This window comes from Chitinophaga tropicalis (assembly GCF_009758205.1).
GTDB classification, from domain to species: Bacteria; Bacteroidota; Bacteroidia; order Chitinophagales; family Chitinophagaceae; genus Chitinophaga; species Chitinophaga tropicalis.
In genome coordinates this window covers 115,344-173,014 of record NZ_WRXN01000001.1, presented here as the reverse complement: position 1 = coordinate 173,014, position 57,671 = coordinate 115,344, and the positions used below count along the sequence as shown (strand labels likewise).

51 protein-coding genes (2 of these 51 cut by a window edge) are annotated in these 57,671 nt (G+C 45.4%); 27 read left to right on the top strand and 24 right to left on the bottom strand.

Going from position 1 to position 57,671, the window contains the following annotated elements; all coding sequences use genetic code 11:
* A protein-coding gene (locus GO493_RS00775) for an efflux RND transporter permease subunit (RefSeq protein WP_157304157.1) crosses the window boundary here: on the bottom strand, positions 1-1,677 show its 5' portion. Its footprint begins 1,434 nt before the window's first position; the window shows 1,677 of its 3,111 coding nt (coding positions 1-1,677); the start codon lies at positions 1,675-1,677; its stop codon lies beyond the left edge, outside the window.
* A gap of 69 nt (positions 1,678-1,746) precedes the next feature.
* On the bottom strand, positions 1,747-2,835 hold the full coding sequence (locus tag GO493_RS00770; RefSeq protein ID WP_157304156.1) for an efflux RND transporter periplasmic adaptor subunit: 1,089 nt from the start codon (positions 2,833-2,835) through the stop codon (positions 1,747-1,749).
* Between the two features lie 344 nt (positions 2,836-3,179).
* On the opposite strand from GO493_RS00770, the gene GO493_RS00765 reads away from it, so the two are divergent.
* From GO493_RS00765 to rnc, 3 genes are read left to right on the top strand one after another with little or no spacing between them, the layout of a single operon-like run.
* Positions 3,180-3,416 carry an acyl carrier protein gene (locus GO493_RS00765; protein ID WP_012788038.1) on the top strand — a complete coding sequence of 79 codons (237 nt, stop codon included), beginning with the start codon at positions 3,180-3,182 and terminating at the stop codon, positions 3,414-3,416.
* 24 nt (positions 3,417-3,440) lie between these two features.
* A complete protein-coding gene (gene fabF / locus GO493_RS00760; protein WP_157304155.1) occupies positions 3,441-4,694 on the top strand; it encodes a beta-ketoacyl-ACP synthase II in 1,254 nt (417 codons plus the stop codon).
* Between the two features lie 5 nt (positions 4,695-4,699).
* A complete protein-coding gene (gene rnc, locus GO493_RS00755) occupies positions 4,700-5,422 on the top strand; it encodes a ribonuclease III (RefSeq protein ID WP_317165383.1) in 723 nt (240 codons plus the stop codon).
* 13 nt (positions 5,423-5,435) lie between these two features.
* On the opposite strand, the gene GO493_RS00750 is transcribed toward rnc, so the two are convergent.
* Together GO493_RS00750 and GO493_RS00745 are read right to left on the bottom strand one after the other, a co-directional pair.
* The gene (locus tag GO493_RS00750; protein ID WP_157304154.1) at positions 5,436-6,053 is read right to left on the bottom strand and encodes a GyrI-like domain-containing protein; all 618 of its coding nucleotides are present in this window, start codon (positions 6,051-6,053) and stop codon (positions 5,436-5,438) included.
* Between the two features lie 189 nt (positions 6,054-6,242).
* Entirely contained in the window at positions 6,243-7,196 is a 954-nt protein-coding gene (locus GO493_RS00745; RefSeq protein WP_157304153.1) for a helix-turn-helix transcriptional regulator, read from the bottom strand.
* Between the two features lie 1,332 nt (positions 7,197-8,528).
* On the opposite strand from GO493_RS00745, the gene GO493_RS00740 reads away from it, so the two are divergent.
* Both GO493_RS00740 and GO493_RS00735 read left to right on the top strand, forming a co-directional pair.
* Positions 8,529-9,791: a peroxiredoxin family protein gene (locus GO493_RS00740; protein WP_157304152.1), complete on the top strand. Its 1,263-nt coding sequence runs from the start codon at positions 8,529-8,531 to the stop codon at positions 9,789-9,791.
* Positions 9,792-9,877: 86 nt separating this feature from the next.
* Complete coding sequence (locus GO493_RS00735; protein ID WP_157304151.1) at positions 9,878-10,510, top strand: YceI family protein; 633 nt, start codon at positions 9,878-9,880, stop codon at positions 10,508-10,510.
* A gap of 96 nt (positions 10,511-10,606) precedes the next feature.
* Here the strand turns inward: GO493_RS00735 and GO493_RS00730 are convergent, their stop codons facing one another.
* Positions 10,607-11,311 (bottom strand): response regulator transcription factor, encoded by a 705-nt coding sequence (locus tag GO493_RS00730; RefSeq protein ID WP_157304150.1) that lies wholly within the window; start codon positions 11,309-11,311, stop codon positions 10,607-10,609.
* Positions 11,312-11,369: 58 nt separating this feature from the next.
* Complete coding sequence (locus GO493_RS00725) at positions 11,370-12,866, bottom strand: sensor histidine kinase (RefSeq protein WP_157304149.1); 1,497 nt, start codon at positions 12,864-12,866, stop codon at positions 11,370-11,372.
* Between the two features lie 380 nt (positions 12,867-13,246).
* Here GO493_RS00725 and GO493_RS00720 point away from each other — a divergent pair, with 380 nt between their 5' ends.
* The 4 genes from GO493_RS00720 to GO493_RS00705 all read left to right on the top strand — a co-directional run bounded on the left by GO493_RS00720 (position 13,247) and on the right by GO493_RS00705 (position 16,570).
* Positions 13,247-13,498: a hypothetical protein gene (locus GO493_RS00720; RefSeq protein ID WP_157304148.1), complete on the top strand. Its 252-nt coding sequence runs from the start codon at positions 13,247-13,249 to the stop codon at positions 13,496-13,498.
* Between the two features lie 182 nt (positions 13,499-13,680).
* On the top strand, positions 13,681-15,126 hold the full coding sequence (locus tag GO493_RS00715) for a phytoene desaturase family protein (RefSeq protein WP_157304147.1): 1,446 nt from the start codon (positions 13,681-13,683) through the stop codon (positions 15,124-15,126).
* A gap of 72 nt (positions 15,127-15,198) precedes the next feature.
* Positions 15,199-16,068, top strand: coding sequence for a polysaccharide lyase (locus tag GO493_RS00710; protein ID WP_157304146.1), 870 nt, complete (start codon positions 15,199-15,201; stop codon positions 16,066-16,068).
* A 202-nt stretch (positions 16,069-16,270) separates the two neighbouring features.
* Positions 16,271-16,570, top strand: a complete 300-nt coding sequence (locus GO493_RS00705) for a hypothetical protein (RefSeq protein ID WP_157304145.1) — start codon at positions 16,271-16,273, stop codon at positions 16,568-16,570.
* Between the two features lie 123 nt (positions 16,571-16,693).
* Here GO493_RS00705 and GO493_RS00700 read toward each other — a convergent pair whose 3' ends face one another.
* The 5 genes from GO493_RS00700 to GO493_RS00680 form a co-directional block, all read right to left on the bottom strand.
* Positions 16,694-17,176 carry a YdeI/OmpD-associated family protein gene (locus GO493_RS00700; protein WP_157304144.1) on the bottom strand — a complete coding sequence of 161 codons (483 nt, stop codon included), beginning with the start codon at positions 17,174-17,176 and terminating at the stop codon, positions 16,694-16,696.
* A gap of 3 nt (positions 17,177-17,179) precedes the next feature.
* Positions 17,180-17,836 carry a hypothetical protein gene (locus tag GO493_RS00695; protein WP_157304143.1) on the bottom strand — a complete coding sequence of 219 codons (657 nt, stop codon included), beginning with the start codon at positions 17,834-17,836 and terminating at the stop codon, positions 17,180-17,182.
* 6 nt (positions 17,837-17,842) lie between these two features.
* Positions 17,843-18,331 carry an RNA polymerase sigma factor gene (locus tag GO493_RS00690; protein WP_157304142.1) on the bottom strand — a complete coding sequence of 163 codons (489 nt, stop codon included), beginning with the start codon at positions 18,329-18,331 and terminating at the stop codon, positions 17,843-17,845.
* Between the two features lie 196 nt (positions 18,332-18,527).
* A complete protein-coding gene (locus tag GO493_RS00685) occupies positions 18,528-22,583 on the bottom strand; it encodes a DEAD/DEAH box helicase (protein WP_157304141.1) in 4,056 nt (1,351 codons plus the stop codon).
* 16 nt (positions 22,584-22,599) lie between these two features.
* Positions 22,600-23,013, bottom strand: coding sequence for a response regulator (locus tag GO493_RS00680; RefSeq protein ID WP_157304140.1), 414 nt, complete (start codon positions 23,011-23,013; stop codon positions 22,600-22,602).
* A 153-nt stretch (positions 23,014-23,166) separates the two neighbouring features.
* Between GO493_RS00680 and GO493_RS00675 the strand changes: the two genes are divergently transcribed.
* The gene (locus GO493_RS00675) at positions 23,167-29,271 is read left to right on the top strand and encodes a HAMP domain-containing protein (protein WP_198315412.1); all 6,105 of its coding nucleotides are present in this window, start codon (positions 23,167-23,169) and stop codon (positions 29,269-29,271) included.
* Positions 29,272-29,298: 27 nt separating this feature from the next.
* Entirely contained in the window at positions 29,299-30,564 is a 1,266-nt protein-coding gene (locus tag GO493_RS00670) for a sensor histidine kinase (RefSeq protein WP_317165382.1), read from the top strand.
* A gap of 68 nt (positions 30,565-30,632) precedes the next feature.
* On the opposite strand, the gene GO493_RS00665 is transcribed toward GO493_RS00670, so the two are convergent.
* Positions 30,633-33,032 (bottom strand): glycoside hydrolase family 3 C-terminal domain-containing protein, encoded by a 2,400-nt coding sequence (locus tag GO493_RS00665; RefSeq protein ID WP_317165381.1) that lies wholly within the window; start codon positions 33,030-33,032, stop codon positions 30,633-30,635.
* Between the two features lie 226 nt (positions 33,033-33,258).
* On the opposite strand from GO493_RS00665, the gene GO493_RS00660 reads away from it, so the two are divergent.
* Positions 33,259-33,732, top strand: coding sequence for a Dps family protein (locus GO493_RS00660; protein WP_157304138.1), 474 nt, complete (start codon positions 33,259-33,261; stop codon positions 33,730-33,732).
* A 169-nt stretch (positions 33,733-33,901) separates the two neighbouring features.
* On the opposite strand, the gene GO493_RS00655 is transcribed toward GO493_RS00660, so the two are convergent.
* The 3 genes from GO493_RS00655 to GO493_RS00645 all read right to left on the bottom strand — a co-directional run bounded on the left by GO493_RS00655 (position 33,902) and on the right by GO493_RS00645 (position 37,813).
* Positions 33,902-34,807 carry a hypothetical protein gene (locus GO493_RS00655; protein ID WP_157304137.1) on the bottom strand — a complete coding sequence of 302 codons (906 nt, stop codon included), beginning with the start codon at positions 34,805-34,807 and terminating at the stop codon, positions 33,902-33,904.
* Positions 34,808-35,008: 201 nt separating this feature from the next.
* Positions 35,009-36,937, bottom strand: a complete 1,929-nt coding sequence (locus GO493_RS00650; protein ID WP_157304136.1) for an SPFH domain-containing protein — start codon at positions 36,935-36,937, stop codon at positions 35,009-35,011.
* Between the two features lie 408 nt (positions 36,938-37,345).
* On the bottom strand, positions 37,346-37,813 hold the full coding sequence (locus GO493_RS00645) for an OsmC family protein (RefSeq protein WP_157304135.1): 468 nt from the start codon (positions 37,811-37,813) through the stop codon (positions 37,346-37,348).
* Between the two features lie 54 nt (positions 37,814-37,867).
* Between GO493_RS00645 and pxpB the strand changes: the two genes are divergently transcribed.
* From pxpB to GO493_RS00625, 4 genes are read left to right on the top strand one after another with little or no spacing between them, the layout of a single operon-like run.
* Positions 37,868-38,566: a 5-oxoprolinase subunit PxpB gene (gene pxpB / locus GO493_RS00640; protein WP_157304134.1), complete on the top strand. Its 699-nt coding sequence runs from the start codon at positions 37,868-37,870 to the stop codon at positions 38,564-38,566.
* Positions 38,563-39,549 (top strand): 5-oxoprolinase subunit C family protein, encoded by a 987-nt coding sequence (locus tag GO493_RS00635; RefSeq protein ID WP_157304133.1) that lies wholly within the window; start codon positions 38,563-38,565, stop codon positions 39,547-39,549. The genes pxpB and GO493_RS00635 overlap by 4 nt, the downstream gene beginning before the upstream one ends.
* Entirely contained in the window at positions 39,516-40,289 is a 774-nt protein-coding gene (locus tag GO493_RS00630) for a 5-oxoprolinase subunit PxpA (RefSeq protein ID WP_232538710.1), read from the top strand. Before GO493_RS00635 ends, GO493_RS00630 begins: the two co-directional genes overlap by 34 nt.
* Positions 40,286-41,464 carry an NRAMP family divalent metal transporter gene (locus GO493_RS00625; protein ID WP_232538709.1) on the top strand — a complete coding sequence of 393 codons (1,179 nt, stop codon included), beginning with the start codon at positions 40,286-40,288 and terminating at the stop codon, positions 41,462-41,464. The genes GO493_RS00630 and GO493_RS00625 overlap by 4 nt, the downstream gene beginning before the upstream one ends.
* 6 nt (positions 41,465-41,470) lie before the next feature.
* Here GO493_RS00625 and GO493_RS00620 read toward each other — a convergent pair whose 3' ends face one another.
* Together GO493_RS00620 and GO493_RS00615 are read right to left on the bottom strand one after the other, a co-directional pair.
* Positions 41,471-42,100 carry a response regulator gene (locus tag GO493_RS00620; protein ID WP_157304132.1) on the bottom strand — a complete coding sequence of 210 codons (630 nt, stop codon included), beginning with the start codon at positions 42,098-42,100 and terminating at the stop codon, positions 41,471-41,473.
* On the bottom strand, positions 42,090-44,081 hold the full coding sequence (locus GO493_RS00615) for a tetratricopeptide repeat-containing sensor histidine kinase (protein ID WP_157304131.1): 1,992 nt from the start codon (positions 44,079-44,081) through the stop codon (positions 42,090-42,092). The genes GO493_RS00620 and GO493_RS00615 overlap by 11 nt, the downstream gene beginning before the upstream one ends.
* 218 nt (positions 44,082-44,299) lie before the next feature.
* On the opposite strand from GO493_RS00615, the gene GO493_RS00610 reads away from it, so the two are divergent.
* From GO493_RS00610 to GO493_RS00575, 8 genes are all read left to right on the top strand, one after another.
* On the top strand, positions 44,300-44,704 hold the full coding sequence (locus GO493_RS00610) for a hypothetical protein (RefSeq protein ID WP_157304130.1): 405 nt from the start codon (positions 44,300-44,302) through the stop codon (positions 44,702-44,704).
* Positions 44,705-44,858: 154 nt separating this feature from the next.
* Positions 44,859-46,274 carry an aldehyde dehydrogenase family protein gene (locus GO493_RS00605; protein WP_157304129.1) on the top strand — a complete coding sequence of 472 codons (1,416 nt, stop codon included), beginning with the start codon at positions 44,859-44,861 and terminating at the stop codon, positions 46,272-46,274.
* Positions 46,275-46,314: 40 nt separating this feature from the next.
* On the top strand, positions 46,315-47,115 hold the full coding sequence (locus GO493_RS00600; RefSeq protein WP_157304128.1) for an AraC family transcriptional regulator: 801 nt from the start codon (positions 46,315-46,317) through the stop codon (positions 47,113-47,115).
* Positions 47,116-47,127: 12 nt separating this feature from the next.
* The gene (locus tag GO493_RS00595; protein ID WP_157304127.1) at positions 47,128-47,694 is read left to right on the top strand and encodes a Crp/Fnr family transcriptional regulator; all 567 of its coding nucleotides are present in this window, start codon (positions 47,128-47,130) and stop codon (positions 47,692-47,694) included.
* A 66-nt stretch (positions 47,695-47,760) separates the two neighbouring features.
* A complete protein-coding gene (locus tag GO493_RS00590) occupies positions 47,761-48,177 on the top strand; it encodes a VOC family protein (protein WP_157304126.1) in 417 nt (138 codons plus the stop codon).
* 54 nt (positions 48,178-48,231) lie between these two features.
* On the top strand, positions 48,232-49,272 hold the full coding sequence (locus tag GO493_RS00585; RefSeq protein ID WP_157304125.1) for a serine hydrolase domain-containing protein: 1,041 nt from the start codon (positions 48,232-48,234) through the stop codon (positions 49,270-49,272).
* A 12-nt stretch (positions 49,273-49,284) separates the two neighbouring features.
* Positions 49,285-50,055, top strand: coding sequence for an NADase-type glycan-binding domain-containing protein (locus GO493_RS00580; RefSeq protein ID WP_157304124.1), 771 nt, complete (start codon positions 49,285-49,287; stop codon positions 50,053-50,055).
* Positions 50,056-50,136: 81 nt separating this feature from the next.
* Positions 50,137-50,304, top strand: coding sequence for a hypothetical protein (locus GO493_RS00575; RefSeq protein WP_157304123.1), 168 nt, complete (start codon positions 50,137-50,139; stop codon positions 50,302-50,304).
* Between the two features lie 4 nt (positions 50,305-50,308).
* On the opposite strand, the gene GO493_RS00570 is transcribed toward GO493_RS00575, so the two are convergent.
* A complete protein-coding gene (locus tag GO493_RS00570) occupies positions 50,309-50,653 on the bottom strand; it encodes a winged helix-turn-helix transcriptional regulator (RefSeq protein WP_157305201.1) in 345 nt (114 codons plus the stop codon).
* Positions 50,654-50,766: 113 nt separating this feature from the next.
* Here GO493_RS00570 and GO493_RS00565 point away from each other — a divergent pair, with 113 nt between their 5' ends.
* The gene (locus GO493_RS00565) at positions 50,767-51,480 is read left to right on the top strand and encodes a VOC family protein (protein ID WP_157304122.1); all 714 of its coding nucleotides are present in this window, start codon (positions 50,767-50,769) and stop codon (positions 51,478-51,480) included.
* A gap of 75 nt (positions 51,481-51,555) precedes the next feature.
* On the opposite strand, the gene GO493_RS00560 is transcribed toward GO493_RS00565, so the two are convergent.
* Positions 51,556-52,419, bottom strand: coding sequence for an SDR family oxidoreductase (locus GO493_RS00560; protein WP_157304121.1), 864 nt, complete (start codon positions 52,417-52,419; stop codon positions 51,556-51,558).
* Between the two features lie 107 nt (positions 52,420-52,526).
* On the opposite strand from GO493_RS00560, the gene GO493_RS00555 reads away from it, so the two are divergent.
* On the top strand, positions 52,527-52,904 hold the full coding sequence (locus GO493_RS00555; protein WP_157304120.1) for a winged helix-turn-helix transcriptional regulator: 378 nt from the start codon (positions 52,527-52,529) through the stop codon (positions 52,902-52,904).
* Here GO493_RS00555 and GO493_RS00550 read toward each other — a convergent pair whose 3' ends face one another.
* From GO493_RS00550 to GO493_RS00540, 3 genes are all read right to left on the bottom strand, one after another.
* Positions 52,905-53,894, bottom strand: coding sequence for a phosphotransferase (locus GO493_RS00550; protein WP_157304119.1), 990 nt, complete (start codon positions 53,892-53,894; stop codon positions 52,905-52,907).
* A gap of 66 nt (positions 53,895-53,960) precedes the next feature.
* A complete protein-coding gene (locus tag GO493_RS00545) occupies positions 53,961-54,875 on the bottom strand; it encodes a helix-turn-helix domain-containing protein (protein ID WP_157304118.1) in 915 nt (304 codons plus the stop codon).
* Between the two features lie 12 nt (positions 54,876-54,887).
* The gene (locus GO493_RS00540) at positions 54,888-55,781 is read right to left on the bottom strand and encodes an NmrA family NAD(P)-binding protein (protein WP_157304117.1); all 894 of its coding nucleotides are present in this window, start codon (positions 55,779-55,781) and stop codon (positions 54,888-54,890) included.
* 119 nt (positions 55,782-55,900) lie between these two features.
* Between GO493_RS00540 and GO493_RS00535 the strand changes: the two genes are divergently transcribed.
* A complete protein-coding gene (locus GO493_RS00535; RefSeq protein WP_157304116.1) occupies positions 55,901-56,245 on the top strand; it encodes a TfoX/Sxy family protein in 345 nt (114 codons plus the stop codon).
* Here the strand turns inward: GO493_RS00535 and GO493_RS00530 are convergent.
* On the bottom strand, positions 56,229-56,762 hold the full coding sequence (locus GO493_RS00530; protein WP_232538708.1) for an AAA family ATPase: 534 nt from the start codon (positions 56,760-56,762) through the stop codon (positions 56,229-56,231). The genes GO493_RS00535 and GO493_RS00530 overlap by 17 nt on opposite strands.
* Before the next feature lie 23 nt (positions 56,763-56,785).
* Positions 56,786-57,671, bottom strand: the 3' portion of a protein-coding gene (locus GO493_RS00525; protein ID WP_157304114.1) for a bifunctional transcriptional activator/DNA repair enzyme AdaA. 155 nt of this gene lie beyond the right edge of the window; only the last 886 of its 1,041 coding nucleotides appear in the window; the start codon falls outside the window, past its right edge — the gene reads right to left on this strand; the stop codon is at positions 56,786-56,788.

Sequence of the window (57,671 nt, the reverse complement as noted above, 5' to 3'; positions counted from 1 at the left end):
GAACTGGCTGCGGTCTTCCAGGGGCGCCAGCTCAGATTGGAGGGAGCGGAAAATGAAATAGATCAGGGCAAGACAGCCCAGTATGAGCAGTGTTGCTACCCAGCGAATTCTCATAAATGATTCGAGAGAGCGTTGGTAGCCGCTTTCCATCCAGGTGAAGAATGGTTCTGTTTTTTCATAGAACCAGGAATGTTTATGTGTTTTGCGTCCCAGTTTTACGTTCAGTACGGGGGTGAGTGTCAGGGACACAAATGCTGAAACAAGTACGGCGCCTGCTACTACGATGGCGAATTCACGGAACAGCCGCCCAACAAATCCCTGCAGGAATACAATGGGGAGGAAGACGAACGCCAGGGTGATGGAAGTGGCTATTACCGCAAAGAAGATCTCTTCAGAGCCTTCTTTGGCGGCTTTCATGCGGGGCATGCCTGCTTCTATTTTTTTATAGATGTTCTCTGTTACGACTATACCATCGTCTACCACGAGGCCGGTAGCCAGTACAATGGCCAGGAGGGTCAATATATTGATGGTGAATCCGCAGATATACATAATAAAGAATGCGGCTATCAGTGATACAGGGATATCTACCAGCGGGCGGAAGGCCATGAGCCAGTCGCGGAAGAAGAGATAGATGATCAGTATTACCAGTACCAGGGCAACTACCAGGGTTTCTTCCACCTCTTCGATGGATTTGCGGATGAAGCGGGTGTTATCGATGGCAATGTTGGTGGTGATATCTTCCGGCAGATCTTTTTTCAGTTGTTCGTAACGTTTGTAGAACTCATCTGTGATGGCTACATAGTTGGAGCCGGGTTGTGGCGTCAGTGCCAGGGCTACCATGGGTACGCCGGACTCTTTCAGGATGGTTTCTTCGTTTTCCGGTCCCAGTACGGCCTGTCCCACATCCCTGAAGTGGATCACGTTGCCGTTTACGTTCTTTATGATAAGGTTGTTGAAGTCATCTTCTGTGTTTAAGCGGCCGAAAGTACGTACGGTCAGTTCGGTTGCATTGCCGGCTATTTTACCAGAGGGCAGTTCTACGTTCTCTTTTGCCAGTGCGGTCTGTACATCTGAGGGGGTGAGGCTGTAGGCGGAGAGCCTGGCCGGGTCCATCCAGAGGCGCATGGCAAATTTTTTCTCGCCCAGTATGCGGATGGAGCTGACGCCCGGAATAGTTTGCAGTCTTTCCAGTAATACGTTGTTGGCGTATTCGGTTATTTCCAGCTGGTTGCGTACGTTGCTTTGTACGGTCATGGAAAGGATATAGTCGGAATTGGCGTCTTCTTTGGAAACCACTGGGGGTGCATCAATATCCGGTGGCAGGCTGCGCAGTGCCTGGGATACTTTATCGCGTACGTCGTTGGCGCCGGCTTCCAGGTCTACGCCCAGTTCAAACTCCACAGTGATATTACTGGTACCCTGGCTGCTGCTGGATGAGATATTTTTAATACCTGCTATACCGTTAATGGATTTTTCCAGTGGTTCGGTGATCTGTGTTTCGATGATGTCTGAGTTGGCACCTGAGTAAGAGGTACGAACGTTTACTATAGGAGGGTCTATGGCGGGAAAATCCCTTACCCCCAGAAAGTTGAATCCCACTATGCCAAAGATGACGATGATAATGTTCATCACAATGGCAAAAACGGGCCGTTTGAGTGATAGAGAAGGGAGACTCATGTAACAATATTTATGTCCGCAGATAGTTTGCAGATATTTTTTTAATGACGAACCGGCTGATAGCGTCTGTTATTTCACTTTATTATACTTCAGTACTGCTCCGGGTTTCAGCTGCATGATACCACTGATGATGACGGTATCGCCTATGCTGAGGCCGCTGGTGATCTGTACGTTGTTCGCATCTCTGATCCCTGTTTCTACTATTACAAATTTCGCTTTTCCGCTGTCTGCAATAGCTACTTTTTTGTCGCGCGTGCCTGGAATAACCGCCTGGGTGGGTATCATAATGGCGTCCGGCATATTTTTCAGGGAGATGGCTACCCTTGCAAAGGCGCCCGGAAGAAGTTTACCTGCGTTTGGAATGATGCCCCTTATTTTGATGGTGCGTGTTGTCAGGTCGATCTTCGGGTCTATGGCATAGATGTTACCTTTATATATATTCTGATCGCCGGCTACCCTGAAATCGACTGCATCTCCCTGGGAGATGGCGGTACGGTATTTCTCGGGAACGGAAAAGTCTACTTTCAGCGGATCTATCTGTTGGAGGGTGGTGATCACGGTTGTGGGTGATACGATGGCTCCCAGGCTTACGTTACGGAGGCCCAGTCTTCCTGAGAAGGGGGCTCTGAGCTCTGTTTTCTGGAGTTGGGTGCGGGTATATTCAATATCTGCCCCGTAGGCGCTGACCTGGTTGCGGGTAACGTCTACGTCCTGGCGACTGATACCATTGATCTTCAGGAGGTTTTCCTGGCGTTCCAGTGTAGTTTTGGCCAGTTGTTGCTGTAATTCCAGTTTCTGCAGCTGTGCTTTCAGGTCTTCATCATAGATCTTTACCAGCAGGGTGCCTTTGGAGACCTGGGTACCTTCTTTAAAATAAAGGCCTGTTATGCGACCTGTTATTTCAGGTTGCACCTGTACTTCTTCGTTGCTTTGCAGGGTACCGCTGGCTTCAATGCTTTCGTTCAGGGAGGTGGTTTGTACTACGTAGGCGTCTACGAGCAGGTTTTTGTTACCTCCGGCCCTGCCGCCGGCAGGGGGACTGCCACCAGGTGTTCCCGGTTTTTCCGGTGTGCTCATCCTGTTTACAATGAATCCGATGATAATTGCTGCAGCTACCAATATTAATACCGTTCTCAGGATCTTCTTATTGCCGGCCATGTGTTTGCTTTAGTTTGTAATATAGAAGGGATACTTCGGGCAAATTTAATAAATGGGACTACTGTTAGGGAGGATACAGTGTTAATTAAAGTTAATAGCGTTTTTACGGTATATAGGTGGCTTATTTGGCTGTTGAATGGCAATGCCCCGGGACGCTGTAAAAGCGGGTTTTTGAAGGGAAAGGCGGTTTACGGACATTGTTGATAAAGTATAAAGTCCTTTACTGTATTGGGTTTGGGGTATCTACAACTAAAGTATATGGTGTAAAATTTATGTGCGTTCTTGTCAATTCAATAAAAATTATATTTTTGCACTCAAGTTTTAAACCAAAAACACTTAAAATTATGTCAGACATTGCATCAAGAGTTAAAAAGATCATTATTGACAAATTGGGCGTTGACGAGGCTGAGGTAACTCCTGAAGCCAGCTTCACCAACGACCTGGGCGCTGACTCTTTGGATACGGTAGAACTGATCATGGAATTCGAAAAAGAATTCAACATCTCCATTCCTGACGAACAAGCTGAAACTATTACTACTGTTGGCCAGGCAGTTGCCTACCTGGAAGAACATGTGAAATAATCCTACTTAATCAGATTTGTTTTAATGCAACCAAGACGAGTAGTCGTTACAGGTTTAGGCGCACTTACACCGCTCGGCAATTCTGTTTCCGATTTCTGGAAGGGATTGACGGACGGTGTATCCGGTGCCGGCCCTATTACACATTTCGATGCTGCTAAGTTCAAGACCCGTTTTGCTTGCGAACTGAAGAACTTTGACGCAACCCAGTACCTGGACAGGAAAGAGGCCCGTAAAATGGACCCTTTCACTCAGACAGCAGTTATTGCTGTTGACCAGGCTGTACAAGATGCCGGGATTGACCGCAATACTGTTAATTTGGACAGGGTTGGGGTGATCTGGGCTTCCGGTATTGGTGGGATGATCAATTTCTGTCAGGAAATGAAAGAATTTGGTCAGGGTGACGGAACTCCCCGTTTCAGTCCTTTCCTGATCCCCCGGTTAATTTTAGATATTGCAGCAGGACATATTTCCATCCGTCACGGCTTCAGAGGCCCTAACTTCTCAGTTGTTTCTGCCTGCGCTTCTGCTACGAATGCAATTATTGAAGCGATGCACTACATCAGGTATGGCAAAGCAGATGTAATGATCACCGGAGGATCAGAAAATGTCATTAATGAAGCTTGTATAGGTGGATTTAATGCAATGAAAGCCTTATCCGAAAGAAATGATGATCCGGCTACCGCTTCCCGCCCCTTTGACGTTGACAGGGATGGATTTGTTATGGGGGAAGGTGCTGGTGGACTGGTGTTGGAATCCTATGAGCATGCGATGTCAAGAGGTGCAAAAATTTATGCTGAACTGGCAGGAGGCGGAGCGACCGCAGATGCTTATCATCTTACAGCACCTCATCCCGAAGGGCTCGGAGCCATGAATGTAATGCAACTGGCTTTATCTGATGCCGGATTACAACCGACTGATATTGATTACATTAACGTACACGGAACTTCCACTCCCCTCGGTGATGTAGCAGAAGTAAAAGCTATACAGCGGGTTTTCAACGAACATGCTTACAGCCTGAATATCAGCTCTACAAAATCCATGACAGGACACTTGTTAGGCGCCGCTGGTGCAATTGAATCTATCGCGGCTATTATGTCCATAAGGCATGGTATAATTCCTCCTACCATTAATCATTTTACGGATGATCCACAGCTGGATCCCAAATTAAATTTTACCTTTAATGTTGCACAACATAGAGAAATCAACGCTGCATTGAGTAATACCTTTGGTTTCGGTGGACATAATGCATCCGTTATTTTCAAAAAATTTGTTGCTTAGATTGTGTGAAATTACTTCCAGGATATTTATATCGATTCATACCAAAGAAGAAAGGTCTTTATAAGGACCTTTATAATCTGCTGGGATTTGCCCCGGGTAATTTTTCGTTGTACGAAGTGGCGCTGAGCCACCGTTCAAGCAAGGAAAAGTTCCTGGAAAGCAATGAACGTCTGGAATATCTTGGTGACGCCATTCTTGGCGCTATTATAGGAGATTATCTGTTTAAAAAGTATCCCTATAAAACAGAGGGTTACCTCACTGAAATGAGGTCCAAGATAGTAAACCGCCAGCAGCTCAATGATATTGCCATCAAAATGGGCCTGCGTAAACTTACTATCTACGATAAGTACAACAGTTTCCTGAAGATCAGCCAGATATTCGGCAATACTCTCGAGGCCCTGGTTGGCGCGGTATACCTGGATAAGGGATATAACCGCACCAAACAGTTTGTACATCAGCGTATCATAGTGCCATATATTGACCTGGAACAGCTTGAAAACGTGGAAATGAACCACAAGAACAAGCTGTATGGCTGGGCCAATAAACATGGTAAAACCCTGGAGTTTGACCTCCTGGAAGAGCAGATGGACAATGGCCGCCGCATCTTTACTGTAGGCGCGGTAGTAGATGGAGAACTGATCTGCAGTGGTAAAGCCTTCAATAAGAAGGATGCCAGCCAGATAGCTGCACAACAGGCCATTGAATTGCTTGGCCTGGGAGATAAATAGCCTTTCCTTTTCTTTATTTAACGGGTTGCCGCAGGATGGTCCTTAACTTTTCCGGCGCTGTTTTCCGTGGATCTGACAGATAGATCTCATGGTGCCTGCCATTCTTTTTCAGCCCCTGCTGTTCCATAAAATCTATCAGCAGTTGTATAGTGGCAGGTTCTGTAGCATAGGGCCCGTTATGCATAACCTGTACGCTTTTACCTTCAACCTGGGCTGCCAGTGATACTTTTTTCAGATATGCTGTTCCTTTTTTCAGGTATGCTTCCTGTATCAGTTGCTGTGCAGTGGTATTGACCACAAAATCGGGCATACGGATGAGCAGTTGCCAGTACCATTCTTCCCTGGGTACGTTCATAGCTTCAAGATAGTGCTTTATGTTTTCTTCATTTGCTACCCACCAGATACCTTCCAGTTTGCAGACAGTAAAGTCCTGGCCGGTCTTTTTATAGCCCGCTTTTATACTGTAGGCGGCTGTATATAATGCCTGTACGCTTTCGGCAAATACAGTCCCGTCAGGATCGCCTTTGCCATTAATAGAGAGATAGTGTCCTGCAGGCACAAAGAGCACCTGTGGCTTTTTTCCGGCTGCATATAGTTCCCTATGCACCTTTGTAAGATCCAGTTTAGTCATGGGAGAGTGTTTATAGCATATAGAAATAGAACATGGTTTCCGTTTAACCGGCTGCGTTATATACCGGGTATCAGCATACTCATGAATAACCACAATGACTATTAATAGCCAGTGTGACCATAGATGTATCTTCATGCTACAAAGAAAGAAGGGGTAAGTGACAACCTTATGTCAGCAGGAAAACGGGGGTTATAAATAATGTTCCTGGATCTCTTTTGCCAGCAGTTTCATATGTTCGGAAAGTTCCCCGGGAGCAATCACTTCTACATGTTTGCCCCAGGTAAGCAGCCAGCGGCCAAACCAGTCCAGCCAGGTACAGAGAAAGGTCATCTCTACACAGTTACCTACTACCTGTTCTTCCACCATCCCATAGTAAAATTTCTGGTCGCCTATACGCCGGGCAAAGGCCTGGGGAAAACGGACCCTGATCTCATATGGTTTGGCTTCGGTTTCGCTGTATTTGTCTATATATTCTTTCAGGGTGATATGTCTTGACCTGTCATATGATATATCGGTAACAGACAGGTTTTTGATACGGTCCATCCTGAAGTTGCGATAGCCATGCCGGAGCCGGCACCAGCCTATAAGGTACCAGTAATTGGTCATATACATGATACCGATAGGTTCGACTTCCCTGTGGGTCAATACCTCAGTATGAAGGGCAAAATAGTCCATTTCAAGGATCAGGTGTCTGCCCAGGGAGTGTTGTATGTCTGAGAGGAAGCGGTTGGGAAATTCGTCTCCTGTGGGTGGCCTGCGGTTTACTACGGCTATGTTCTCTTCCAGTGACTCCAGGAAGTCTTTTTCATTTCCTCTGAGCACTGCTCTGATCTTCTGCATGGCGTTGCTGAATTGTTTCCGGTTGGAATGGTCACTAAGCTGAGCCATTAATTTTTCTCCTGTCAGGAGCGCAGCGGCCTCTTCCCTGTTAAACATGATGGGGGGCAGGTGATAACCTTCTACCAGGTAATAGCCGGTCCCTGCTTCTGCGCCTACCGGTACGCCGGCCTCCTGCAGGGCCCTGACATCCCGGTATACGGTACGGAGGCTGATATCGAAGCGTTCTGCTATCTCAGCGGCTTTCACTATTTTCTTGCCCTGGAGCTGGATCAGAATGGCAGAAAGACGGTCTATTCTGTTCATACAGCGGCAAGTTAGAATAAAAATGAAAAAAAATCCGGGGTGGATTAAACTTCAGTTATCTATCGCCGTCTTAGATACAGAAAATATTTGAGGGCAACATTTTAGAGAGTGCTGATAAGAGGAAAATGGTTGTGATGCTGACTTGTTTCCCCTGTAAAATATTTAAGAATTTGATGCTACAGTACAGAATATAGGTTAAATGGTAAGCCCCTGCAATTCATTGCGGGGGCCTTTTTTTTGTTCTACCTCTTAACGCATTTTATTTGTAATCATTAACTTATGATTAACAGATAGCAAAATCATTCGCATTACTTTTGGGTCAAGCAAAATTCAAATGAGTTTTTTTAATGGTTAATTTGGGGAGGGCCTGATTTTTATCAGGCCCCTTTTTATTCCTTAAATAAGGGAATAAAAAAAAGCCAGCGGCATGGCCGTACCACTGGCTTAATATCCTGACGGCTCTCTGCCTGATACCCGCTCCACAGGGATGAGGCAGTTCTCTTACTACACAAGCCAAGATATAAAAAAAAGATCACCGGGGACCAGATATCCTGTTCGTGAAAAGAGGCGTTTTTTGCGTGACGTTACTCACTTTTTTTTCGTCAGACATTCTGAAAAAAGTATCTGTTTTCTGGTTTATGTTCTTATATTTATAATATGTTTCAAATTGATAAAATGTCATTTGTAGTTAGTGCTCAATTATACTTTGTTAAATTTTGTTAACGCTGCGATTTTGCCGCATCAGAATCCAATATACTGCTGTATATTTTCGTATTGAATTACGTAGATTTAATTTAAGTCAGGAGTTTTCCATTACTAGTCATCTATACGCATGCCGTCAATTGTTTTACATTACGTTATCATTGCGAGCATTACAGTTATGTTTATTTTAGTGAATAAATTCTACGGCCAGAAAACGCTCTGGAGAGAGCCAGAAAACGCTCTGGAGAGTGAACAATGAAGAAACAGCTTTAACGCACCGCATTAGGTAACCCATCATTCAGAGCAGATCATCTGTAATACTGTTTACACTTAAACAGTCAGGGCATAATACGCCGTTAAGATCATCCCTTATGAGGACTGTAGCAAGGTTTCAAGTAGTCTACAAAATTTATGGACTATTATTTGGAAAATAAAATACAGCATTCTATCTTTGTTATCACCACCCTAATTAAGCCACCATTAATTAGTTGATCTATTACCGAAAACAAACAATGATCAACATGAATCGCATCATTTATTCTTCTGGCTGTATGCCTTGCTGTTGTAGCAACACTTGCTGTTAGCAGACTTTTCCCCCCGTTTTTCAATCAACCTTAAATCTTTTCTGTCATGAAGTCAATTACCCGTACAGGCGTAAGTGGGCTGCTGGCTGCCCTATTATTTACCAGCAGTGTATTTGCAACACACAGGAAACCCCTGTTCTTAAAAGAAGGTGTGTGGCGTGGTGTCTTTACCGTTAATGAGGCGGCAGTGCCTTTTAATTTTGAATTAAAGGGAAAGGATGCAGATCATGCTGTCTTCTCTCTTATTAATGGCTCCCGCCGTGATGACTTTAAAGTCAAACGCATTTCAGCCGATTCCCTGTATATAAAGATGAATACGTATGATGCAGCCATCTTTGCAAGGATCGAAGAAGAAGGCCGGATTACCGGAGAATACCGTAGCCTGGTGCCTAATTTCAGGGGAAGTGCACTTCCCTTTACTGCAGAAGCAGGCAAGAAGTACCGCTTTGTGGAACCCGGTAAAAATGTGGCGCCGGCCTTTGATGTTTCCGGTAAATGGGAATTGCAGATCTATAGCAAGGAACCTACTCCGAACCGTGTAGGTCTTCTGAAACAGGATGGCAATAAGCTGACCGGTGTAATCATGTCTGTAGTAGGTGATAGCCGCGAGCTGGAAGGTACCATACAGGGCAATGAATTTGAGCTTTCAGGTTTTACAGGCCCCAGTCCTATTTATATAAAAGGCAGGATCAATGATGATAAATCTCTTACCGGAGAACTCAGCCTTGGCATCTATAACAACGTAAAATTTGATGGTGCAAAGAATGAGGATGTGGAGTTGCCGGACCCTTACAAGCTTACATACCTGAAAGAAGGATATAAGAAACTGGATTTTTCATTACCGGACCTGAATGGTAATACCGTTACTCTCAATGACGAAAAATATAAAGGCAAGGTAGTGATCGTGGAGATCATAGGTACCTGGTGTCCTAACTGTACAGACCAGACTGCTTTCCTGGCGCCCTGGTTCAGGAAGAATAAAGACCGTGGAGTAGAGGCTATTGCCATTGGTTTTGAACAGAAAGATGATTTGGAATATGCCCGGTATACACTGGGAAAACTTAAAGAAAAATACGGTATTGAATATGATATTCTTTTTGGTGGCATTGCTGATAAGAAAGTGGCTTCGGAAAAACTTCCGGCGCTCAATCGCATGATGGCCTTTCCTACAACTATAGTTATTGACCGCAAGGGTGAAGTGAGGCAGATCCATACCGGTTATACCGGTGAGGTTACCGGCAAGTATTTTAAAGATTATGCCGAGAAATGGAATAAAGACCTGGACGCGCTGATCGCGGAAAAAATATAGGCATTCTGCCAATCGCCTTTGTTCTCTGTTGTTATGCCTGTAAGGTTGTATAACACAGCCTTGCAGGCTCCTAAAAAAAACTCACCATGAAACTTTTCCAACACGCAGCTTCATTCGCTTCTATAGCTGTAATTGCAGTGATCACTGCTTTTACTGTACAGGTAAAAAATACAGAAGATATCAATAAAAAAGTGACCGCCTTCCAGGTAGACGGAAAGAACAGTAAACTGCTCTGGACCGCCCGTAAAGTGACCGGCCAGCATGAAGGTACTATCAACGTCAGCAGTGGTACACTCAACATAGAAAGTAACAGCCTGAGAGATGGCAGTTTTAAGCTGGACACACGCAGTATATCCGTTACAGATATAACAGATAAGGAGACCAATGCCAAGCTGGTAGGGCACCTGAAAAGTGATGATTTCTTTTCTACAGAGAAATATCCTTCTGCCGACTTTGTCATTACCGGTGTTAAGCCTCAGGCCAACGGGCATTATGATATAACAGGCAAGCTAACCATTAAAGGCATTACCAACAGCCTGACCTTCCCCGCTACTGTTACTATTGATAAGAACATACTCACGGCGAAAGCAAAGATCAAGGTGGACCGTACAAAGTATGATATCAAATTCCGTTCAAAGAGTTACTTCGAGAACCTGGGCGATAAGGTTATCTACGATGATTTTGATCTGGACATAACATTGGTAGCCAATGCGCAGTAATGAAACACAGCATCGTTACAGGAATATTATTGCTGGCAGTACTATTGCTGGCCTTCCATACTGAGGAACCATTAACTAAGGAAACATTAGCAGGAACTATTTTACATTAAACACAAACCCTATCCCGTATACATTCTTAATGCTGATAGATGGGTTCTGGCTAAAATATTTTCTGAACCTGGAAATAAATACATCCAGGCTTCTGCCTACAAAATAATCATTAGACCCCCAGACCTTTGTAAGGATCTCTTCCCGTTTAAGCACGCGGTTTACATTGCTGAAGAACATAACAAGCAGGTCACATTCCCGTGGGGTCAGGATGATCTCTTCTCCCTGTTCTGTTACCAATGTAAGTGAGTCAACATACAATTGGGTATTGCCGATGGTGAATATGCTGTTGGACTTGACCACTTCCTGTGGCACGACCGGTTGTTTGCGTTTGATGATATTGCGGATGCGTAATACCAGTTCATCTACATCAAATGGTTTGACTACATAATCATCAGCACCGATCTTCAGTCCGTTAAGCCTGTCCATTTTTTCTCCTCTTGCCGTAAGGAAGAGGAACGGAACATGGCTGTTGAGCTGTATTACATGTTCTGCCAGTTCGAATCCGTTCATCCCGGGCAGGTTAACATCTATCAGCAGGATATGATATTTATCCGGTGCTTTCTGAAATATTTCATACGCGGTAAGACCGTTCTGTTGCCAGTCCACATCAAAATCCATCAGTTCCAGGTATTGTTTGACAACATTTCCAAGATCAGCTTCGTCTTCTACCAGTAGAATTTTGTGTTTCATACTTACTGTTTAGTTAATTCGGTAACCATTGTCCACAGCGGTTATGCATGATGACCTGTTATACAGGTATTACTATTACAAATGTACTTCCTTTTCCGGCTTCGCTATCTACTTTCAGTTTCCACTGATGAGCGTCAATGCATTGTTTTACATAATATAGTCCCAGTCCCAGCCCTTTTGTATTCTGCGTAAGATCTTTCTGATGACGATAAAACTTATCAAAGATACGTTTGATCGTATCTTTTGACATGCCGATACCATTGTCAGATATTGAGATCTCAATATTTTCATTGGTATGTATAATGGATACGAGCAAATGCTTAACGGGCTGCACATTATATTTTACTGCATTGTCCAGTATGTTGAGCAGCAAAGTTGTAAAATGAAAATTATCTGCATCTGCCACTACATTATCTTCTGATCTTTTATAAGTGATCTGTACGTTGGCAGAAGAGAATTTGATGCTGAAATCTGTGAGGATATCACTGACCAATACGTTCAGGTCATGTGGTTTTTTCTGGACAAAGAGTTTATCTATTGCAGCAATATCCAGCACCTGGCTGATCAGTAGCTTCAGGCGCTGAGATTGCCGTTCAATAATGTCAGACAGTGAGCGGATGGCTATTTTATTGTCCAGCACCTTTGCATTCCGGATGTTCTTGTTGGCTACCATTATGGCGGTTAATGGTGTGTGGAACTCGTGTGTAATGTTATTGATAAAATCAGTTTTAACATCTGAGAGGTGTTTCTGTTTTATCCAGTTACGCATGGTAGTGAAGAACAGGATGATGATGGCCAGCATGGATAGCAGGGACATGATGAGGATGAACTGCATTTGCCGCAGGACCAGCTGTTGTCTGTTGTAAGGATCTGCATTGAAAGCAAATCCCATAGCATAGGTATATGCTTCCGGTGTGGTAACGTTGATGTTCAGAATCTGGTTATTATCGTCAGGAGTGGGAAGGTTTCCGTAAATGCGTATACCATAAATGCTTTGCAGGTCTTCATCTATTAGCGGATATCGTTTTCTTCTGTCATAGATATTCACATATTCTCCGTCGCTGAACTTTACATCCATGCTTGTGATACGTAGTGAATATTTCAATGAGTCTGTTATGTTACCTCTTTTCCTGATTACCTTCAGCAGGCTGTCCATATTCTGTTCTCTGATCAGTTTTGTAAATATCCTGCGGAGTATTTGTTGTGTATGTTTTTTGAATGCTGCAGTATCAGTCAGATAAAGCTTTTCCAAAGGTCTCATCTCAGGAGTGATGATAGAATCTATGATGGCCTGTCCGCCGGGAAACAGTTTGTCATTGACGATAGTTCTGTTGTATTCTTCCTTGAGCTTTCCTTTCTTTTCATAGTAAAAACGTCTGTTCAGCAGATCATAGGTATTATATACCAGTGTTACCTGTATAATAGCTAATACGAGAAAACATATAACCGATGTAGTGATATAGATTTTAAAAGGATGCTTCATGGAATAATTCCTGAAGAGCAAATATATCCTTTCAGCAGGCAGTTTAAGCACTCCCCATAGTTTTCTTATCATATTTAAATATCGGAAATTTAATGTTCATTCACAATCTGTTTAAGATTGTTTACAATTCATTAGGTTTTCGTTCACAACATTTGAAATATGCGGATGTTAATTTCGGTAATGGCTCAACATTCCCTTTGTGCTGTAGATAACCACGATTAAGTACTCAGTTTCCCTTAGAATCAAAAAGTAACCTATTGCAGGATGTAATTTCTTTACGTCCTGCAATTCTGTTTGTATTATCTGTGGTTGGGTAGTGCACCGGTTTGAATGCCTATCCTGTGATTTATTTATTTGTTTGATAATCAGTTTATTGTACCTTTGTTTAAACTGGCAGATAATTTGTTCTCTGTAAGAAAGGAAAGCCATTACTAACTCAAAAATCTGATGTTATGGAAAGGCGTACTATTACAGTTTATATTGAAGGCCGTTCGTATCAATTGGCGATAACTACAAACGAGGTTGCCCACGAAACTACTTATGAAGTAATCACCAGCGGAAACATCCTCAGAGATTTCATGCCGGATGACATTGACTGGCAGGAAGACCGGATGATCACTCCTGAGGAACGCATCCGTACTATTGAAAGTGAACAGATTGCCAGGATCATCTGGACGGATATCCTGGATATGATGGAACACTGATGTTACCCCACTGCACTAAACAATAAGCTCCGCCGTATATACTTCATTGGAGCCATATCCTTATCTACGGACTGAACTGAATAATGCTCCGATTACGTAATTTTGGACCGGGTGTAGAAAAATATGCGCTGTCTGCATCCGGTGTGGAGGTTGGTTAATATTAAAACCACAGGCACAACAACATGTACAGGAACGAGTACGATGCAATTGTAGTAGGTTCTGGTCCCAATGGTTTATCTGCTGCTATTACCATGCAGCAGCAGGGCCTGTCTGTATTACTGCTGGAAGGGCGGGACAGTATTGGCGGCGGATTGCGGTCTGCAGAGCTGACATTACCTGGTTTTGTGCATGATGTCTGTTCTGCTATCCACCCTATGGCGCTGACCTCTCCCTTTCTAAAAACACTACCACTTGAACAGTTCGGCTTATCCTACATTTATCCTGCTGCAGATGCAGCTCATCCTTTTGATGACGGGACTGCTGCTGTACTGTATTCATCCCTGGAAAAGACAGCCCAGCTGCTGGGAGAGGACTGTGTAACGTATGAGCGCCTGTATGCTCCGCTGCTTAAAGATTTTCCTGAGCTGATGGCGGAAGTATTAGGCCCTTTAAAGGTGCCAAAGCATCCGTTAGTCATGGCCCGTTTTGGCCTGAAAGCATTGCCTTCTGCTTTGCAGCTGGCGCGGCGTTTTAAAGGAAAGGCTGCCCGTGGATTATTTGGAGGAATAGCTGCACATTCCATACAACCGCTCAGTAATGTGGCTACTGCAGCTATAGGACTGGTGCTTTCGCTGAACAGTCATGCCGGCGGGTGGCCTGTGCCCAGAGGTGGCGCACAGTCGCTCGCCAATGCCCTGGCGGATTATTTTGTATACCTGGGGGGGGAGATACAGACAAACACTTATGTAAAAACATTGAGTGAGTTACCCCCTGCACGCGCAATATTGCTGGATGTAACGCCTAAACAACTACTGAGTATTGCAGGTGAAAGATTCAGCTCTTTTTATAAATGGCAACTGCAACGTTACCGGTATGGTATGGGGATCTTTAAGGCAGATTGGGCGCTGGCGGCGCCGATCCCTTTTACCGCAGCGGGTTGCAGGGAAGCGGGTACTGTACACCTGGGCAATACTATAGAGGAAATTGCTGCCAGTGAACTGCAAACCAGCAGAGGGCAGCATCCTGAAAAGCCTTTTGTACTGCTTGCGCAGCAGAGTATTGTTGATAATACCCGCGCTCCTAAAGGGAAGCATACTGCCTGGGCTTACTGTCACGTACCTAATGGTTCCACGAAAGATATGACAGCAGTAATAGAGGACCAGGTAGAACGCTTTGCTCCCGGTTTTAAAGACCTTATCCTGGGGCGGCATGTTATGAATACAGCAGAGATGGAAAGTTATAACCCTAATTATATAGGTGGGGATATTAACGGAGGGGTGATAGATATCTCCCAGTTATATACCCGGCCTGCTATACGTTTATCCCCCTACAGCACTCCTGCCAGGGGTGTTTACATTTGTTCCTCATCTACCCCTCCCGGTGGTGGTGTACATGGCATGTGCGGTTACTATGCTGCAAAGAAAGCGCTGAAAGATGTTTTTGGCCTCCGCATTTTTTTGAGTAATTGAGTGGTACTCTGCAAACGATTGCACGACTTCTAATCTGTTATCCACGTTCGTATTCTTATAAACCAATATCGAATGAACAGAAACCTTTTCCCTCTATTAAAGACGGCAGTACTTGCAGCCGTAGTACTGTTTGGCGCCTGTAAGAAAGAAAGTGCGCAGGCCCCGCTTACTATAACCGGTAGTCCTGAAACCCAGGCAGATGTAAGCATCAAAGCTATCAATTCCAGCTGGTCTCTTAACTGGGATGGCTATGTAGACGGCACTTACAGCAGTTCAAATGCAGCCGGGGATTTTGGCAATGTATCCGGCTGGGTAGATAGCCGTGGCTGGATCTCCAATGGCAATCTGCGTATTAAGCTGCTAAAGAATGCGCTTTCCGGTGCTGGTGGTATAGTTGCAAATGTTGATATTTCTGATGGCGGTGCTTATGAAGTAGATTATGACGTTCGTTTTCACAGCCAGTTTGACTGGAGCCGCGGAGGAAAGCTGGGTTTTGGCTTTTCTATCGGTGATGGCAATACCGGGGGGGATCCCGGTTGGGACGGTAATGGTGGCAGCGCCCGTTTGATGTGGTATCAGACAGATGCCGGCAGGGTATTCTTCCAGCCCTATCTCTATTTCAAAGATCAATCAGGTCAGTACGGTGAAACGTTTGGCAAGTCCTATCCTTCTACCGGCAGCCTGAATAAAGGTCAGTGGTATCATGTGCACCTGTATGTGAAGAGTAATACCGGTAGTAATACAGATGGTCATGTGCAGATAGTGATAGATGGTACTATAGTGCTGGACAGGGATATCCGTTGGACTACCAATGACAGCAAGCGTCTGATCAGGGGGCTGACCTTCCATACTTTCCGTGGCGGCAGCCAGGATTACTGGATGTCATCAGGAGACCACTACATTTATTATGATAATCTGAAAGTGAATAAAATCAGTAACTGACGATTCAGACCAAAGATGCATAGGATCAATACACAAGTTAAAGCAGCGGGGCTTCCGGGCCCCCGCTTTAACGCATAATAAGTAGCGGTTGCAACAAATAATTTGGACAATAAATAATTTAATAAATCTGCTGAAACCACCCTATCTTGAATGCCGTTTAACCCATGGGACAAACACTATTTGTTAACTTAAAACCTCAGCCATGAAACCAATTCTGGGAGTATTACTTTTTGTCTTATTTACGGCGTTTATGCCGGCCCGTAACATCAAATCCGGTAACGTGACCGTGCAGACAGCGGATAGCTGCAGAAGGCTAGCATTGGTAAATCAGAAGTACTGGCCTGATCCGGCTGTATTTACTGTAAAGTTCTGTGACAGCACTATACAGGAGTATACATTGTTGCCCGGGCAGTATATGGAGCTGCCATGTGTAAGCGTTTCATATGGAGTTGTGATAACCCAGGGACAGCTGACTGTTGACTGGATGGGAGGATGCCAGTAAGTTGCCTGTACTGTTAAATTTTTAGTTGTGCACAGCTGAAAAATATGCCGGGGAGTTTGGCGAAAGCAACTTCCCGGCATATAAATATCTGGCCTGCGGCCGGCTAAAAATTTTAATGATGTGTTATTTTATTGTAGGATTTTTCTTTCCTTCCTGCAGCTTTTCAATGAATTGTTCTAATCTTTTTTGTCTTGTCTCTTCTTTTTTAGCAGATGTGATCCATACCATGTATTCTTTCCTGTTGGTATAGGACAATCCATCAAAAAATGTTTTCAGCTGTTTGTGTTTTTTCAATACAGCCTCCATATCACCAGGTAATGCTACTTCTCTTACTTCCAGGTCCTGTTCCAGTTCAACATGTATAGTGTCTCCCAGTTCTTTTCCAATTGCCTGCCTGACAGCTTTTGTGATGCCGAGTGTATGACAATCGGTGCCCATTTTAGATAAGCTGCCACGGTAGGTTGTCTTTCCATCTATCAGTGCGGTGATCTTTACCTGTCCTTTCACGCCATACAATTCTTCTACGTCATAAGGAAATTCCACATACCCGGCATCCATACCGGCATGTTGTAATATTACAGCATCAAAGATGACTTTCTTTGCCATGTGTTATTCTTTTTCGTATGCTTCAATTTCTTCCAGGAAATCTATTGCTTTGTTAACAGATATCCATGCATTTCCGTTAAAGATAAGTTTAAACCATGATTTATGGGCGTTGGCCATGGTGGTATTCCTATACAGCCAGATAGCGCCAAAGATAAAGAATGCTGTAACCGATGCCTGTAATATCCATAAACCGATGTTGCCATTACGGAACATGTTTTCATTGAGATAGAACACCGTATAGAACGGAGCAGTCAGAAAGGAAGCGCGTACTATTTTCAATGTAGTGGTCTGTAAAACGGCCAGCCGTTTTTGTGTTTCTATGATACTGTTGCTGTTATCTATTTCCTGTATCAGCATAATATGACGGATATAGACAATCACAGCTACTAGAGAGAATAGCATACAGCTCACTGCAGAAACAATAAAGAACAGGCTGTAAGGTGTCAGATCTATCAAGGCCAGGCTTACCAGGCTGGCCAGGAATATTGCCCATAATGAACCGGTTATGATCACGGCTATTTTCCCTGCTATTAGAGCACGCAATAAAGATCTCACTTTTTGTGTCTGTATTTCGGTGATCAGTTTTTTATTCAGCGCGAGCGACTTTTCCAGTTTCCTGTCATATGCCGCCCATATTTCTCTCAATTCAAGATCTTCCATAATTGTTCAGTTGTGGATGATAGAAAATTTCCTTTTCAGCCTTTCCCTGATCCTGCTGATCCGGGTGGCAATGTTTGTTTCAGTAAGTCCGAGTATATCTGCTATTTCCCGGTAACTCTTTTCTTCCAGGTAAAGAAGCATGATAGCACGGTCCAGTTCTTTCAGCTCACTGATGAACTGTTGTAGCAACTGTAGTTGTTCTGTATCGGGTGGGGATATTTCCTGTAGTATTATATCCTTTGAAAGGAATGTGGTGTTGCGGGTTTTCCTGTAAAAGGAAATAGCCACGTTCAGTGATATGCGGTACATCCAGGTGGATAACTTATACTGCGGATCATATTTGCCGAAAGACTTCCATAGCTGCAGGATGATCTCCTGTATCAGGTCTTTCCTGTCTTCCGTGTTTTTACAATAGGAATTAGCCACCTTGTAGATGATGCCCTTATTCGCTTCTATCAGCTGTAAGAATGCGTTATCTTCCTGGAGTGGGGCCATGTATGCTTGTTATTAAGGTCATAAATAATGATTTTGATTCATTATTCGCGCAAGCAGGAAAAAAATCACAGTTGGGGGGATAAAAATCCCTTTAAATAATAGTGGGGAATACAGGGTGTTTCATAGGATAGTAACTGACGATCGCTAAGATAATCAAAGTTTAATTTCTTCAAAGTTTTTTTCTGATTTCTTCCTGTTAATCTTCTGTTATCAGTGCCAGTAATTCTTTTGTGGATAGCTTGCCGCTGCTGTCAGCACCTTCCAGCAGGCGATCAGCAAGATCCCGCTTGCTGTTGTGGAGGGCTATGATCTTTTCTTCGATAGTATGTTTGGCTACCAGGCGGTAAATGGTGACGGGTCTTGTTTGCCCGATCCGGTAAGCGCGGTCAGAGGCCTGTTCTTCAATGGCAGGGTTCCACCAGGGATCAAGGTGGATCACATAATCTGCTGCAGTTAGGTTCAGCCCCAGGCCGCCGGCTTTGAGGCTAATAAGGAAAAGAGAGGCTTCTCCGGCCTGGAACCGCTGTACCAGAGATTCCCTGACAGGTATGGGGGTGCTGCCGTCCAGGTACAGGTAGGAAATGCCTTTTTCGTCCAGTGAGCGTTTTACCAGTTCCAGGTGGCGGACGTACTGGCTGAATACCAGGGCGCGGTGATTATTCTCTATCAGCTCTTCTGTGATCTCCATAAAGACGGACTGTTTGGAAGATGGAATGCTGATCTCTTCATCTATCATCTGTACATTACAGGCAGCCATCCGTAGTTTACCGATCTCTGTAAGGGTGTTGAGGTGGTGTTTGCTGTCATTCTCCCCATACTTTTTAATATTCTCTATAGCTTTCAGGCGCAGGGCTTCATAAAAAGAGGCTTCCTCTGTAGACAGGCTTACCATTTTAACGATCTCGGTTTTTTCAGGCAGCTCATCCAGCACGGTGGTTTTGGTGCGTCTGAGAAGGAAAGGGCCTATCAGTTTTTTCAGATGCCTGGTAACAGTGCTTTCGGGGTTATAGATAACCGGTGTGGCAAACTGTTTATTGAAATGCTGCAGGGTACCTAACAGGCCGGGATTGATGAAGTTGAACAGGTTCCATATCTCTGCCAGGTGGTTCTGTATGGGAGTGCCTGTCAGTATAAGCCGGAAATCAGCCTGTAAGGCCATGGCCGCTTTGGAGGTTTTTGTCTGGTAGTTTTTGATGGTATGTGCTTCGTCCAGTACCACTGTTGTCCAATGTATGCCGGACAGTAATTTAGATTCTGACTGAAGCAGGCCGTAGGTGCCCAGCACTATATCGAATGCGCCGGCAGATTGCAGGAGTGAATACCTGTTGCCGGTACTGATAGATAAAACACGGAGGGAGGGGGCAAACTTTGTCAGTTCATTGGCCCAGTTAGGCAATACAGAGGCGGGGCATATTACCAGTGCCGGTCCCTGTGCTGCACGGTGTAGTAACAAGGCGACGGACTGCACGGTTTTTCCCAGGCCCATATCGTCTGCCAGGCAGGCGCCGGCCCCGAGGGATGCCAGTCTCACCATCCACCGGAAGCCGTCTTCCTGGTAGGGCCGTAAAGTAGTTTGCAGTGTATTGGGAATGGCCGGGAAAATGTTGGCGGCAGTTTCCTGTTGGTCCCTCAGTCTTTGCCAGGCGGCATCTGCATCTACATAGTTTGCTTCTGCCAGCAGGTCGCGCAGCATGTGTGAGGTAAGCGGACTGATATGAATGCGGTCCTGTGTTTCTATTACAATATCCGACAGCTCATTCAGCTGCCGGTACAACTTGCCGGTGAGGGCCAGGAAATCTCCGTTCTGTAATGTTACGAAGCGGCTCCTGTTTGTTTTGGCAGCATCCAGTAAGTCTTTCAGGGACAGTACAGTGGATTCATCTATACGCAGCTCTCCGTTGAGGGCAAACCATTTACCATCTGCTTTTACGGTCATGCGCAGCTGTGGTGTATAAATGGGTTTATGCAGCCGCAGTTTTTCTCCTTCCGGCCATTCGGCTACTGCCAGCTCAGGATGATGTTGTATAACTTCCAGCAGTTGCAGGCAGTCCAGCGGATCTTCAAATGCAATGCTATCATCTTCTATTTCCTGGGGAACATTCTGCTGGATCAGCTCCAGCAATTGTGAGAGATGACGGCTTTCTGCTTCCAGATTGCGTGTGGCCTGGCATCGTTCACCATTCATCACCCCTATTATGTGCCTGGCGCCTTCTCCCGGTTTGCAATAGGGAGGGTCATTTACAAATGGTTTCACGGAAAAAGAGGCACGCAGCGCATTGCCGGCAGGTTGCAATCTTACCCGGATGCGGGGATCGGCGGTGAACTGTTTTATGTTAAGAGCGGTATCATCAAGATTGGCGTGTACTGTGATATGTGCGCCCACCTGTTTTAATGCCTGCAGCAGTTTGTCTTTACCTTCAGCCGGTATGGTGCCTATCTGTTTTAATGTTTGTAACAGGGACCGTTGTTGTGCTGTCAGCTTTATTACTTTGAAGCGGGTATTACTTTCCCTTATCAGCATTGTGTTGCCGGAGGGATTGTCCAGGTGAGTACTGAAAGTATATCCTTTACCTGTTTTATTCACGACGAGTTCCGGCATTCCCCTGTAAAGTTCAATACCTGTTTCCGGCTGGTCTGCCAGGAAGAGATAGGGATGTCCTGTCAGTTCCTGCCACACTCTTTCTCCAAAGGCATAAGTTTCAGTACCATAGGTATGATAACTCTCTTTGGTGATGGTGGAAGCTATCCTGATGTCATGGTCTGTCATTCCTTCCAGCTGGCCATCTTTCAGCTTTTTCAGGTCTATGATGCGTCCCCTGCTCCATCCGTTATCTCCCGGTGATGTTTGTATAACGGGCTGTATGCTGTAGTGCTCCGGGTCAATGAGATAAGATAGCCTGTAAACCAGGGCTGGTTTTTCCTTCTGCATCTGAGTAGTGGCCGGCAGGATGAGGGTATTGAGCAATCTTTCCCATTCAGGTAGTGGCTGCATGGCAGAGACAATGGGAGGTTTACCGAAGGTTTCTGCAAGCATCCTGAATGTTTTTTCTGCCTTCAGGTAGTCACTGTCCCGGAAAAGGGAAAGATATTCATATGTCAGCAGGTTATACTGGCTTTGTATACCACGATGCAGGAGCATGGTGGATAGCTGTGTATGTGTTTTGAGCAGTTTACTTTTAGGGTAAAAGAGCTGCAGGCAGATCAGGGCCAGGTAACTTAACAGATGCCGGTCATTGTGTTTAACCGCATTTTCAAGCAATATCTCCAGCTGGTGCTCTGCCTTTTCTTTCCTGCCGTTATGAAAATGCAGCATGCTGATAGCTGGTGTGATGGCCGGAAACAGTTTTTTCTCGTACGCAGTGGTAATTTTCGGGATCAGCGAAAAGGTCTTTTCTTCCGGAAGTGTGGTCAGCGTATATGCGTAGAAAAAGGCAAACAGCGGAGAAGTGGGAATGCTGTTCTTTTTATCCTGTTGCCTTTGTTGTTTGATACCCTGTTCAAAGAGGGTGAGTGCTTTTTCGGGCTCGCCGTTATACAGTTGTACCACTGCTTTAGCGTAGAGTTCCTCCTGTCCGTTGATCTCTGCAGTTATCTGTCCACGTAGCAGCGGGACCTCTGCATGTTCCAGCGTGGCGGCATCTGTGTGAAGGAAGGCGGCTATCTTTTGTCTGAATTTCTCCAATGTATCCAGCGGCGTCATCAACAACAGGTGCTGTTGAACGGCTGCGCTGTAAATACGTATCACACTTTCTTCGTCAAACAGTTTCAGGAAGCCTTCATAAGCCGGATAGTATAAAAGATAACAGAGATGAGGAAGATATTCCGGCAACTCGAAGCATATCTTCCTTACCGGTTGCAGTAAAAGAGATCTGTTGCCCGTAAAGAATGCGGTCAGTACCTGTTGCAGCTCCTGCAGCCGGGCGCTGGTGCTGTAAAAGGAATAAGGTTTGGTATAGTCAAGCAGGCGCAGGTATTCCGGCTGCCGGATATTTTCAGGGAATAACAGGAAACTCAGCTCAGGTATCAGTGAGTAATTGCCCGCCAGGTTGTAACTGCCAAGGCCATTTTCTGTGAGTACTTCCAGTATCTCTATAATCCTGTTCTGTGGTATTTCCCTGATGCGGTTAACAGCGTCAATGAAGGTGTAACGTTCCAGCGGATATATATAGATGGACAGTACATCGGTGACTATCCGGGCTTCTTCTTCCAGCTGCTGATACTGTTGTAAATAAGACTGCGCATTTCCGTTCATTGAATGGTATATAGTTTTACTCTTTCACGAAAGAAAGCATATGTTTGGCAATAGAAAGGAAAGAGGCCAGGTCACTGGGTTTTATAATATAATCTGCTACACCCAATGCCATACTCTTTGCCTTGTATGCGGGCGAGTTTGAAGTGCTCCATATGATCTTTGGAATATTCGTATATCTCACCTGGTCATTCAGCTGCTCAATTATTTCCATGCCCGTGAGCTCGGGAATATTATAGTCTAATACGAGTAAGGCAGGTAGTTCTGCATCTGAAATAGTTTCGAGGTACCTGAGAAATTTTTTACCATTGGGAATGCACATGAGTTGCCAGCTGGGATCAATTTCTCCCAATGCATTTTCCAGCAATTCCTGATCGTCTGCATCGTCTTCTGCCAGTAAGATCAGTTTCTTCGAATGGCCTGAAAGTTGCATCTTTTTTTTAGTATTTAATGTGGTGCATGACAAAAATACTACTTCAAACCATAAAAAGATAGCAGTCATATACAGGTAATAATACTGTCAGATCTTTAGCTGTATGATATCACACCACTTAAGAGTACTCATATAAACGCTAACACCCCCAACATGAACAACCGGAAAAAAGTTGCCGCTCCAGCTGCAATGCCAGTAAAGAGTGTGGAGACTCCTCCACAGGTCTCCACAACCAAGCGTAAAAGCATACCTGTGCCGGTACCTGAAACTATCCCTGATCACCTGGATATGCGGTTATTATTACAGGTGTTGTCTGAAGTTAAAAATGGAAATTTTACTGCCAGGATGCCAGCAGATTGTATTGGTCTCAGCGGAAAGATCTGCGATACTGTGAATGACATCATTGTCCTGAATGAGGCGCTTGTAGAAGAACTGGCCCTTGCCCGTAATACCATTGGGAAAATGGGTAAGCTTAACCATCGGGTGCAACTTCCCCGTACGGCCCGTGGTTCGTGGAATACAGCCGTTGTTTCTATGAACACACTGATCTCCGACCTGGTACATCCTACTATTGAGATAGCACATGTGATCAGCTCTGTGGCTAAAGGTAACCTGTCTCAGGAAATGCCGCTGCAGATCGAAGATCACGTGCTGCAGGGAGAGTTTGCGCGGATTGCAACGGAGGTGAACGGGATGGTGAAGCAGCTGAACCTGTTTTCCCGTGAGGTGACCCGTGTAGCGCGTGAAGTAGGTTCTGAGGGTAAACTGGGCGGACAGGCAAAAGTAAAAGATGTGGCCGGTGTATGGAAAGACCTGACAGATTCTGTAAACCAGATGGCGGGCAACCTTACTGCGCAGGTGCGCAATATTGCGGACGTGACCACCGCGGTAGCAAAGGGTGATCTTTCCAAGAAGATCACCGTAGATGTACAGGGCGAGATACTGGAACTGAAAGATACCATCAATACGATGGTGGACCAGCTCAACTCTTTCTCTTCCGAAGTAACGCGTGTGGCGCGTGAAGTGGGAACAGACGGTAAGCTGGGCGGCCAGGCCGAGGTAAAGGGCGTAGCCGGTACCTGGAAAGACCTGACAGACTCTGTAAACCAGATGGCCTCCAACCTTACCGGCCAGGTGCGTAATATAGCAGAAGTAACTACTGCCGTGGCGAAGGGAGACCTGTCCCGCAAAATCACGGTAGACGTAAAAGGTGAGATCCTTGAGCTGAAGAATACTATCAATACGATGGTGGACCAGCTGAACTCCTTCTCTTCCGAAGTAACGCGCGTAGCGGTGGAAGTAGGTTCAGAGGGTAAGCTGGGTGGTCAGGCTACAGTAAAAGGGGTGGCCGGTGTGTGGAAAGACCTGACAGATTCCGTGAACCAGATGGCTTCCAACCTGACAGCGCAGGTACGTAACATTGCGGAAGTAACTACCGCTGTAGCGCTGGGCGATCTTTCCCGTAAGATCACCGTGGATGTAAAAGGTGAGATCCTTGAACTGAAGAACACTATCAACACGATGGTGGACCAGCTAAACTCCTTCGCCTCAGAAGTAACGCGCGTGGCGTTGGAAGTGGGGACAGAAGGTAAGCTGGGCGGACAAGCCAAGGTGCAGGGGGTGGCTGGTACCTGGAAAGACCTGACAGATTCTGTGAACCGGATGGGGTCCAACCTGACAGCGCAGGTACGAAATATAGCAGAAGTAACTACTGCCGTGGCAAACGGAGACCTTTCCAAAAAGATCACGGTAGATGTTGCTGGCGAGATCCTGGAACTGAAGAAAACCATCAACACGATGGTGGACCAGCTGAATTCCTTTGCCTCCGAAGTAACGCGTGTAGCGCTGGAAGTAGGTACGGAAGGTAAGCTGGGCGGACAGGCTAAAGTACAGGGCGTAGGCGGTACGTGGAAAGACCTGACAGATTCTGTGAATCAGATGGGCTCCAACCTGACAGCACAGGTGCGTAACATCGCGGAAGTGACCACTGCAGTGGCAAAAGGTGACCTTTCCCGCAAGATCACGGTAGATGTGAAAGGTGAGATCCTGGAGTTGAAAAATACCATCAACACGATGGTGGACCAGTTGAATGCCTTTGGATCGGAAGTGTTCCGTGTAGCACGTGAAGTGGGCTCTGAAGGTAAGCTGGGCGGACAGGCGGATGTGCCTGGAGTAGAAGGCTTATGGAAGGACCTGACAGACTCCGTAAATATCATGGCCTCCAACCTGACGTCCCAGGTACGTAACATTGCAGAAGTAACCACAGCGGTAGCGAACGGAGACCTTTCCCGTAAAATTGAAGTGGATGTCAGAGGCGAGATCCTTGAACTGAAGAATACCATCAACACCATGGTGGAACAGCTGCGCGCATTTGCCTCTGAAGTAACGCGTGTGGCCCGTGAAGTGGGGACAGAAGGGAAACTGGGCGGACAGGCTAATGTGCCCGGTGTAGGCGGTACCTGGAAAGACCTGACAGATTCTGTAAATATGATGGCGGGCAACCTTACCGCGCAGGTGCGTAACATTGCTGACGTGGCTATTGCCGTGGCGAATGGTGACATGTCCCGTAAGATCACGGTAGATGTACGCGGAGAAATACTGCAGCTGAAAGAAACACTTAACACCATGGTGGACCAGCTGCGTGCCTTTGCCTCTGAAGTAACGCGTGTGGCCCGTGAGGTAGGTACAGACGGTAAACTGGGTGGACAGGCATTCGTGCCCGGTGTAGCCGGTACCTGGAAAGACCTGACAGACTCTGTAAACCAGATGACAGGTAACCTGACCTCCCAGGTGCGTAACATTGCGGAAGTAACGAAAGCGGTTGCTTCCGGCGACCTTTCCAAGAAAGTGACCATAGACGTAAAAGGCGAGATCCTTGACCTGAAGAACACCATCAACACGATGGTGGACCAGCTGAATTCCTTTGCCTTCGAAGTAACACGTGTGGCGCGTGAAGTGGGAACGGAAGGAAAACTGGGCGGACAGGCAGAAGTGCAGGGGGTGGCTGGTACCTGGAAGGACCTGACAGATTCTGTGAACATGATGGCCTCTAACCTGACCAACCAGGTGCGTGGCATTGCCAAGGTGGTGACCGCTGTGGCAACGGGCAACCTGAAACAGAAGCTTTCCATTGTATCCCGTGGGGAAGTGGCCCAGCTTACAGATACTATCAATGAAATGATCGACACCCTGGCGCTCTTTGCTGACCAGGTGACTACAGTGGCCCGTGAAGTAGGTGTGGACGGGCGTTTGGGCGGACAGGCCAGTGTGCCGGGAGCTTCCGGTATCTGGAAGAACCTTACGGAAAATGTGAACCAGCTGGCAGAAAACCTTACCACGCAGGTACGTGCTATTTCTGCCGTAGCGTCTGCAGTAACGAAAGGTGATCTTACACAGATGATCCGTGTAGATGCGCAGGGAGAGGTGGAAGAACTGAAGGACACCATCAACCAGATGATCACCAACCTGAAGCAAACCACTTTGCGTAACCAGGAGCAGGACTGGCTGAAATCCAACCTGGCCAAGTTCACACAGATGCTTCAGGGACAGAAGGACCTTAACACTGTAACCCGCCGTATACTTTCTGAACTGGCGCAGGTGGTGAATGCGCAAAAAGGGATGTTCTATATCCTGGAACAGGAAGAGAACCTGCTCAATCCAAAACTAAAGCTATTTGCTGCATATGCCTATGGAGATGAAATGCATATGTCACGCGAGTTCTCCCTGGGACAGGGATTGGTAGGACAGTGCGCCGTAGAAAAAGAAAGGATACTGCTTACCAATATACCATCAGACTATATCAAGATCAGCTCCGGTATGGGAGAGGCATCGCCGGTGAACCTGATTGTGCTGCCGGTGTTATTTGAAACGCAGATCAAAGCGGTGATAGAGCTGGCTTCTTTTGAATCGTTCAGTGAAACGCATCTTGACTTCCTCAGTCAGCTGACGGAGAGTATAGGTATAGTACTGAATACAATTGAAGCGAATTCCAGGACAGAAGACCTGCTGGAGCAATCACAGTCCCTGGCAGACGAACTGCGCCGTACTAACGAAGAACTGCAGGATAAAGCGCACCTGCTGGTGAAACAGAAGGATGAAGTGGAAGAGAAGAATAAGGAAGTGGAAGAAGCCAGGAAGTCGCTCGAAGAAAAAGCAGAGCAATTGCAGCTTACGTCCAAATACAAGTCGGAGTTCCTTGCTAATATGTCACACGAGCTGCGTACGCCGCTTAACTCCCTGCTTATTCTTGCGCAACAGCTATATGAAAACCATGACGGCAACCTCAACGAAAAACAGGTGCGTTATGCTAAAACCATCCACAGCTGTGGTGATGACCTGATCCAGCTTATTAATGATATCCTGGACCTTTCAAAGATCGAATCGGGTTATATCTCGACAGATTTTATCAAAGTGCGTTTCCGCGAGGTGATCGGTTTTGTGGAAACCACTTTCAAGCATATCTCAGAAAGCAAGAACCTGCGCTTCCGTATAGATATGGACGAACAGCTGCCACAGTCGCTGGAAACAGACGTACAACGCCTGAACCAGATATTGAAGAACCTGCTTTCCAATGCCTTTAAGTTCACTGAAAAAGGAGAAGTAAGATTGCGTATCTATGAAGCGAAACGCAACTGGAAGCTGGTGAGTGAGAGCCTGGACCATGCAGATAAAGTAGTGGCGTTCGAGATCAAAGATACCGGCATAGGGATATCGAAAGACAAGCAGAACATTATCTTCGAAGCGTTTCAGCAGGCGGAGGGATCTACCAGCCGTAAGTACGGAGGTACCGGTCTGGGGCTTTCCATCAGCCGTGGCCTGGCAGACCTGCTGGGTGGTTCTATAGAGCTGGAAAGCGAAGTGGGGCAAGGCAGTACCTTTACTCTCTTTCTGCCAATACAGTATAATGCTTCCACTATCAAACGGGAAAAACAAAAAAGCCTGACAGTAACAGAATACCAGCTGCCGGAACAGGGTAATATCCAGTCTGTGCCGACAGTAAGAGTAAGTGACCCGAAAGACCTGGAAGGGCTGAATGAGATCATTAATGAGGTGGGAGACGACAGAACGCATATCATGGAGAGTGATAAAGTGGTGCTGATAGTGGAGGATGATGTACGTTTTGCCAAGATCATGCAGGAGAAAGCGCATGAAATGGGATTAAAAGTAGTGGTAGCTACTTCTTTCGGAGAAGTGTTTGATCTGACCAACAAGTATAATCCTATTGCTGTAACACTGGATGTAAAACTTCCGGATGCCAGCGGATGGAGGGTGTTAGACCTCTTTAAGAACGATATTAATCTTCGTCATATTCCCATTCATCTTATTTCGGGTGAGGAAAACCGTCTGCTGGCTATGCACCGCGGAGCCCGCAGCTTCAGCCTGAAGCCGCTTAAGGCGGAAGCGCTGAATGTGTTGTTTTCCAGCATTCTTGACCATCATGCCCGTAAGACAAAGAAGGTGCTTGTGGTGGAAGATAATGAGCCGGATGCTTCACAGATAGCCAGAATACTGGAGAATGGGGAACTTATTGAAATGGAGTTTGTGGAAAATGGTAAGGCTGCCATTGAAAAGGTGAATGCTAACTCCTATGACTGTATCATTGCAGATTATATGCTGCCCGATATAGACGGTGCTGAGTTTGTGGCCAACATGAATTCTGTGAACAGGCATAATGCCACACCGGTGATCGTCTATTCTGCCAAGGACTTTACCAATAATGAAAAATCAAAGCTTAAGCAGTATGCTAATAAAATATTGCTGAAAGGTGTTAATTCACTAGACCTGTTGCTGGAAGAAACCATCATGCAGCTGCATATTGATCATCAGGCTTTGCCGCAGGAAAAGCGAAAGCTGATAGAAGATCTGCGCTCACGTAAAGATGTATTGATACGTAAGAATGTGCTGGTGGTAGATGATGATGTGCGTAACCTTTTTGCACTGACCACTGCCTTTGAAAGATATCATATCAATACTATTACGGCTGAAAGCGGCAAGGAAGCAATGAGCATTCTGAGTGAAAACAACCAGATAGATATTGTGCTGATGGATATCATGATGCCTGAAATGGATGGTTATGAAACGATGCAGAAGATACGAAGGGAGCATAAGAACAGCGCCCTTCCTATCATAGCGGTTACTGCAAAGGCGATGAAAGGCGACAGGGAAAAATGCCTGGAAGCAGGGGCTTCTGACTATATTACCAAACCACTCAAAATAGATCAGTTGTTATCTTTAATGAGGGTATGGCTATACCGATAAATTCACACAACATTGAAATATTAAAAAGTGGAGGATCCCGAATTAGTTAAAATACTGGTGGTTGATGACAGGGCGGATAACCTATTGTCTATTGAATCCATACTGGAAAGGGAGAGCTATACTATAGTCAAAGCAAATTCAGGAAAAGCTGCGCTGAAAATACTGCTGAAAGAATTTGATTTCTCCCTGATCCTGATGGATGTTCAGATGCCGGACATGAACGGCTTTGAAACAGCCTCGCTTATTTATCAGCGGGACAGGCTGAAGGATATCCCTATTATCTTTATTACGGCCCATAGCCATGAAGAGGAAGCGATTTTTAAGGGTTACAGGTTAGGTGCGGTAGATTTTATCTATAAGCCGGTTAACCCTGAGCTGTTAAGAGTAAAGGTGGGGCTGTTCGTGGAATTGTACCGTAAAACGCAGTCGCTCATTGCGCAGGAGCAGAAGCTGCTGACCGCCAACGCTTCCCTGCAAAGGGAAATAAAGGAGAAAGAGGCTTCGGAGCGTAAGGTCCTTGAGCTGAACGACCAGTTGTTGCAGAACAACCGTCATCTGCAGGCTGTAAATACAGAGCTGGACCGTTTTGCCTATATTGCCTCTCACGATCTGCAGGAACCGTTGCGGAAGATCCGGGTGTTCAGTGATATGATACTACAGAAAAAGAATGGTGAGCTGGATGTAGAAAAATATGTAATGAAGATCACCAGCGCTACTATCCGTATGCAGCAACTGGTGAGCGATCTGCTACGGTTTTCAAGACATTCTATTGGAGGTGGAGATTTTATTAATGCTGATCTTAACCAGATAGTGAGGGAGGCTGTCAATGAACTGGAGATAAAGATACAACAGGTCAATGCCAGCATCCGGATTGACCCGCTGCCTTCTATCAGTGTGATCCCTACGTTGATGCGACAGGTATTTTACAACCTGATCAGCAATGCTATTAAATTCAGAAAGAAGGAGATGCCGCCGGATATTCATATCTATGCTGAGCTGGTAAATCCGTTGGAACAACGTTATCAGCCCGTTAAAACAGGAGGAAATTATTATAAGATCTTTGTGAAGGATAATGGTATTGGCTTTGAAAGCCAGTATGCAGAAGATATTTTTATTGTTTTTAAACGGTTGCACAGCTATCATGAAATAGAGGGCACCGGTATAGGGCTGTCCATCTGCAAAAAGATCATAGAGCAGCACAATGGTTTTATTACAGCTACCAGTGAAATTGATAACGGGGCTACTTTTATTATCGGTATTCCTGAGAAGCAGATATTATCAGCATATGAGTAAAAAAATTACGGGATCACTTTGCCTTTAGCAAAAATGATCCCGCAAGTAAAAGAATATAAGCCTGGAAATTATTTTACAGCTACCTGTTTACTGATCTCAAATTTATCTCTCAGCCTGATATCTTCAGAGGAAGCTCCTATCATTATAGTGAAGGCCCCTGGTTCTACAACCCATTTCATTCCTGCGTTCAGCAACTTCAGATCTTCAGGCAATAATTCAAAAGATATTTCTTTCTGCTGGCCTGCTTCAAGGTGTACGCGCTGGAATTTTTTCAGCTGTTGTTCTGCTGTAACAACTGAGGTGAAGTCGTCGCGGAGGTATAACTGGGCAACCTCGTCGCCAGCTACGGTACTGTTGTTCTTCAGCAGGAATTTAACAGTCACTTTCAGGTTGCCTGCTGTTTCCTGTACTGTTGTTCTTACGTTGCTGTAGTCGAAGGAAGAATAGCTGAGACCATGGCCAAAGCTATACAGTGGTTTGGCGTCCATTTCTACATAATCATGACGGGAAGCGCTTTTGTAGTTGTAATATACCGGCAGCTGTCCTATTGATTTGGGAATAGAAACGGGCAGGCGGCCGGCAGGGTTATAATCGCCAAAGAGCACATCTGCTACTGCGTTACCTCCTTCCTGTCCGGGATACCAGGCATTTACAATGGCTGGTACATGTGCAGCGGCCCAGTTGATATTGAGCGGGCGTCCTTCTATCAGCACCAGTACAACAGGTTTACCGGCAGCTACTACGCGTTGCAGCAGTTGTGACTGCAGGCCCATCAGATCCAGGCTTACCCTGTCATAACCTTCACCGCTTTCCATATCGCTCACGGCTACTTCTGAAGCTTTCACTTCTGCAGCGCCGGTGCTCTGGAAAGATGTTTCAAAGTCACGTGCGCTGGAGCCCCCCAGTACTATTACAACAGCGTCCGCATCTTTAGCTGCTGCTACTGCTTCATTGATAGTGGAGTGTGCTGTATCGCGGATGGCGCAGCCTTTCACATAGGTAATTTTAGTGTCAGGCGAAACTTTTGCCTGTATACCTTCCAGTACGGTCACTATTTTGGCAGCAGGCTGAGGAGCGGTATAGTCGCCCAGCTGGTTATAGATATTATCAGCGTTAGGTCCTATTACAGCCAGTTTTTTGATGGTTTTCTTCAGCGGTAATAAGTTACCTTCATTTTTCATCAGCACAATGGATTCTGCGGCTACGCGCTTTGCCAGTTGTCTGTTGGCTTCCGTACCTACTGACTTTTCAGCTGCAGCTACATCTACATAAGGTTTTTCGAAGAGGCCCATTATGAATTTCAGCCGTAATACATGTGCTACTGCTGTATCGAGAGTGGCCATTGTAACACGTTTATCTTTTACTGCTTTGATCAGCGCATCTCCATATGCTTCTCCGCCGAGATCGGCGTCCAGTCCGGCGTTGATGGCCAGTGCTGCAGCTTCGTCTATAGTAGCGGCAACTTTATGTGTGGTCCTTACACCGGGAATACCTCCAAGATCGGAGACCGAGAATCCTCTGAAGCCCCATTCTTTTATCAGCACATCTTTCAGCAGGAAAGGGTTGGTGCTGCATGGTATACCATCAATGGAATTGTAGGACGCCATGATGGATAAGGCGCCTGCTTTCACTGCATCACGGAATGGAGGCAGATAGGATACATAAAGATCGCGCGGGCCTGTGAGAGCAATACCGCCGTTATGACCACCTTCGGGAGAGCCATATGCAGTAAAATGTTTCAGCGTGGAAATTACATTAGTGCCGCTGTTTATCTTGCTACCCTGAAAGCCTTTCACCATGGCAATACCCATCTGGCCTATGAGGTATGGATCTTCACCATATGTTTCTTCCAGCCTTGACCATCTTGGTTCGCGTACCAGGTCCAGTACGGGACCGTAACCGATATGTGCGCCCTGCAAACGGGCTTCTTTGGCAATAGCACCGGCCATTTCCTGGATCAATGCGGGATCCCAGGTGCTGGCCTGACCTATGGAAGTAGAGAAAACTGTGGTGCCGATGGCCATGTGTCCATGCGGGCATTCTTCTGCCAGCAGCAGGGGAATACCCAGGCGGGTGTTTTCCATTACATAACGTTGAAGGGCGTTGGTAGCCTCGGCCGCCATTTTAGGCGTCAGACCTGTTTCCAGTGTTTTCTTTGTCCACGGGTCTGCTCTTAATGTAGCCCAGAAGCTACCGATATGGCGTTTTGCTATCACGTCTTTAAAGGTCTGACTCACTCCTACCGAGCTGCCATTCTTTTCATACATGTCCCATCCCAGCAGGGTAGATAACTGTCCTGCCTTTTCTTCCAGCGTCATACGCTTTAAGAGATCTTTTACCCTTGCATCTACAGGAGCATTTGCATTTTTGTAAACGATCACATTGGCATTTCCTTTCTGTGCCTGTGCAGATACATGCGCACCTGCGCCCAGCATTGCCAGGCATAGCATGATACAACTCTTTGTCACAGTTGATTTTTTTAGTTCCATTGTTACCTGTAAGCTAAGATTCTATTATATTAAGTTAATCAACAATCACTTATCCGTTGAATACTAGTAAAAGTAACAAGTTGAGAGGGGAATTTCGTAACAATTTTTATTATGAAACGGTAAATAGTACAACAAGTGGGGGAATTTATCCATTGTCTGCTGCCGCGATGCGTTATACCTTTGGCATATAATAACCACAAAGCATATGGAACCGAACATAGGTATAAAACAGGAATTCCTTTCAAAGATAGCACTTGAGCTGTCTAAAATACTGGCAGATGAATTTGTATTATACACTAAGACACGTAATGCCCACTGGAATGTAGAAGGACCGGATTTCCATTCTACACATGTCTTTTTTGAAAAACAATATGAAGAGCTGGATGAAATAATGGATAGCGTAGCTGAACGTGTACGTACATTAGGGCATTATGCGCCGGCTACTTTAAAGGAATATTTATCGCTTACACATCTTTCTGAGAAATCAAGAAGTAGCAATGACAGCCTGGGATTTATCCGCGAGCTGTTAGCAGATCATGAGAGCCTGGTTATTCACCTGAGAGAGAACATCAATCGTTTTGCGAATGACTGGCATGACCTGGGTACAAGTGATTACATTACCGGCCTGATGGAGACTCATGAGAAAATGGCATGGATGCTGAGGGCACATTTAAGATAATAACATTCTCACTGGAAAATATAAAGACAAGCAAAAAAGAACACTTAGCAAGGACATTGATAAACAAGACAGGACTTAGGACAAGGACCATCCGCTTCTGCGGATGGTTTTTTTAATCAAAAAAGCATTTCCATATTGGAAATGCTTTTTAAGAAAACAAGTATAGGGATCAATTAATACTTCCTAACAATACGCTGCTGTCGAAATCACATTCGCTGCAACCATCAACTTTGCAGGATGCATAATTCCAGAAAGCCCTGTCTCTGAATAACGGGCCTTTACCAGGATTGCCCCAGTCGCCGCTGTAGTTGAACTGAGAGATACTGCAATCCATCTGTGACACGTTGTTGCCTGTAAGTACTTCATCTTTTGTACCATCGGGGTTCCTGTAATCACCCCAATAAGTACATTCCACACCAGGAAAGCTGCTGGAGCGGGACATGTGGTACATGCCATGCGCTTTTTTTCCAACATATGCCTGTACTCTTGTACCAGCTGCAACGTTTCTCCAGTCTTTGGTATACCAGCCTGCGTGCTGGAAATATGTGACAGTGATAATACGCTGGGTGGATTTGTTAAACTGTATAACCATGTGCTCCAGGTCATAATCATGTCCGCCGGTAGCGCCGACACAGTTACCCTGGCGTTTGTACAGCCACCAGTATTCAATGAATATCCTGTTGGCATCATTTGGGTGTACCTGTACATCGTAATAAGTAGGGAAGTTCATGCTTCTTGGAGCGTCGTCGTTAAGCAGTACCAGTTTACCTCCGCATGTGATACTGGCCGGATCTGTATTGGCCCAGATATCTTCTACGGTAGTAGGATAATCAGGTGCTGACCTGTCAAATTTGATAAGAGGCGCAAACTGTTTGGCCCAGGCGGCGGCGTTAGTACCGGTTACTTTAGTGGAGCTTTCCTGGCAGGCGCAGGGAGCAGCAGCGGTGGCGGCAACCATATTTTCCTGTCCTGCATTTTTCAGGGAAGGAGCAGTTTGCTCTGCAGTGGGTTTGCTACATTGGGAAAACAGCAGGGTTGCGGCGCAACCAAGCAATAGTAATGATGCTTTTTTCATTGTTGTGATTTAATTGAATATGTGGGTTTTAATAGCCGGGATATTTGTTCACTTCAGAATAATTAATGTAAGTATGAAAGGCGGGGACAAAAATAGGAAAGGGATCTTACAGCGTATGTTATATCAATATTAACAATCTTTAAATGAGAAAGCCACCCCGCTTCTGCGAGGTGGCTTTTTATGTAGAAATGGATGAAAGGGCTATTCTGTTGCAGCAGTGTTTGTAGTATTTGTGGTATTGGCCCTGTTGCCCACCTGTTCAAGCAGTTTCAGTCCCAATAATCCGCTGATAGGGCCGTTGGTACCGTCACCACCTCCAATAAGGATATCCGGCATGATCCTGATATGTTGTTCACCGATGGCTTCCATTACTTTCAGTTGTGTGAAGTTGTTACCACCCATGGCTTCTACTGCCAGCTTATAGGACTCAGCGCTTGACTTACCGATAGCCAGTATTTTTTCAGCTTCTGCGTTACCTGTCAGGGAGATCTTTTCAGCATCAGCTTTAGCTATCAGTTCTGTACGTTCAGCTTCTGCTTTTGCCAGCACGCGTACCTTTTCGGCTTCACCGTTTGCCATGAGCTTCATCCTGTCGGCTTCCGCATTGGCCTGGAGACGTACACTGTTGGCATCACCGGTAGCTTTTTTTACTGCAGCGTCGGCAATCCTTTCTGCTATCAATACACCCTGATCTGCTTTCACGATCTCTTTCTGGATCTCGGCGATAGCCGTTTCTTTTTCCAGTGCCTGCCTGGTTTCCTGTGCACGCATCTGAGTGTCGTACGTTACTTTCTGTTCTTCCGCTATTTTACGGTCTGTCAGTGTTTTCATCAGGCTTTCAGGCGGAACGATGTCACCGATAAGGGTATCTACACCAAATACGTTGTATTGCTCCAGCACACGGCCTATATGCAGCTTGGCTGATTCCTGTCGCTCCTTACGGCTTTTCAGGAAGTCTATCACTTCAGCGTCCTGTGCGGAGTTGCGGAAGTAGTTGCCGATAGTAGGTTCCAGTACCTGTGTTACAAGGTTGCTCATATTACCGAAGCGGGCAATCACTTTCGGCGCTTCATAAGAAGGGATATGAATGATCTGTGATACATCCAGGTGGAAGGTGAAACCGTCTTTACTCCGAACTGTGATAGTAGACAGATTCTTGTCCAGCTGATGGGATTCTGTGCGTGCAGATGCCCAGTTCAGCACCAGGTTGGTAGTAGGAACGTATTCCACTTTCATGATGTAGGAGTTGATAGGATATTTGCCGGGCCCCAACGGTTCTGCCCATACGCCTTTATGGTGTTTGGCCACGATATTGCCGTGTTTGAATTCCTTACCGCTAAGGTCTTCACCATCATTACCTACATAAGAGATCACAACGCCTACGTGGCTGATGGGTATCTCTGTCATGCCTCTCATTTCTACTTTTACGAACCAGGGGTTCAGGAAGTATGAACCGGAGAGGATGACCTGTTCCTGTAACCCTTTGTAACCGCCATTGGACAGGAAGGCGTCTGCATCCTGGAAGTTGTTATGGTTTTCTATGATCTTACCGGCAATCTGACCATATTCTATGGCCTTACCTTCCAGGGTAGTGACAATGCCTACGCTGTTGTCAGGTACACTGGTCATATCTGTTATTTCCACCTCAAAGAGGAAGGTGTTGATACGGTAGGAACCTGGTGTCATGATGGTTGTTTGCCGGCCTTTTTGTCCGCCGTTACGCAGGAAAAGTTCCGCGTTCTGGTAGGCATCGCAGTCCACCCGGCGTGCAAGGATAGCGCCTGGTTTCAGTTCGGTACCGTCTTTTGCCAGTACCAGTCCTATTTTACCTGTTGGAATGATGGTAAATGCCTGGAAAGTAACTTCGTACTGCCAGAGCCATTTCCAGAAGTAAACACCTGGAGCCAGGGTTTGTGCCTGGAAACCGGCTTCTCTGTCTACCGCTATGATATGACCTTCCGGGAGCTCCTGTTTACCAAAGAGCACGAATTTTTTTGTGACCAGACCTATCCTGTCTTCCGGTACTATTACAAGACCGAAAAAGACGCGAAGGATAAATTTGTAGAGCACAAGACATAGTACAGGTACGGCAATAATGATCAGCCACCTGAGAACTTCAGTTGTTTGCATAGTTGTTGTTTATTTAAGGAGAAAAATAACCTGTAGGGGCATACGTACTTATATTGTACGTGAGTACAATACATTGCAGTACTATTACGGACATAGTAATGCCTGTAATACAAATTCTATTTCTGTTCCATTAAGCTAAAATCCGGGAGGGGAAGTGTTCAGAATAGTGAAGTGCAGTAAGTATTGATCGTATCCGTATTCGGATATAGTATCCATTGTAAAAAGAATTACCACACAAAGTTTATAACAAAAAACTGAATTGCAAAATATTTACAGCAGGGGCTCAGGCACCTGTTGCGGAAATTTATATTTAATTTTTCCGGTGGGGCTTTTTATAGGAAATAGTGTAATCTTTTGGTTCCGGATAGTGGTTTTAGTGAAAGAAAGTGGTTAAAATAATTATAATCTCTAAAGCGCTATACATTCAGGCTGGTGTTTTACAGGGAAATTGCAGGAATTTGCAATGAAGCAAAGCCGGTTTGCTTCGTGATGTAAGGCGTTGGCTTTTTCAATCATTGCAGCATCGGTGATGGTAACAACGGGTTTCAATATCACTTCACTGAAACGACCGCCACCGTCTGCGTCTTCTGTCATAAATCCTTCGGCGTGATCGACATAATCAACTATAACTATACCTGCCTGTGCGCAGAGGTGCAGGTACCAGAGCATGTGACAGGAAGATAGTGAGGAGACCAATAACTCTTCAGGGTTATATCTTGTTTTATCTCCGCGGAAAGAAGGATCTGAAGAGCCTTTGATCACATCTTTACCTGCGGCTGATATTTCATGTGCTCTTTCATAAGAAGTGTAATTTTTTGTGCCGGTGCCGGTGTTGCCGGTCCATGTAGTAGTGATATGGTATTGGTGAGTTTTCATTTGTTGTTTTTTATAAAGGTAATCTGCTGAAAAGGTAGTATCTTCTACTGGTAAATGAAAAAAAAATACATAATAGCCCCGCTGGGTGACAGTGCCATTATCATTGAATGGGAGCAGGAGATCTCTCCTGTTATACACCAGCGTGTATTGAATACATATCATTATCTCCGCTCATTACAACACATTTACATTCTTGATCTTATACCGGCATATGCTTCTTTAACCGTTATTTATAATGCGCGTGCAGCGCGTTATGCTTATGATGAAGTAATCAGGATAGTGACGGATGCGTTGAACATGTCTGCAGCGGAGGTTGCTGTTGTTTCAAGACAGATAGAGATCCCTGTATGTTATGATCCTTCCCTGGGGCCGGACCTCCTGGCAATGGCGGAGCAAAAGAGTCTGTCAGTAGATAAGATCGTTGAGTTGCATACGCAAACCACTTATACTGTATACATGCTTGGTTTCCTGCCTGGTTTTCCATACATGGGAACGGTAGATGATATACTGGCTACTCCGCGGTTAAAGAAGCCACGTGTAAAGATCCCGGCCGGTAGTGTGGGAATTGCCGGCGCACAGACGGGCATCTATCCGCTGGATTCTCCCGGGGGCTGGAACCTGATCGGAAAAACTCCTGTCAGGATGTTTGATGCTGAAAAGGAGATACCCTGTTATTGTCAACCGGGGGATCAGGTACGGTTTGTGCCTGTATCATTAGAAGAATTTCATGAACTAAACCACAACAGACAGTGATACAGGTACTACAGCAGGGGATAATGGACAGCGTACAGGATACGGGAAGATACGGTTACCAGCATCTTGGGATAAACCCGGGTGGAGCGATGGACAGAGCTGCACTGGCAGTGGCTAACAGCCTGGTAGGAAATGAGCTGGGAGAAGCTGCCATAGAATTACATTTTCCCGCCTCTGCATTCCTGTTTGAAGAGAATGTATTAATAGCCTTATCCGGCGCTGATTTTGGCGCTATGATCAATGAACGGCCGGTTAGTATAAACAAGCCTTTCTTCATCACCAGTCAGACTGTTTTGCGTTTTACGCGCCCTGTATGGGGCGCCCGTTGTTACATGGCTATCCAGGGAGGACTGGAGCTGCCTCACTGGCTGGACAGTCACAGTACCCATCTGAAGGCCGGCGCCGGAGGATTGGAAGGCCGCGTTCTACAGAAATACGACCGTCTTTCTTTCAGGAGAAATACTATTCAGCTTAAAACTGAGATGCCATTACCCTGGACTGCTGACGTGAGAGAGCTGTATACTCCCGGCAACGTTATACGCGTTACCACAGGCAGCGGCTGGGAGCTGCTGGATAAAGCGGGACAGGCATCTTTCGGGGGCGACTTCCATTTAACTGAACAATCTGACCGTATGGGGTTCCGCCTGCAGGGATCTCCGATACATACCATTCCATACGAAGAAATGCTTTCTGCCGGTATCAGCCGTGGTACTGTACAGTTATTACCTAACGGGCAACTGATCATTCTCGTGGCAGATCATCAGACCACAGGAGGTTATCCCCGTATAGCCCACGTCATAGCGGCCGATCAGCCTACGCTTGCCCAGTTTAGTCCCCGGCATCATTTCAGCTTCCATGTTATAGATCCTGAAACCGCCCGGGAGTTGTTATGGCAGCAGGAGCAACGCTTGCTATTTTTGCAAAATGCCTGTAAATTACGGTTAGAGGAATGGCTGCATTCAAAGGGCCTGTCAACCAACTAATGTATTATGTAGATCTTAACTGCGATATGGGAGAAGGCATGGATACAGATGCTGCTATCATGCCCTACATCAGCAGCGCTAATATTGCCTGTGGCTACCATGCCGGCAATAAATCCACCATTGAGCGTACCATTACACTGGCCCTGCAGCACCAGGTAGCCATAGGTGCACATCCAGGATTTGCGGATAAAGAGAACTTCGGCAGAACAGAACAACATCTTCCTGACACTGCTTTATATGATCTTATAACAGAACAGCTGCATATTATACAAACCGTTTGCCGTTCACTGAATGCTGTAATAACCCATGTGAAACCACATGGAGCTCTTTATAATATGGCGGCCAGAACACCTGACATGGCCCGTATTATTGTGAAGGCGGTGAAAGATGCAGACCCGACGCTCCGTTTTTTTGGACTAAGCAACAGCTGGCTGATCGAAGCTGCTGAAGAAGCCGGGTTAAAAGCTGTGAGCGAAGTATTTGCTGACAGGACTTACCAGGATGACGGATCCCTGACCCCGCGTTCCAGGCCTGATGCTATGATTGAAACGGAAGAGAAAGCCTTACAGCAGGCATTGCAGATGGTAACACAACAGCAGGTTACCAGCGTGAACGGAATTACTGTTCCGCTTACCACTCAGACTATCTGCCTGCACGGGGACGGTGCTCATGCCGTTCCGTTTGCCAAAGCTGTTCATGAGGCATTATATCACCACCAGATAACCATACAACACGTTTGAGCAAGCAAAGACTTTCCATACTGATAGGAGCTGCTTTCCTGATGGCTACTTCGGCTATTGGTCCCGGCTTCCTTACCCAGACAACTGTTTTTACGCAACAGCAGACCACCGCATTCAGCTTTGTGATCCTGTTATCTATACTGCTGGACATAGGCGCCCAGCTGAATATCTGGCGGGTGCTGACAGTAACCCGGTACCGGGCGCAGGACCTGGCCAACGCATTGATGCCTGGGTTGGGATATTTCCTGACAGTATTGATAGTATTGGGAGGATTGGTGTTCAATATTGCCAATATAGGCGGTTGTGGATTAGGGCTGCAAGTACTCTCAGGAATGGATACTACATACGGCGCTATCCTGAGTTGTGGTATTGCACTGTTTATTTTCTGGCTGAAGGAAGCCGGTAAGGCAATGGACCATTTTGCCCGCTGGCTGGGTATCCTCATGGTGCTGCTCACCCTTTATGTTGCTGTCAGCTCACATCCGCCGGTAGTAGCGGCATTGCGGCAAAGCGTGTGGCCGGATATGGTAGATATTAGATCTATAGTCACACTTGTAGGAGGTACTGTTGGTGGTTATATCAGCTTCTCAGGCGCACATCGCCTGCTGGATGCAGGATTTGGGGGAAAAGAACAGATAGGCTATGTGAACCGTAGTGCTGTAAGCGGGATAGTTATTACCGGCGTGATGCGTTCCCTTTTGTTCCTGGCGGCATTGGGAGTGGTGACTCAGGGCATTCAGCTGGACGGTGGCAATCCGCCGGCATCGGTATTCCGTATAGCCGCCGGAGAGATAGGTTACCGTTTCTTTGGCGTGGTGATGTGGAGCGCCGCTATTACCTCTGTAGTGGGAGCCGCATATACATCCGTATCGTTTATGAAGACATTCCATCCCTTTATAGCCACGCATGAGAAGTGGTTCATCACCAGTTTCATCATTTTCTCTACTATTATTGTTGTGGGTATAGGCAATCCTGTACAGCTGCTTATCATGGCAGGGGCTATTAACGGACTGATACTACCGGTGGCGCTGGCAGTAATATTGATAGCGGCTACGCGTAAAAGGCTGGTGAATGATTACAGGCATCCTCTCTGGATGCAGATAGCAGGCTGGCTGGTAGTACTGATAATGGGCTGGATGTGTGTGTGGACCATCCAGAAATGGGTCATGGCATAACAGTTCTCAGATCATGGAATGATCCATTGCAATTTTTACCACGGCCGTCATACTGGAAACATTGAATTTCTGTATCATGTTGCGGCGGTGTGTATCTACCGTTAGCTGACTTATATTCAGCGTTGACGCTATAGTCTGGCTGGTCAGTCCTTCAGCTATCAGTTTCAGTATTTCCTTCTCACGCCTTGTAAGCTGAGGTAATGACACATTGGTAGAAGTGTCCAGCATTTTCCTGGCAACGTCATTACTGAAAAAGAGCCTGTCGTTCATAGCGTCACGAATGGCTTCCTGTAGTTCTGCGGTGGAAGCGTTTTTAAGCAGATAGCCAGAGGCGCCATTTTCCAGCATCCTTGCCACCATACTTTTTTCGCTGTGATTGCTGAGCGCCAGTATACGGAGGTGAGGATATTTTTTTCTCAGCTCCAGGCAAAGATCTATACCACTGATATCGGGAAGGTTAATATCCAGCAGTATTATATCTGCATGATGTTGCTGAAGGAACTCTTTTGCTGAAGCCCCGTTGTGGCAGCTGCCGGCAATTGTTACATTCTCTATATCCTGAAGTAATGATCTGATGCCTGCTATTACCACCGGATGATCATCAACTATGAGCAGAGAGATAGATTCATTGTTCATTCAAAAAGATATTTATAGTCACTGTTGTTCCTGTACCGGGAGAGGATTGTATATCCAGCTTTCCGTTTAAGTAATTCACTCTTGTCTGTATGTTGCTGAGGCCTATGCCTCCGTTCTTTATCCTGTCAGGATCAAAGCCTTTACCGTTGTCTTCTACTGTAATATCTACCTGGTTATCGTTCTGTATACAGTCTATCAGGATATCAGTGGCTTTGGCATGTTTCAGGGCGTTGGTAACCAGCTCCTGTATGATACGATATACCATTATCTGTACGGAAGGTGACAGGTCGTTATTATCCATCCCATAACATTGCAGTATAATATTGGATGGTCCTTTTTCAAAGCTTTCGCAGAAGTCTTTCAGTGCAGCAGGCAGGCCAAACCTGAACAATGTTTCCGGCATCATATTGCGGGCTATGCGTCTTAACTCGCCGATAGCGTCGTCCAGCTGTCCTACGGCAACGGGCAACCGTTCTTTTACGGGAAGTTCCATTTCACTGATCCTGGAGATATCCATTTTTATACCGGCCAGCATTCCTCCTAATCCATCGTGCAGATCGCGGGCAAGGCGCTGTCTTTCCCGCTCTTCGCCTGCCAGCATAGCCGTGGTGGCGGTCAGCTGTTGTTGCTGTTCCATTTCCCTGATCTGTTGCTGGTGGTTAATATCTTTCTGGGCAGACAGTTTCCGGTTGTTCCTGTAATATACCCATGCCAGTGCGGCCACTATCAGCAGGAAGATACTTAGCACCGCAAAGAGCCACGCTACCAGCTGGTTGTTCCGGGCCTTCAGGATGGACTGTTCATTCTTTGCTTTGAGGGAGATGATCTCCCGTTCTTTCTCTGCATTCTTATACCTGATCTCCAGGGCATTAATATCCCGTTTCAGGCGGCTGTCATTCATACTGTCGTTCAGTTGGCTGTAGCGCTTATTCCATTCATAGGCCAATTTTGTATTGCCCAGTCCTGCATAGGCTTCAGCGAAACTGGAGTACAGCTCTGCCCTGCCGGCATCCAGGGAAATGACGTCTTCATCGGCAGCGAGACTGAGTAGAATTTGCCGGGCTGGTTCATATTTACCTGCGGCCAGCAGTGATTTTACTTTGAGGAACTGTAGCTCCTGTATGCGGTAGGCTTTGTTGGGACCATTGGCCGCTTTTATGCCTTTATCAAAGCTGGTTATTGCCTCATTGTATTTTTTTAACTCATGCAGGTACATGCCTTCTACCTGGTAGTAGCCTGCATAAAGCTCTGATTCAGGGTAAGGAGCAAGGATCTCTTTTACTGTATCCAGCACGCCTTTGGCCGCATTTATTTTCTTCAGATAGATATAATTCTCTCCTGCCCTGTTATAGGCAGCTACCAGCCGGGAGGACTGTGCATGAGAGAGTTTCATGATATTAATGGCATTATTGAGATAGATCTCTGCTTTATCATACTGCTCAATATTCATAAAGCCCACGCTTACACTGACATACTGAGATCCGAGAACTGCGCTGTCTTTTGCTTTTTCTGCCATGGGGATAGCCCTGTTCAGTATAATATCGGTGAATGTCCGGTCGTCATCCCGGGCCTGGAATATTACGCCATAGTTCTGCAGGATATTGGTCCTGGCTACATAGGCTTCCTTTGTATCAAAGTGGCTAAGTATGGAATCTGCTTTCAGGTAAGCAATTTCGCTTTTGTCGAGGTCTGAGTTGAAGTAGTAATAGCCTTCATGGGCATAGGACAGCCCCTGGAGGAAAAGATTGTTTTTGCTGAATATCCTGCCCTGTTCCAGGTAATGTTTTGCTTTAGCGGTATCTCTGACCTGCCAGTAATACATCAGGTGGAAGCAGAGCTTTGCCTTTATACTGTCGTTCTTTTCCTTTTGCAGAAGGGTGATAAGGCTATCTGCATAGCGCTGCTGATTTAATGGTAGTTGCGCTGTACTGGAAAGGGTTATGCTCAGTAACGTACAGCATAGTATGAGTATTCGGTTCATGCCGGTAAGATTCTAAATTATCTTGAATGCCAATTGGATACGAAAGTACCTATAAATAGGTAGAAATAAAATACTCAACTCCGGCTATTGAATATAATGCTGCTCCGGAGGATTTTTGTACTGTGAAAGAAACAGGGCTTATGTCTGAAACGCCTGGAACCATGCTTCACAAACCATAGTGTAATTTATTGATCTAATTTCCTTTAAACTAAAAAACAATGAAGAAATCGATCCTTTCAATTTTGTCTGTAGTATTATTGTCGTTTACCCTTGGAAGTTGCTCTGATGATAAGAATCCTGCCGTGCCATCCGGCAAGTGTTTTGCAAATGACTTTACGCTGACCCAGACCAAGCTTGCGGACTCTCCGGAACAGCATCTTATATTCCTGACCTTTGATGTGAAGAACAATTCTTCCCAGAAATTTAATGTTGGGGACGGTTCAGCAAAACAAGTGCAGGCTCTTATAAAAGTAACTACTACTGACGGCTCAGTTTATGAGACCAATACTATCCTTACATTGAATGAACTGGCTGCAGGTGCTACTGCTTCTACTGAAAATACGGCCGATTATGGTGCAGGGAAGACTTACAAGAGTTATACTATAACCTTGTCTTGCGAGTAATGGGACAAATAATTATTGGTTAACCCATGTAAGAGCGCCTTTATGGCGCTTTTACTTTTTCATGGACTTTTTAACAAATAAAGATTGACCCGTACAACAAACTTTCCGTTCCAAGATCGTCTCACCTTTGACATACAAAACAAAAATGAAGCACATGAAAGCGATAAACAAGATCTATGTAAACGGGGAGTTTGTAACACCTCATGGAACGGAAGTATTTGACCTGGTCAATCCTTCAACAAATGAACTGGCGGGTAAAGTAACGCTGGGCGATGAAGAAGATACCCGCAGGGCTATTGCTGCAGCAAAGGCAGCCCTGCCAGCGCTTTCAGCTACTACCAGGGAAGAACGTATCAATTACCTGGAAAGGCTGCATGCAGCTGTATTGAAAAGGGAAGAAGACATGGTGGCCGCTATGGTGGAAGAATATGGCGGTACTCTGCAATTCAGCCGTATGAGCACCCGGTTTGCCATTAATGCTTTCCAGGATGTTATCGAAACATTGCGCATCTTCGACTTTGAAAAAACTGTAAACCGTACAAAAGTGAGACTTGAGCCGGTAGGTGTTGCGGGCATCATTACTCCCTGGAATGCCAGCAACAGTTTTATATGCAGCAAGCTGGCCACTGCTATTGCAGCGGGTTGTACCGCTGTGATCAAACCCAGTGAAATGAGCGCCGGGCAGACACAGGTACTGCTGGAGGCCTTTCATGAAGCAGGGCTGCCAGCAGGTATATTCAACGTGGTAAATGGCAGTGGTGAGGTAGTGGGCGCAGAAATTACGCGTCATCCGGACATTGCCAAGATCTCTTTTACAGGTTCTACGGTAATCGGTAAGACCATTGCCCGTGGCGCTATAGACACTATGAAGCGTGTAACGCTGGAACTGGGCGGCAAATCTCCCAACATCCTGCTGGAAGATGCAGACCTGCAGAAAGCTATCCCCATGGCGGTATTGGCTGCTTATATGAATAACGGGCAGGCATGTGTAGCAGCTACCCGCCTGCTGGTGCCGGAAAGCCGGCTGGAAGAAGTGAATCAGCTGGTAAAAGCAGCAGTAGCAAAGGTGAAAGTAGGTAATCCGGGAGATGAAGATACCGGGGTAGGGCCAATGGTGAGTAAAAAGCAGTATGACCGTGTGCAGCAGTATATAAGGCTGGGACAGGAAGAAGGGGCTGAATTACTGATTGGAGGTGAGGGACATCCTGAAGGCCTGGAAGCCGGTAACTTTGTCAAGCCCACTGTTTTTACCAACGTTAATAACAGTATGCGTATTGCCAGGGAAGAGATATTTGGGCCTGTACTGAGCATTCTTACGTATAAAACAGAAGAAGAGGCTATTGCCATTGCCAACGATACGGACTATGGCCTGCATGCCTATATAAGTTCTGCAGATAATGAAAGGGCTGAGAGAGTAGCGGCAAGAATATTGGCAGGGCGAGTGGCTATCAATGGATTCCGACATGACCCACAGGCGCCTTTTGGCGGATTTAAGCAATCCGGTATCGGCAGGGAATTTGGTGTTTATGGGCTGGAGGCTTACCTGGAACCCAAATCCATCCTGGTATAATGTTATATTTATGTATCGCCTTCAAAAACAGTAAATGAATATGGTAAGCGAGAACAGACTACCCATACAATATTCCTGCTATCATACCCGTAGCAGAGAGGGTGAACAATTTGTTCCGGAACATGCGCTGGGATATATTCTATCCGGTGCAATGGAACTGAATAATGGCAGGCAGTCATTTACCTTTACTGAAGGCGATATCTACTTCTTCTCCAGGAACCAGCTGGCCAAGTTTGTGAAATACCCTCCGGAAGGAAAGGAGTTCAGGTCTCTCTCGATTTATTTTGAGCAGGATACACTCAGAAACTTTAGTGTGGAAACGGGGTGTAAAATGGATCAGCATGTGATAGCCCCTCCATTCAAAAATCTTTCCGGCGGCAGAGTGCTGACAGATTTTATGAAGTCGCTGCTGGCATATGAACATTTATTCAAGCAGGGTAAAATGGAAGACCTGTTAAGAGTGAAGCAGAAGGAGGCATTACTGGTATTACTGCAGATAGACCCTGATCTGAAGAATATCCTGTTTGATTTTTCAGAGCCTGGTAAGATAGACCTGGAAGCTTACATGAATAAAAACTATCACTTCAATGTAGAACTGAAGCGTTTTGCTTACCTGACAGGCCGTAGCCTTTCTACTTTCAAAAGAGATTTTGAAAAGGTCTTTCATATGAGCCCCAGTCGCTGGTTACTGCAAAGACGCCTGCAGGAAGCATACTATCTTCTGAAAGAGAAAAAGAGGACAGTATCTGATGTATACCTTGACCTTGGGTTTGAAGACCTGTCACATTTCTCTTTTGTATTCAAAAAACAATATGGTGTGGCGCCGTCATTAATTCAATAACTTACAGGCCTTATGCAACGCCTGTTAAATTACATACATTCGCTGACAGACTTTTCAGAGAAAAGCTGGGAGGTCCTGTTGCCGGTCCTTACAAGAAGAGAATTCAGGAAAGATGATTTCCTGCTGAAAGAAAATGAGGTGTGTCATTCCCTTTTCTTTATTGAGCAGGGATATTGCAAAAGCTACTATGATAAAGACGGTGTAGAAAAGAATACTGCTTTCTGTTTTGAAGGGGAGGTGGCTACCAACATCAACAGCTTTGCCAGTGGGGAGAGATCAACTTATAATATACAGGCCTGTGAACCGTTGACCACTGTAGTGTTTGACCGGCAGAAATTGTTTGAAGCTGCAGCGCAATGGCCTGAAATTGAAACCCTGGGAAGAAAATGTTTACGGCTGACGGCTTCACGTCTTGAAGAGCATGCTAACATATTTAAACTTTATACTACGCAGGAACGTTATGAATACCTTGAGCAAAATCAACCCCATCTGCTGCAAAGAGTATCGTTGACGGACCTGTCTTCCTACCTGGGCATAGCCCGTGAAACCCTTAGCCGTGTTCGTAAAAGAAGATTGTGACGATAGTCACAGGCCGGGATGAAGGCCCTGCATGATCTTTGTGACTTACTAAAAAAAATAAAGACCATGCAGAAGCTAAAAAAGATCAGTGAACACACTAACGTGATCACCTGGTTCGAAATTCCGGTTATAGATTCAGACCGTGCAAGGACATTCTATGAAACCATACTGGACATTAAAATGCGAACGGTACAGATGGAAGAAACAAATGAAGAGCTGACATTCTTTCCTTCTGTACCGGGTGTAATACAGGCCACCTCAGGCCGGGTAACAGGGGCGCTTGTCAGGTCAGAAAACAGTAAGCCATCACAGGAAGGGATATTGGTTTATTTGAATGCCAGCCCGGATATACAGACCGTTATAGACAGGATTGAACCGGCGGGCGGGAAAGTGCTGGTGCCGCGTAAGCAGATACCTGCGGGATATATAGCCATATTTACGGATACGGAAGGGAACAGGGTTGCTGTGCATGCGGAAGTCTGAGTTGCTGAGCTCATTATTTAATAAGTATCTTTGCGCCTCAACCCTTTCACATCAATGAAGCGCCTGTTAACTTTCGTTATTTTCTCCTTATTCAGTTATAATACCTTTGCCCAGGAAAGACTATATGTTTCTCTTGATTCAGTACTTAACCAGGATAAACCACGGGCATTCAATGGAGTGGTCCTGATCTCAAAAAATGGTAAGGAGATCTATAAAAGGCGGCAGGGCTTCAGCGATCTTGATAAGAAAACGCCTGTTCGCTGGAATGACCAGTTCATGATAGGTTCTGTCAGCAAACAGTTCACGGCAGTGCTGGTATTGCGTGAGGTACAGGCCGGCAGGATACAGCTGGACAGAACCATTGGCAACTATCTGCCGGACTTCTCTGAAAGCTGGAAGGACTCTGTTACTGTACGCCAGCTGCTCAAACATATATCCGGCATTACCGGTTGGAAGAAGCCCCTGGCGGCTACTCCAGGCAGCCGGTTTGCCTATTCCAACCTGAATTACAATATACTGGGACAGATAGTGGGAAAGGTATCCGGCAAATCTTATGAAGAACTTGTTACAGCGCTCTTCAAACAGTGTAGTATGAGTGAAACAATGACGCCTGATGCCTATAAAAAAAGTGGGAGGAAATCTCTCGTGAAGGGATATGTTGAACAGGAAAGGGATAAACTGACAGAAGAAGCCAGGATACTGGACATGATGGACCTCCCTGTTATGAGCGTGCCTGCAGCAGGCCTTATATCTACAGCCGGCGACCTGATGAAATGGAACTATCACCTGCACAACGGCAAACTACTGGCAGACAGCCTTTACGCTCTGATGAGCGTTGATCCCGTATTACGCTCTCACAGGTGGGGAGATGTAAAATATGGGTTGGGCATACAGGTAGATAGTCTTGATAACATTCCTGAACTGAGTATGAACGGATATGTACCAGGCTTTATCACTTCAAATATTTATTACCCCGCAACAAAGACTTATATTGTCATATTGGAGAATATAGCGCTGGACCCTTCTGATATGAACAGGGTATATTATTTTCATGACGGGGTCCGTAAGCTGGTCAGAAATACACTGAATAAATAAAGTCCTATACATATGCAACGCCTGCTGATTCTGTTATTTGTTGTTACATCCCTTACTGCAACGGGGCAAGCTATAAAAGAAATGAGCCCTGAGCTTGGGGCACTGATAGATAAAAGCCCTGAGGGAGAAGTAGAATTTAATAAGCTCCAGAAGAAATATGAAGAGCTCTGGAACAAGGTAGCTACGCCTGCTGATTATGATAAGCTTTCGGCACAGGATAAGAAGCTATATGACAGCTACACCGGAGAAGAAGAACAGGGTTACTGGGATATACTGGGCAGTGGTTGCAGCTGGTATTGCGGCGGCGGGCTGGATACCGCAACAGCTTCCTCAGCGCTTACTGCTTCAGGACAACTTACCTATACAGCAGGTAATTCTCACGATCTGAGCTATAAGACGGCCTGGGTGGAAGGAGTGCCCGGTTATGGCATCGGGGAATACCTGGAGTATCATTTTCCACCGGAAAACCCGCGTATTACAGATATCATCATCGTAAACGGTTATGTAAAAAGTGAGCGAGCATGGAAGGACAATTCCCGTGTGAAAAAACTGAAGATGTATCTTAACGGAAAGCCCTTTGCCATCCTGAACCTGGCAGATACCCGGAAGGAACAGACGTTTACATTTTCTCCTATCGGCAATGGGAACAGGGATGATATGGAGAAGCTATCTACCCTGCCCTGGTGGACCATGAAATTTGAGATAATGGAAGTGTATAAGGGAGAAAAATATGATGATACAGCGATTACCGAGATATATTTTAACGGTATAGATGTACACTAAAAAATAAAGCTTGTCGGTTTTGTTCTATTTATGCCTGTTCGTCCATTTAAATTTTGAAGAAAAAAAAATGGAGAATGCCAGGTGCCAGAGGATGTCATTAACTTACTGAATTACCTGTTCTCAGAGATACTGGATGGCCGGAATACAACCGTGAGCCATGGTGTAGAACAGGCGCTGGACAGGAAACCCAAAGATTTTTCTGCTTATGTAAAGGAAGTAGCTGCTAACGGTACCTGGGCAAATGCCTGAGCTGCTATTGTAAACAACCTTCTTCTCTGGCCAGAAAACAGCCGTATTCCGCCAGGAGATCTATAACAGGGAAAGCCTTTTCCGCTCTTGATGTTAACTGGTATTCCACCCTGGGAGGCTTTTCGATATAAGTATGCCGGGTCACCATTTTCTTTTCTTCCAGTTCTCTTAACTGGGTAATAAGCATTTTATCGGAAATATGAGGGATGGAACTTTTCAGGATACCGTAACGCACCGGGCCTTGCCTGAGCGCTAACAGTATAGGCATTTTCCAGGTGCCGCCTATATGGGCCATGGCAAATTCAACAGGGCTGTAGTAATGGCGTTGCTGATGAAGAAATTCTTTCATAATACGAAGGTAGTTTTTGTCCGGGAGGGGATCTCCTTTATATACAAAAAAGTATATAAACATGGCCCTCAGGTTTAAAGTATCTAGGTTTGCCCCGAACAAAACCTCCCGGTATGGATAATATAAAAAATCAGAGAGAATGGCTCCCTGTTCCTGTATTACATTGCGTTTCATTGGAAGATACCCTGCGCTTCTGGACATCTTTAGGGTTTGATATAACCTATAAGCAAACCCGTCCTTATGGATATGCAGTTGTTGAAAGAGGTGCCTATGGATTACACTTTCATCAGCTGAAAGGAATGGATGCGTCAAAAAATTTCTATGGAGGCTGCCTGATGATGGTATCTGACGCAGAAGAAGTATATAAGGATTTTGCGGCGCAGATAAAAAGTACGCTGGGTAAAGTACCGCATTCCGGCATTCCCCGGATATCCAGGATGAAGCCGGGTACTACCCGTTTTACTTTAACAGATGTTTCCGGCAACTCTGTTATATTTATCAGTTATGGAGAACAGGATAGTGAGACATGGGAAAAGGCAGATGATAAGGACCAGAGCCCTCTTCGGAAAGCAATAGCTACGGCTGTCAGGTTTCGTGACTACAAGAACGATGATATGGCCGCGGCCAGGACCCTGGATGCGGCACTCAAACGCAACGGTGCTGAAAGCCAGGAGGATGTTGCAGAAGCGTTGATATTAAGGATTGAACTGGCCAGGGCTATGGGAAATGTACAGCAGCAGGAATTATATACTGAACGGTTAAATGCATTGGGGCTTAGTCATGAGGTAGTCGACAGGCTAAAACTGAAACATATTACACTACAATAAGTTTTATTCTTCTGAAAAGAGAAAGGACAAACAAAGCTGTTTGTCCTTTTGTTTTGTATCCTGTCCTATATAAACTTATTTATAAACATTTGTCAGAAACTCTTTTGCTGATGTGGGTTTTCTTCCAAGCAGCTTTTCCAGGTCGGTGTTACCCGATGCAAACTCTCCTTGCTTTATTGCTTCTGCAAAGCCTGCAAAAAAGCCAATGTATTCAGCCGGTACTTCTGCTTCAGCCAGTGCTTTCTGGTATGTGGTGCTATCCGGGTTCAGGTAGCTGATAGTTTTTCCGGTTATCGCATTCAATATATCTGCCACATCCTGGAAGGAGATATTCTCTGTGTTGGACAGATTGTATTCTTTATTCTCGTGTCCTTGTCCGGCCAGTATATTGGCGGTAGCTTCCGCCATATCATTCCTGGAGGCAAAGGCTGATTTTGCATCGCCTGCGGGGTAGAAGACACCTGTTTCCAGCACTTTTCCGAGGAAGACAGGGAGCATATCCAGGTATATGTTGTTGCGCAGGATGGTATAGGTCAGTCCGCTGCTTTTAATGATATTCTCTGTGTGAATATGAGACTGGGCTACAAAGGCAATGGGTGATGTCTCAGTTTCATTTTTCCTGTGAAAACTGGTATATAAGATGTGTTTTACACCAGATTCCTTCGCGGCTTTTACAACATTTTCATGCTGGGAGCCTCTCTTTACCACATCATTGCCTGATACCAGCAGCACTTTTTCAACGCCTTTCATGGCTGACAGCAGTGAATTGTAATTGTCATAGTTGCCGGAAATGGTAACTACGCCACTGGCTTTCAGGTCTGCCGCTTTGCTGTCGTCCCGTACCAGGGCTATAATGTTTCCTGCCGGGTATCCTTTTTTCAAAAGAAAGTTAATAGTCTCTTTACCTAAAACTCCTGTTGCTCCTGTTATTAAGATCATATTGCTCATTTTTCTGCAAACTTATTCTACATTTGCTATTAAAAGTATAGCGCTATACAAAACTATAGCACTATATAGAATTATATCTGACTTAAAATGAGATAATTATGGAGTTGTTGAAGAAAGTAGAATTTGTAAAGAAGTGTCCTACTTCATATGTCCTGGCTATAAATGATACGCTTAATGCCATCCAGGGAAAGTGGAAAATGCCGATAATCGCGGTATTGCTCTTTGGCAAAAAGAGGTTCAAGGAAATAGAGCGGGAGATACCGAAGATCACGCCACGTATGTTATCGCAGGAGTTAAAAGACCTGGAAATGAACGGTATTGTCAAGAGAACAGTTTATGATACAACACCTGTTACTATAGAATATGAGATCACTCCTTCCGGCGAGCAGCTGCATGATGTGCTGGAAGCGATGATCAGGTGGGGATTAGCACATAGGAAAAGCAATGTGATGAAGAATTTGCCGGTGTTTAAATAATTATCCCAATTGTGCAAGTGAAGCAGTAAAACGGGAGGACCTCATCTGGTGCACTGCTTTATTTAACAAGGCTTTCCCATACATAAGCTGGCCTTCATAGGAGGCCAGAGACAGCTTCCCTGCTCCCATCAGTGCCCCGAATTCTTTCAGACTGATGCCTTCCATGTCCTGGTTATGTTTGTGGTCTGCGGTTTTGCCTTGTGCCGCCAATCTGAACATCAGCATAGCATAAATAATCCTGCAAAGCTGACGCATAATATAAAAGCGAGCCTTTTTATAATCGTCTGTAGTATAGTTAAAGTAGACATCCAGGAGTAGCTTTTCCTGTTCTTCAGAATGAACGAAGAAATTAGCTGCGTTCGCCAGATCAACATAACGGTCGTTTAAGAAGGCGGTATCCCAGTCTATGATCCATATCCTCTCACCATCGCATAAGATATTATTGGGATTAAGATCGTTATGACTGAATACTTTATCTGTGTCCTGCCAGGGATATTTGTTCCTTATTATTTCATAATGTCTGAAACATTCGTCAAATACAGGTCCTGATAGCATGCCGGTTTGTCTGAAGCTGTTGACCATGCCGTCGATGGCTGTCAGCAGATCATCCCCTCCGTTATGACAAGGTACTGCGTGAATGGCTTTGATAGTATTGGCGAGTTTGCCTGTTAATATTTCCGGTGTAAAAACGGTGCGTATAGGTTTGCCGGCTATAAGGTCACTAATGGAAATACCAGTTGTTGTATCCTGGTAATGTAATGAAGGTGCAATGCCTGCAGCTGCTGCAAGCGCCAGATTGGTGGCGCGGTTTGCAGGAAGACCGGTATCCAGCTTAAGTACGTAAGGCCGGTCCTGTACAACAATTTTATAGACTGAAGAGGCTGATAATCCACCAGCCAGTAATGAGATGTCAGTAACTTCAGTAGTGTTAAAAACCTGTTGAAAGGCTGTTTCAATGGCAGGGACGAGGTGCGAGGGGAACTGTGACATAGCGGTAATGATTATTGCAAATATAAGTTGTGGTGACGGAATAATTTCTTCAGGACCATATTATGATCAGTTGAAAGACTGCCTGAATTCAGAAGGCGAAACGTTGGTTTTCGTTTTAAACAGTTTACTGAATGATTGTGGGTGCTCAAACCCCAGTTCATAAGCTATTTCACTTACAGACAAACTGGTGATAGATAATTTCTCTTTTGCTTTTTCAATCAGTTTATCATGTATATGTTGCTGGGTGCTTTGTCCTGTCAATACTTTAAGCAGGCCGCTTAAATAACCGGGAGATACGTTTAATAAGTCTGCGATATATTGAACGGCAGGCAGTCCTTTTTTTGCAAGATCATCGCTATTGAAATACTTCTCAAGAATATCTTCCAGGCGGCTCAGTATGGAATGATTGATTATTTTACGGGTGATGAACTGACGGTGATAGAACCTTTCAGCATAGGTGAGTAATAGTTCCAGTTGGGCAAGAATGACTCGCTGGCTGAATTTGTCAATGTTTGAATTGTATTCCTGTTCAATATTAAGAATGATGTTTGTAACTGTTGTTTCTTCTTTTTCTGAAAGGAACAAAGCTTCATTTACTGAGTAGCTGAAATATTCGTATTGCCTTATTATTTTTGCCAAGGGAGTATTCCATAAGAAATCCGGATGGATAAGTATTAACCATCCGGAATGTTGGAAGTCCTCCCGGGCATCTATAGAATAGACCTGGCCGGGTGCAATGAAGAACAATACACCTTCATTAAAATCATATTCCTGCTGGCCGTATTTCACCCTGCCATTTACCATTCTTTTTAATGCAATGGAATAGAAATGTTGCGTCAGGTTTTTAGGCTCATCATCCTTCCCTGGTTTAATGTCTTCAAAATTGATGACACTGACAAGCGGATGCTGGGGCCTAGGTAAATTTCTAAGCTGGTGATATTCGCTGATCGTTTTAATAAGGTAAGGTTGTACGCCGGCCATGTGTCAATATTTTTACTTTTGTTTAAAGGCTGCGGCAAAGTCTTCTGCGAAGTCTGTCAGCTTTACTTTGCCTGTTACTGCTGGTTTATTCAGGTGGAAGTCCTCTGCCATTGTACCATCATGGAGGCTTGCAAACATCTCTGTCAAACCAGCTGCAAGTAATGAGGGGACACCATGGGCTTCCATTCCTGCCTGCATTTCTTCATTGCTGATAATGGCCCACTTTAAATCCGGTTTTCCTATAGCTGCTCCTAAAACACTGGCAATTTCATGACCGGTACGCTCATCACTGACTACATAACGCACTTTCCCGCTGGTGGTCACCGTTGTTGTTAGCTCTTCTGCAATGGCAACGGCAATATCTGCAGGAGATACCAGCTCAATCTTATCAGCGCCACCATAGTTGGCTGCAATGACACTTCTATGTTTTATCATTTCTATAAAGCTAAACAAATTGTAATAGAAATAAGTAGGCCTCATATGTGTAATATTTATGCCTGGTAGCTGATTCAAGATAACCTCGGCGTGATGGGCGCCGAGAATGATGCCGGTACCTTTATCCAGATGAGCGCCAAAACTGCTGAGATGGACTACGCGCTTTACACCTGACAGTTGAATAGCCTGTGCATATTTACGGGCAATCCTGCTATAGTATGCTATACAGTCAGGCTCAGTGTACCCAACAGGTGGTACCATACAGTAGACTGCATCTGCGCCCGTGAAGGCGTTTGTAAGGAAAGCAATATCTTCTATTGTACCGATGGCGGCAATGGCTCCCAATGCTTCAATGTCTTGCTGTTTATCAGGGTTACTGCTGATAACGGTAACTTCATGCCCTTGTTGTACCAGCACTTTTGTGAGCGGTTTACTGATATTCCCGGTAGACCCTGTTACTGTAATTTTCATGTTGCTTTTTTGTTTCTGCAAAGATGAGCCGTTATAGGGAAGCAGATTTAGCCAAATCTCATATTGTTGTAGGCGTTTCTTATTAAGAAAAGTCTTTTATTTGAGAAACAATATCTGTTATGCCCTACAATGAGAGAATAGCTGACCGTGTCAGGGAGATCATTGCATCAGCCACTGATAAGGTAGAAGAACGGAAAATGTTTGGAGGACTATGCTTTATGGTAGATGATAAGATGTGTGTGGGAGTAAAGGCCGACCGGATCATGGTGCGGATCTCGCCGGAGGCTTTTGAGAAAGCGTTGGGTGAGGATGGATTTGAACCAATGGTGCATGGTGGAAAAACTGTGGCGGGATTTGGCTTTGTTCATGAAGAGCAGCTGACATCAAAAAAGGAATTGCTGCATTGGGTGAACCTTGCTCTCCAGTTCAATAAAGAGGCGGCTCCTTCTAAGAAGAAGAAATGATTCTTTGCATTATAAATTCTACGCGTTCTTCGACAGAGGAAAGGGGAAGGTAGCATATTTCATAGTTCAGGCCTGAATATACTTTTACCATAGCATGATAAGTAGCTATGGCTTCTTCAAAGGATTGTTTCCTTTCATTGTCCTGAGCAAATATCTCCTGCCAGGGTGGAGCGATGAAGATCTGTGGATGGTATCTGAAAACCTGGGTAGCTTTTTCAATATGCGGAGGCACGGGCAGGCTATTCAACCGGAGATAGCCCATAACATCCGGTATGCCTCTGTCAAATATAACCGGCCCCTGTAATTTGAGCCCTTCTCTGTAAGAGCGTATATCCCAGCTTAACATTAATTCAGCGAAACTGCCTGGGTCTACCCATGGAAGTGCAGGGCCGCCAATGGCTTGCTGATCCTGTATAATAGCCCTTCCTGCTTCCGGCATACATTGTATACCTCTTTCGGTCAACGCGTTAATAAGGGTACTTTTGCCCGATCCGGGACCACCTGTAATTATGTACATGTTAAATGAAGGTTTAGAAAAGATCATAGGTTATTTGATCTTTCCAGGTCAAGCAACCATTTCTTTCTGAATAATCCGCCTCCATAGCCGGTCAGGCTTCCGTCTTCACCAATTACCCGGTGACAGGGAATGAGGATGGAGAGCCTGTTCATGCCATTGGCATTGGCAACGGCACGGATAGCTTCAGGGCTATTGATAGTTATTGCCTGTTGTTTATAAGAGCGTGTAGTGCCATATGGGATTGTCTGCAGTGCGTTCCATACTGACTGCTGAAATATAGTGCCTGGTGCAAACAGGGGGACCGTAAACGTTTTTCTCCTGCCTTCAAAGTATTCAGTAAGCTCCTGTTTCAGCTGATCAAAATGCTTGTTAGCTCCCTGGATGATAGTTGCATTTAGTTTTTTTGCCAGGGCTTTCAATTCTGTTTCCAGCATTTTCCTGTCTGTAAATTCCAGGAGGCAGATACCTTGTTCTACTGCACAGGCAAACATGGTTCCCAAAGGGGTTTCAAGTCTGGTAATATCTATAACCTGTTTGCCTTTTGTATTTGAGGGAGATACGCCAAAAACGGATCTGAAGGAATCTCCGAAGCCGCTTAAAGATTCATAGCCAGTGTCAAATGCAGCAGAGGAAACGGTTTCTCCTTCCTGCATCTTTTTAAAGGCGGTATTCAGCCGGAACATTCTCTGATAAGCGTGAAATGTGATGCCATGATTTTTCAGGAACCATCTTCTTATAGCACTGGGTTCTATGCCTTTCTGAAGCAGGTCCCAGTCCTTGAATTTTTTGGATGGATCTGCATTTAATTCATTTAAGATATCCTGGATGAATACTGGTGTTTCTCCTATTTTTGCCAGTGGATTGCAAACTTTGCAGGGCCTGTATCCTTTTTGTATGGCTTCACTGGTT

Excerpts from the sequence above, each read along its gene's own strand:
- GO493_RS00770 (WP_157304156.1), bottom strand. The coding sequence starts at position 2,835 with ATGGCCGGCAATAAGAAGATCCTGAGAACGGTATTAATATTGGTAGCT.
- GO493_RS00765 (WP_012788038.1), top strand. The coding sequence starts at position 3,180 with ATGTCAGACATTGCATCAAGAGTTAAAAAGATCATTATTGACAAATTG.
- fabF (WP_157304155.1), top strand. The coding sequence starts at position 3,441 with ATGCAACCAAGACGAGTAGTCGTTACAGGTTTAGGCGCACTTACACCG.
- GO493_RS00750 (WP_157304154.1), bottom strand. The coding sequence starts at position 6,053 with ATGACTAAACTGGATCTTACAAAGGTGCATAGGGAACTATATGCAGCC.
- GO493_RS00745 (WP_157304153.1), bottom strand. The coding sequence starts at position 7,196 with ATGAACAGAATAGACCGTCTTTCTGCCATTCTGATCCAGCTCCAGGGC.
- GO493_RS00740 (WP_157304152.1), top strand. The coding sequence starts at position 8,529 with ATGAAGTCAATTACCCGTACAGGCGTAAGTGGGCTGCTGGCTGCCCTA.
- GO493_RS00735 (WP_157304151.1), top strand. The coding sequence starts at position 9,878 with ATGAAACTTTTCCAACACGCAGCTTCATTCGCTTCTATAGCTGTAATT.
- GO493_RS00730 (WP_157304150.1), bottom strand. The coding sequence starts at position 11,311 with ATGAAACACAAAATTCTACTGGTAGAAGACGAAGCTGATCTTGGAAAT.
- GO493_RS00725 (WP_157304149.1), bottom strand. The coding sequence starts at position 12,866 with ATGATAAGAAAACTATGGGGAGTGCTTAAACTGCCTGCTGAAAGGATA.
- GO493_RS00720 (WP_157304148.1), top strand. The coding sequence starts at position 13,247 with ATGGAAAGGCGTACTATTACAGTTTATATTGAAGGCCGTTCGTATCAA.
- GO493_RS00715 (WP_157304147.1), top strand. The coding sequence starts at position 13,681 with ATGTACAGGAACGAGTACGATGCAATTGTAGTAGGTTCTGGTCCCAAT.
- GO493_RS00710 (WP_157304146.1), top strand. The coding sequence starts at position 15,199 with ATGAACAGAAACCTTTTCCCTCTATTAAAGACGGCAGTACTTGCAGCC.
- GO493_RS00705 (WP_157304145.1), top strand. The coding sequence starts at position 16,271 with ATGAAACCAATTCTGGGAGTATTACTTTTTGTCTTATTTACGGCGTTT.
- GO493_RS00700 (WP_157304144.1), bottom strand. The coding sequence starts at position 17,176 with ATGGCAAAGAAAGTCATCTTTGATGCTGTAATATTACAACATGCCGGT.
- GO493_RS00695 (WP_157304143.1), bottom strand. The coding sequence starts at position 17,836 with ATGGAAGATCTTGAATTGAGAGAAATATGGGCGGCATATGACAGGAAA.
- GO493_RS00690 (WP_157304142.1), bottom strand. The coding sequence starts at position 18,331 with ATGGCCCCACTCCAGGAAGATAACGCATTCTTACAGCTGATAGAAGCG.
- GO493_RS00685 (WP_157304141.1), bottom strand. The coding sequence starts at position 22,583 with ATGAACGGAAATGCGCAGTCTTATTTACAACAGTATCAGCAGCTGGAA.
- GO493_RS00680 (WP_157304140.1), bottom strand. The coding sequence starts at position 23,013 with ATGCAACTTTCAGGCCATTCGAAGAAACTGATCTTACTGGCAGAAGAC.
- GO493_RS00675 (WP_198315412.1), top strand. The coding sequence starts at position 23,167 with ATGAACAACCGGAAAAAAGTTGCCGCTCCAGCTGCAATGCCAGTAAAG.
- GO493_RS00660 (WP_157304138.1), top strand. The coding sequence starts at position 33,259 with ATGGAACCGAACATAGGTATAAAACAGGAATTCCTTTCAAAGATAGCA.
- GO493_RS00655 (WP_157304137.1), bottom strand. The coding sequence starts at position 34,807 with ATGAAAAAAGCATCATTACTATTGCTTGGTTGCGCCGCAACCCTGCTG.
- GO493_RS00650 (WP_157304136.1), bottom strand. The coding sequence starts at position 36,937 with ATGCAAACAACTGAAGTTCTCAGGTGGCTGATCATTATTGCCGTACCT.
- GO493_RS00645 (WP_157304135.1), bottom strand. The coding sequence starts at position 37,813 with ATGAAAACTCACCAATACCATATCACTACTACATGGACCGGCAACACC.
- pxpB (WP_157304134.1), top strand. The coding sequence starts at position 37,868 with ATGAAAAAAAAATACATAATAGCCCCGCTGGGTGACAGTGCCATTATC.
- GO493_RS00630 (WP_232538710.1), top strand. The coding sequence starts at position 39,516 with ATGGCTGCATTCAAAGGGCCTGTCAACCAACTAATGTATTATGTAGAT.
- GO493_RS00620 (WP_157304132.1), bottom strand. The coding sequence starts at position 42,100 with ATGAACAATGAATCTATCTCTCTGCTCATAGTTGATGATCATCCGGTG.
- GO493_RS00615 (WP_157304131.1), bottom strand. The coding sequence starts at position 44,081 with ATGAACCGAATACTCATACTATGCTGTACGTTACTGAGCATAACCCTT.
- GO493_RS00610 (WP_157304130.1), top strand. The coding sequence starts at position 44,300 with ATGAAGAAATCGATCCTTTCAATTTTGTCTGTAGTATTATTGTCGTTT.
- GO493_RS00605 (WP_157304129.1), top strand. The coding sequence starts at position 44,859 with ATGAAAGCGATAAACAAGATCTATGTAAACGGGGAGTTTGTAACACCT.
- GO493_RS00600 (WP_157304128.1), top strand. The coding sequence starts at position 46,315 with ATGGTAAGCGAGAACAGACTACCCATACAATATTCCTGCTATCATACC.
- GO493_RS00595 (WP_157304127.1), top strand. The coding sequence starts at position 47,128 with ATGCAACGCCTGTTAAATTACATACATTCGCTGACAGACTTTTCAGAG.
- GO493_RS00590 (WP_157304126.1), top strand. The coding sequence starts at position 47,761 with ATGCAGAAGCTAAAAAAGATCAGTGAACACACTAACGTGATCACCTGG.
- GO493_RS00585 (WP_157304125.1), top strand. The coding sequence starts at position 48,232 with ATGAAGCGCCTGTTAACTTTCGTTATTTTCTCCTTATTCAGTTATAAT.
- GO493_RS00580 (WP_157304124.1), top strand. The coding sequence starts at position 49,285 with ATGCAACGCCTGCTGATTCTGTTATTTGTTGTTACATCCCTTACTGCA.
- GO493_RS00570 (WP_157305201.1), bottom strand. The coding sequence starts at position 50,653 with ATGAAAGAATTTCTTCATCAGCAACGCCATTACTACAGCCCTGTTGAA.
- GO493_RS00565 (WP_157304122.1), top strand. The coding sequence starts at position 50,767 with ATGGATAATATAAAAAATCAGAGAGAATGGCTCCCTGTTCCTGTATTA.
- GO493_RS00560 (WP_157304121.1), bottom strand. The coding sequence starts at position 52,419 with ATGATCTTAATAACAGGAGCAACAGGAGTTTTAGGTAAAGAGACTATT.
- GO493_RS00555 (WP_157304120.1), top strand. The coding sequence starts at position 52,527 with ATGGAGTTGTTGAAGAAAGTAGAATTTGTAAAGAAGTGTCCTACTTCA.
- GO493_RS00550 (WP_157304119.1), bottom strand. The coding sequence starts at position 53,894 with ATGTCACAGTTCCCCTCGCACCTCGTCCCTGCCATTGAAACAGCCTTT.
- GO493_RS00545 (WP_157304118.1), bottom strand. The coding sequence starts at position 54,875 with ATGGCCGGCGTACAACCTTACCTTATTAAAACGATCAGCGAATATCAC.
- GO493_RS00540 (WP_157304117.1), bottom strand. The coding sequence starts at position 55,781 with ATGAAAATTACAGTAACAGGGTCTACCGGGAATATCAGTAAACCGCTC.
- GO493_RS00535 (WP_157304116.1), top strand. The coding sequence starts at position 55,901 with ATGCCCTACAATGAGAGAATAGCTGACCGTGTCAGGGAGATCATTGCA.
- GO493_RS00530 (WP_232538708.1), bottom strand. The coding sequence starts at position 56,762 with ATGTACATAATTACAGGTGGTCCCGGATCGGGCAAAAGTACCCTTATT.